Below are 54,311 nucleotides of genomic sequence, written 5' to 3'. Positions count from 1 at the left end.
GACCAGCTTGAGCAGATTGTCTTCGGCGCTCACCTCAGCCCATCCCATGCCTTGATGTCCTTGGCAGCCAGCCCGCCCATGCGGTCATGCACGCGCGGGCCGCAGGTCATTGCGAGGCAAAACAGGATCTCGTCGGGACGCGGGCCATCGCTGATGCCGATTTCCATGGCATCGAAATGGCTGCGCACATAGGCCGCGTTGATGTGGCCGAGCGGCACATCGAGCCGCGCGCCGAAGCCGCCGACCTTCTTCGACGACGGCACGATCGACTTGGCGTCGCCAAGCCGTTCGCGCATGGCATAGCCGCCCGGCACATGCCACAGCGCGCCATGCTCCAGCTCGCCCGCCGCGCCGACGATGGCACCCTTGCCGTAACCGTCGATCTGTTTCACGTCGCCGCCCAATGCGGCAATGAGCCTGTCGGAGAGCAGCAGCCCGAGCGGCTTCAAATCCTCCATCGCGCTCTGCAGTTCCTCGACGTAACGGCCGGCGAACGGGTTCTTCACCACAGCCATGGCCGCGGCGCGGCGCCGCGGCACCTTCGCCACCGGCCCGCCTTCGTGAAAAATCTCTTCGGTCAGCACGGCGATCTTGCGGATCGGAAACTCAGGCATGAGCAATTTCCCTCTCTAAAACTTTGTTGGCGAGCGCCATCGGACCTGCGATGCGCACCTGACCGCCGAGGAAAAGCGCCGCGGTGGCAATCAGGCCGCGCCGCCGAAACTCCTCGGCAACGGCAAATCCGCTTTCCAGCGCAATAGCGATTTCAGCGGCGGAAAGCGGCCCCACGCCCTGCGTCACCAAACGGTCGCCGAGATCGCTGTCCGGTGCGAGATCGTGCGCCCGTATGCGCCTAACGGCCGGATGACCGGGCACGTCGACGGCGTTGGCGATCAAGGTCGCGGCGGCATCGGCTTCAGCACCCGTCCGCGCCAGCACCGTGACCGCGTCGGCGATGCCGAGCGAAAACGAACGGCCGCGCCAGCCGCTTGTCGCGACACCGCGGATCCCGTCTTCGGCGCGGATCGTGAGACGGTCTGCCAGCCCGTGACCTGTCCCGGCAATGGCAAGCGTCATCGACTGGCCGTGGCCGAGATGGATCGCGCTGTCGCCGCCATTGTTGACATAGGCGCGCTCGAGCCGGCGGCCGGCGAGCAGAACGCCAAGCACTTCGTCGGCTACCGAGCCGGCGACGGCCGCCATCGGCGTGATGAATTGTTTCGCTAGCGGAACGACCGCCGCTTCCATGCGACGTGCCGTCGGGCCGACAAACATGCGAGGACGCAGCGGCGCCTGGCGACGCAGTTCGGGCAACTCTTCGACCAGTTCGGGCAGGATTGTCTGGAAGCGCGTTGCCGCCTGATGATAGGCGGCGCGGCATTCGCTCGCCTCGCCGAAGGCCTCGACGATCAGATCGATCGGCCCATGATTGAGGTGAAGCCTTCGGCCGTCCTCGAGCCAATGCGCCTGCGGGCCGTTCATCACCCTGCCCCATTTGTCGTCGCGCGCCGCAGCTGCACCAGCGGCGGCCAGGGATTGTCGCGAGGTGCGGCCTTACCGCGGCGCGGGTTGAGATACTCGCCGCCCTTGGCCAGGATATCGTCGACGCTGCGGATTTCGGCTTCATAGCCGCCGAGCCTGACATAATCGTCGCGGCGCATGGTGAATTCGATGGGCGCCACCAGCGCCGGCGTCGGGACATAGCCGAAGGCGCCTTCCGGCACGCGGATGACGTCGACCATCAGCGTGATGCCGCCGCCCGGCCAGACATAGACCGGCGCGCCGCCGACCGTCACATAGGTCTTGAGGCCCTGCACCGAGCGGGTCAGATTGACCGGGTTCTCGGTGACGCCGGCGCGCAGCGAGCCGCCGGCGCCGCCGACGAAAAGCACGGTGCAGAGCGCCGGCTCGCAATTGTCCTCGATCAGTTCAACCGACTTCCGCAGCCGCTCCGGGAACGGTTTCTGCACCGGCTTCAATTCGTCGTCGAGCTCGTAATAGGCGAATTGCTCACCGGTGGTCGAGACCATCAGCAGCGACATGCCGGGGCGCGCACCCTTTTTGGCGCTCCATTCACCAAGGATCGACAGCGGGTCGGAGATATTGGTGCCGCCCCAGCCGAGGCCGGGCTCCGACACCTTGAAATAGCGGCCCGGCGTCGAACGGCGGCCGATGATCTTGATGCCGGTATCCTGCCAGCCAAGCACCTTGCCCGCCTGATGCTCGGAGACGACGCCGGTGATGTGGTCGTCGACCACCACCACCTCGTCGACAAGGCCGCGCCACTGGGTGGCGAACATGCCTATGGTGGCCGAACCGCAGCCGACGCGCATGCGCTGCTCGAGTTTGCCGTCGATGACAGGCGGTTTGCCGGCTTCGACGATGACGGTGGCGCCGCCGTCGATGACGAGCTCGACCGGCTTGCGGTTGCACAGCCTGAGCATGGCATCACAGGTGGCGCGCCCTTCAGCCTTTGAGCCGCCGGTCAAATGATGCACGCCGCCCAGCGACAGCATCTGCGAGCCGTATTCGCCGGTGGTGACATGGCCGATCGCCTCGCCTTCGGCACGGACCGTTGCCGTTTCGGGGCCGATATGACGGTCGGTGTCGATCTTCACCTTGACGCCGCAATAGGAGAAGATGCCCTCGGTGACGACGGTGACCAGATCGACGCCCTCGACCTCCTGGCTGACGATGAAGGGCGCCGGCTTGTAGTCGGGATAGGTGGTGCCGGCGCCGATCGCGGTGACGAAGCGGCGGCCGGTGTTGACCAGTTCGCCGTCCCAGCCCTTGCCTTCCTCGGCAAAGGGCACGACCGCGCCGCCTGTCTCGGCCGCGTGGTCGAGGATGGTCAGCGGATCCATCCGCACGATCCTGCCGCCAACATTGCCGTAGCGATCGCAGGCGCCGGTGCGGCCATCGGCGATGTAGCACATGACCGGACAGGCATCGCACCGGATCTTCTCCGCCACCAGCTTCTCGCCGGGATCGTGTGTCTCGAAGCGTTCGGCAAGCTCGCTCATCGGCGCGCCTCCTTGTCGAGGATGGCGGCGCGGATGCGGGTCGGAGTCGCCGGAATTTTGGTGACCACCACACCGGCGGCATGGCGTATGGCGTTGAGGATCGCCGGCGCCGTCGGGATCAGCACATGCTCGCCCAAACCCTTGGCGCCGAAGGGTCCTTCCGGATCCGGAAATTCTATCAAGATGGTCTCGATCGGCGGCACGTCGCCGATCGTCGGGATCAGATAGTCGTGCAGGTTTTCGGTGCGGCCGGGGATGTATTCTTCCATCAGCGCCATGCCGATGCCCTGGGCGATGCCACCCTCGATCTGGCCTTCGGCAAGCAAGGGATTGATGGCCTTGCCGACATCGTGCGCGGCGGTGATTTTTATCAGCTTCACGGTGCCGAGCCTGAGGTCGACCTCCAGTTCGGCGATCTGGGCGCCATAGCCATAGACGGCGTAAGGCTTGCCCTGACCTTTTGCATCGAGCGGCTGCGTCGGCGGGTCGTAGCTTTCCTCGGCCCGGAAGACGAATCCTTCGGCGTCTGCCTTCAGCGAGGAAAGATCGATGCGGCGCGTCGCTTCGCCTTCCCCGATGCTCAGACTTGTGCCGTCCAGCGCAATCGCCGCCTTTTCCGAGACATTGGCGAAACGCAAGATCTCATCGCGCAAGGCGCGGCCGGCCTTTTCGGCGGCCTTGCCGGTGACGAAGGTCTGGCGCGAGGCCGATGTCTTGCCGGCGTCGGGGGTGATCGCCGTGTCGGCGCCTTTCAGCCGGAGCTTTTCTAGCGGAAGCCCCAACGCGTCGGCGCAGATCTGCGCGATGACAGTGTTCGAACCTTGCCCGATATCGACCGCCCCCTGATGCAGGACGACTTCACCCGATACCGAGATGCCGACCTTGATGGTCGACGGATTGGGCAGCGAGGTGTTGCCGCAGCCGTACCAGCAAGAGGCCACGCCGACGCCGCGTTTTTTGATGCTGCTACCGGCATTGAACGCTTCGGCATCACGAAGGGCACGCCGCCAATGTGAGCGGAGGGCCTCCAGGCAGTCGGCGATGCCGACGCCTGACTCGAGCCGCTGCCCGGTAACTGTTTCGGATCCGTTCCGAAGGCAGTTCTTCAGGCGAAAGTCGAGCCGGTCCATGCCTAGCTTGTCGGCCAACTCGTCATAGAGGGTCTCCTGCATGATCGTCGCCTGCGGCACGCCGAAACCGCGAAAGGCGCCGGCAATCGGGCCATTGGTGTGGATGGCGCGGCCTTCGGCGCGATAGTTCGGCGTCGCATAGGGGCCGGAGGCGTGCACCGGCACGCGGTTGGCGACCGTCGGCCCCCAGCTGGCATAGGCGCCGGTGTTGAAATCGCCGGCGAAGACCATGCCGGTGACGCGGCCGTCGGCATCGGCGCCGATGCTCGCTCTCATCCGAGCGGGATGGCGCTTGGTGGTCGAGATCATCGATTCGGTGCGGGTATAGGCGAGTGCCGCCGACCGGCCGGTTTTCATGGCGACGAGGCCGATGAGCGGTTGCAGCGAGACATCGAGCTTGGAGCCGAAGCCGCCGCCGGTGGCGGTCGGCACGATGCGCACCTTTTCCGGGGCAAGGCCGAGCACTTTTGCCGTGTCGTCGCGGTCCATATAGGGGGCCTGCGTGCAGGCGACGACGACCAGCGTATCGCCGTCCATGAAGGCATAGCCGGCTTCCGGTTCGATATAGGCATGCTCGACATAGGAGGTGTCGATGGCGCCGGAAACGACGAAAGCCGCACCGGCAAGGGCGGCCTCGGGGTCGCCACGCTCGACGAAGCCGGAGGTGAGCAAGTTCGAGGGCCGGTTTTCATGGACCAGTGACGCACCGCCGGCCTGTGCTTCGCAAGGCTCCAGAAAATGCGGCAATTCGGTCCAACTGACAGGAAAATCGGCAAGGTCGAGATCGACGATGGCCTCGCGTTCGCCGGCAACCAGCGCCACCGCCTCGCCGCGAAAGCGCGAAAATGCTTCGGCCAGCGCCGGCTGGTCGGCGAAGGGCGCGATGACGCCGAAACAATTCTTTCCCGGAATGTCGGCGGCGGTAAAGACGCCGGCAATGCCGGGACGGGATTTCACCCAGCCATCGAGATCGCCGAAGCTGAAGGCCGCATGATAATGCGGCGAGCGGATCACCAGCACCGACAGTGCATCCATGGGAAAGGAATCGCCGCCGAATTTTTCGACGCCGGTGACTTTCGGCACGCCATCGAGGCGGATCGGAGAGGAGCCGACGGCGTGGCCGGACAATGGCATGCGCGGATCGAGACCATCGGCGTGGCGCCAAGCATCCATCACCGCGGCGACGATCTTGCGGTAGCCGGTACAGCGGCAGAGCACGCCGCCCAGCGCATCCTGCGTTTCGGCCTCGCTCGGGTAAGGCGTCCTGTCCAGCAGTGCCGTTGCGGCGACCAGCAGGCCGGGCGTGCAGGCGCCGCATTGTGCTGCGCCATGGCTGAGAAACGAGGCCTGCAGCGCCGACAGCCTGCCATCGCCGAGACCTTCGACGGTCGTCACCACGGTGCCGGAGGCGGAAGCCGCCGGCATCAGGCAGGCGCAGACCGGCTCGCCGTCGACCAGCACCGTGCAGGCGCCGCAATCGCCGGCATCACAGCCGATCTTGGTGCCGGTCAGCCGCAGCTCGTCGCGCAACACGGCGGATAGCCGCCGCACCGGCGGCACGCAAACGCTGACGGCGGCGCCGTTGACCTCGAAGGCGATGTCGGCGCGCTCCATGCCCATCATGCTGCCGCCCTTTCGCCGGGAATAGCGCCCACAGCACCAAGCACGGCACGGGCAACGATCTCGCGCGCCGCATCCAGCCGATATTCGGCGCTGCCGCGCACGTCGCCGATCGGCGACAGCTCGTCCATTGGCGCGGATTGGATGGCAGTGGCCAGCGCGGGGCCGACCGGACGGCCGCGCAGCGCCGCCTCGACGCCCGCCAAGCGCCTGGCGACGACCGAGCAGGACCCGACGGCGACGACCGCGTTCCTGACGATGCCATCTTCGATGGCCAGGCGTGCGGCGGCCATGGCGATGGAGATGACGAGATAACGCCGTGCGCCAAGCTTCACGAAGGCGGAGCTGCCGGCGGTCGCGGGTTTGGGAATGCGGATTGCCGTGACCATTTCGCCGGGCTGCAGAGCGGTGCGACGGTTGCCGAGGATGAATTCTGCAAGGGGCAGATGCCGGGTCGCCACCGAGGAACGCAGTTCGACCTCGGCGTCGAGCACCAGCAGCGCCGGCACGCCGTCGGCGGCCGGCGAGGCATTGCAAAGATTGCCGGCAATCGAGGCAACGTTCTGGATCTGCACCGAGCCGACTTCCCGCGCCGCCTGCTTCAGCGCGTCGAAAGCCGCCGGCAGCGGATGGCGGACGAGATCGGTCCAGGTGGTGCGCGCGCCAACGAGCCAATGGTTCTCGGCTTCGGCAATGCCGCGCAATGCCGCCAAGCCATTGATGTCGAGGACATTGTCGCGGAAAGGCTTGCTGCCCTGTGCCGGATAGAAGTCGGTGCCGCCGGCGAGGATGCGCCATTGTCCTTCGCCCAGCAAAGCGAGGGCGTCGTCGACCGTGGTGGGTTTTGCGTAACGGATCACGCTTTGCCTTCCCAGAATGGACTTCCCGAGAGGGGATCCTGCCGAAAGATTTTCCCGAGCATGCAAGGCAGGAAATTCATTCGTATGCAAATGATATCAAGCCGGCAGGAATTGTCAAAGCCAGAGTTTGCACGGCTATGGGCACCGGTGCGCCCGGAACGCATTTGTTATGCCGTGAGAGGTTGACGCAGCCGGCCATCTGGTCAAGTTTCTGCGTCCGGTCGCGTTTTCATTGGAGCCTAAGCTCAAGACCAAGAAAATAAGGAGGCTCCATGGCCGACGAAGCGCTTGTCGTCATCGACCTGCAGAACGATTTCTGCCCGGGTGGCGCCCTGGAAGTGGCCGGCGGCGACGAAATCGTGCCGTTGGTCAACGACCTGATCCGGCGGACCGAGCACGTCCTGCTGACGCAGGACTGGCACCCTGCCGGCCATTCCAGCTTTGCCTCCAGCCACCCCGGCAAGCAACCGTTCGAAACGATCGATGTGCCTTATGGCCACCAGACGCTGTGGCCGGATCACTGCATCCAGGGCAGCCTGGGATCGGATTTCCATTCGGGCCTCGCCTGGAGCAAGGCCGAGCTGGTGATCCGCAAAGGGTTCCGTCCTGCGATCGACAGCTATTCGGCATTCTTCGAGAACGACCGGACGACGCCGACCGGCCTTGCCGGCTATCTTCGGGATCGGAACATCGAGACGCTGACCCTGGTCGGCCTAGCGACGGATTTCTGCGTCGCCTTTTCGGCGCTCGACGCGGTCAAGCTCGGTTTTGAGACGTCCGTGCGGCTCGACGCCTGCCGCGGCATCGATCTCAACGGCTCCGTGGAGAGGATGCTGGGCCGGATGCGCGATGCCGGCGTGGCACTGATTTGAACGTCATCCAGCCGAACCTGACAGACTTTTGAGGGGCTTCATGCGGTTTGCGGCGTTGACGGCAAGTGCTGCACTGATTGCCGCAATCTTTTCTCCGGGAGCGGTTCTCGCGGCCGAAGCGCACGAATTGCCGGGCGCCGCCATGTCGCTGTGGTGGGTGCTGCCGTTTGCCGGGCTATTGCTTTGCATCGCGACCGGGCCGTTGCTCTTCCGTCATGCCTGGGAGCACCATTACGGCAAGATTGCCGCTTTCTGGGCAGCGTTGGTGATCGGGCCGCTGGCGCTCGCCTTCGGCATCCCGTCGGCAACGCAGGCGGTGCTGCACGCGCTGCTCACCGAATATATGTCGTTCATCATCCTGTTGTTCGCACTGTTCACCATTTCGGGCGGCATCTTCGTTGCCGGCAACATCCACGGCACGCCGCTGGTCAATGCCGGGCTGTTGCTGGGCGGCGCTGTGCTTGCTTCGATCATCGGCACAACCGGCGCCTCGATGATCCTGATCCGGCCGCTCATCCGCGCCAACGACAACCGGCGCTTCAACGCCCATGTCGTCATCTTCTTCATCTTCCTGGTGTCCAACATCGGCGGGTCGCTGACGCCGCTCGGCGATCCGCCGCTGTTCGTCGGCTTCCTGCGCGGCGTCGATTTCTTCTGGACGACAGTTCACCTGTTGCCCGAGACACTGTTCGTCGCCGGCGTGGTGCTGGCGGTTTTCCTGGCGATCGACATCATCATGCATCACCGGGAGGAAGGCGCGCCGAAGATCAAGGATCCGACGCCCGACAGCAAGGTGCGCATTCGCGGCCTGGCCAACATCCCGCTGCTGGCAGGGGTGATCGCCGCGATCCTGATTTCCGCTGCCTGGAAGCCGGGAGTGAGTTTCTCTTTTCAGGGCGTCAGCCTCGAGCTGCAGAATCTGGTGCGCGACGCCGCCATCCTGATACTGGCCTTCACGTCGCTTGTCGTCTCGCCAAAGGAGTTTCGCGGCGCAAACGCCTTCAGCTGGGGGCCGATTGCCGAGGTGGCGAAGCTGTTCGCCAGCATCTTCATCTGCATCGTGCCGGTCGTCGCCATATTGCGGGCCGGCCTCGACGGCGCGCTGGCGCCGTTGGTGCTGCTGGTCAGCTCGCCGACCGGCGCGCCCGACAATCTCGCTTATTTCTGGCTGACCGGGGCGCTGTCGTCCTTCCTCGACAATGCGCCGACCTATCTGGTGTTCTTCGAGCTGGCCGGCGGCGATGCGCAGCATCTGATGACCGAGCTCGCCTCGACGCTGGCGGCGATCTCGGCCGGCGCGGTGTTCATGGGTGCCAACACCTATGTCGGCAATGCGCCGAATTTCATGGTCTATGCCATTGCCAGGCATCGCGGCATCAAGATGCCGAGCTTCTTTGGCTACATGGCGTGGTCGGGCGCCGTGCTGATCCCGACTTTCCTGCTCGCCGGCTTGCTGTTTTTTGCCTGATCAGCCGACGCCGACATAGCGGCGGACCGCCGAGGGATCAGCACGCAGTTCCTCAACGTCGACCGTCTCGCGGTTGCGGCCGTTTTCGATGAAGCAAACGCGGTCTGCAACCGACAGAACGGCATCGACGCGCTGCTCAACAAGAATTGTCGACACGCCAAGCCCACGTAGCTTCGACACGGTTTCGCGGATCTTGGCGATCATCGACGGCATCAGCCCTTCGGTCGGCTCGTCGAGCAAGAGCACCTGCGGTTCCAGACACAAGGCGCGAGCCATGGCCAGCATCTGCTGCTCGCCGCCGGACAGCGTGCCGGAACGCTGCCTGAGGCGCTGGCGCAGCAGCGGAAAAAGATCGAGCACGTTTTCGCGCGTCGCCTTGCCCTTGTTGCGGGCCATCAGGCCGATCTCGATGTTTTCCGCAACCGTCATCTCGGCGAACAGCCGCCGGCCCTGCGGCACATAGGCGACGCCGGCCTTGGGCACCTCGTGCGCCGGCAGGCCGGTCAATTCCCGCCCTTCGAGCCGGATCGAGCCGGCGCTTGCCGGCACCAGGCCCATGATCGCCTTCAGCGTCGTCGTCTTGCCGGCGCCGTTGCGGCCGAACAGGCAGAGCACCTCGCCCTCGCTCAAGACGAGATCGAGGCCATAGAGCACCTGGACCTCGCCATAGAAGCAATCAAGCCCGGAGATCGTCAGTGCCCTGGACTGGGCCTCAGCCATGGGTCGTCCCCAGATAGGCGTCCTGCACCGCGGCATTGGCGCGGATCTGCTCGGGCGTGCCTTCAGCTAAAATCCTGCCGGCGTTGAAGACGGTGATGCGGTCGGCGAGCTGCATGACCACCGGCATGTTGTGCTCGATCAAAAGCACGGTGGCGCTATCGGCGATCTCGCGCACCAGCTCGATGAAATTGTCGATCTCGCTGTCGGCCAGCCCCTGCGTCGGTTCGTCGAGGATCAGCAGCCGCGGCTTCAGTGCCAGCCCCATCGCCACTTCCAACAGGCGCTGGTGACCGTAGGACAACTGCCCGGCCGGCATTTGCGCCCAGTCGGCAAGTCCGGTGCGCTCGAGCGCCGCCATGACGCCGGTGTGAACCGCGCCCTTCGAGCGGCTGTCGGTCAGCGTGCGCTGCACCGGCAGGGCAACATTGTCGTAGGCGCTGAGATTGGCAAAGACGCTGGTGATCTGGAATGTATAGGCGATGCCAAGGCGAACCCTGGCGTAGGCAGGCAGGCTGGTGATATCGGCGCCGTCGAAGATGATCGTGCCCGACGAGGGCTGGATGCGGCCGCTGACCAGGCTGACGAAGGTGGTCTTGCCGGCACCGTTGGGGCCGATGACAGCGCGGATCTCGCCCGGCATCAGCGCGAAGTCGACGCCGTCGACGGCGCGCAAGCCGCCGAAACTGCGCGACAGGTCTTTGGTGGTCAAAAGCGGCATCATGGCAGCCATCCGAGCCAGCGCTGGCGAATGCTGCCGAGAATGCCTTTTGGGAAAAACAAAACCAGCAGGATCAGCGCGATGCCGACGATCAGCAGATAGGCGGAGGTGTAGCCGCTAGCGACGTCGATGACATAGTACATGAACAGCGTGCCGATCAGCGGCCCGAGCGTGGTGGCAGCACCGCCCAGCAGCACCCAGAGCAGCGGCAGGATGGAATACTGCACCGAAGCGAAGCTCGAGCCGACATAGCCGAACAGCAGCGCATAGGCGGCGCCGGAAGCCGCGCAGATGGTGCCGGAGACGATGACGGCGGCGAGCTTGTTGGAAAATGTATCGTAGCCAAGCATCTTGGTCCGCTCCTCGTTCTCGCGGATGGCGACCAGCACGCGGCCATAGCCGGAGCGGACTATGGCCAAGCTTATAAGCAGCACGATCGAGAACAGCGCCAGCGCGCTCATATAGCGCACGGTCGGGTTGGTGAGGTCGAGCGACTTGCTGCCCAGGACAAGGACACGCATCGGCTGCGGTACGACCATGCCCTGGTCGCCGCCGGTCCAGGCGGCGAGATAGAGGATGACGAGATAGAATACCTGAGCGAACATCATGGTGACGATCATGAAAGCGACGCCGGAGGTGCGCAGCGCCAGCAGCCCGATCACCAGCGCAAGCAGCGCGCCGCAGGCAAGCCCGGCTGCGAAGGCGGTCGGCACGCTCCAGCCGAGATGGATGACGGCAAGCCCGGCGCCATAGAGCCCAGCTGAAAAGAACATGGCATGGCCGAGGCTGAGCAGCCCGACATAGCCGAACAGCAGATTGTAGCCCATGGCGAAGACCGCCAGCACCATGATGCGGGCGAGCAGGCCGTGATGGTATTCCGGCAGGACGAAGCTCAGGGCGAAAAGCAGGGCGATGACGCAGAGGTGCAGCGCATATGGCTTTGCCGGCGAAGCATCCTTCATCGCGATGCCGTCCCGAACAGGCCCTGCGGCCGGAACACCAGCACCATGGCGACGAGCAAGGTGGCGATGATCTTGGCCAGCGTCGGTGAGAAGAACACCGAGATGATGCCGTCGGAAAGGCCGATCAGCACCGCGGCGACGACCGTGCCGCGCAGCGAGCCGAGGCCGCCGATGATGACGACGATGAACGACAGCAACAGCGGGTCTTGTCCCATCAGATAGTGGGCCTGGCTGATCGGCACGATCAGCACCGCGGCCACAGCCGCCAGCATGGCGCCGAGCGCGAAGACGCCGGCATAGACTCTGGTCACCGGAATGCCAAAGGCCTGCGCCGTCTCGCTGTCATATTGCGTGGCGCGCATGATGAGGCCGATTTTCGTGCGCGTCAGCACCAGCCAGGTCGCGACCAGAAGCAGCGCAGATGCGGCGATGATCGACAGCTTGTAGCCGGAATAGCCGAACCACGGCAGGAGGATGCGGTAGCTGAACGGCGGCTCCACAGGCCGCGCCTCCGGGCCGTAGAAGGTCAGCGCCAATTGCTGGATGATGTAGAGCATGCCGATGGTGGCGACGATGGTGGCTTCCGGATTGTAGTTGAGCCGGCGCAGGACCAGCCGTTCGGCGAGCAGTGCGATCAAGCCGACGATCAGCGGCGCCAGCACCAGGGCGGCCAGGAAGCCGAGCGCCGGATGGCCGGATATCGCCGTAGAAATCGCCCAGGCAAGCACCGCGCCCAGCATGAAGAACTCGCCATGCGCGACATTGACGACGCGCATGACGCCGAACACCAGCGACAGGCCAAGCGCCGTCAGCGCCAGGACGGCGGAGGTGACGAGGCCTTCGAGGGCGGCGAGGAGCAGGTGGGGTCCGAAGTGCATCGGCTAAGCACCGGCGGATGCGCGAAGCACCCCCCTCTGGCCAGAGGGGGGTGTCTTGGCGCTCACGCTTGCTGCAGCAGCCAAGCTCACAGCGCCTGCGTCGTGTAATCCCCTTCCGGCTCGTAGAGGCCGTCCTCGATCTTGGTCTTGTGGACGACATTCAGCCGGCCGCCTTCGACCTTGGAGATGTTCTGGATACCAAAACACTGGTGGATCTTGCCGTTGAAGGTTTTCGGTCCCTGCGGATGCTCGGGCCCCTCGGCGAACTCGGTCAACGCCTCGGTCGCCTCGACCAGCTTGGCGCGGTCTTCCGGGCCCTTATAGCCGGCATCCTCCATCGCCTTCTTGACGACGTAGAGCGTTTCCCAGCAGCCGAACATGTGCGCGGCGGTGGAGACGTCCTTGGGATCGCCGACAGATGCACCATTGTCGTCGATGCCGACGGCGGCACGATAGGCCTTCTGTGCAGGGGAGTCATCGGGCTGCGCATAACGTGGCGAGCCTTCCCAGAAATGGCTGCCGTCGAGGAATTCGAGGCCGGGGCTGTTGATGTCGGTGGCTTCGAGCGAATCGATGAAGCCGAACAATTGCGGCCGGTTGGAGCCGTAGAACTCGCCGAGTTCCTTGACGAAGGTGAGCACCGCCGGGCCGACCATGACGTGGTAAATCACCTCGGTCTCGGCCGGGATCTGCGGAAAATATTTGGTGAAGGAGGATTCCGTCGGCGGGATGGCGATCTGCGCGATGACCTCGGCGCCTTGCGCCTTCAGCGCCGGCGGCAGGTAGTCGCGATGATCGTAGCCGAAAGCGAAATCGGGGAATATCTGCGTCACCTTCTTGCCGGCATTGGCGGCAATCCACGGCGCCATCGACTGGATCTGGCTCTTCACGTCGGTGATGCCGGGCTGGAAGACGTAGCGGTTCAATTTGGTCGACGCGACGTGGTGACCTTCACTGACGACGAAATAGGGCATCTTGGCCTCGCCGGCGGCCGGCGCCGAGCCGATGACGACATGCGAAAACAGCGTGCCGTAGACGATGTCGGTCTTGTGCTGGGAGGCGAATTTGCCGACCACTTCGGCGCCCCGGCCGGGATCGGTGCCGTCATCCTCGATGATCACCTCGACCGGCCGGCCGTTGATGCCGCCGGCATCGTTGATCGCCTTGACCGCCGCGGCCGTGGTCTTCTCGTACCAGCGGCCATAGGCGGCGCCGATGCCGGTGCGGTGCGACTGGAAGCCGATCTTGATCGGCGCCGAGCTCTGCGCCTGGCTGTAGCGCACGAAGCCCGGCGCGACGGCAAGACCGGCGCCGGCGGCAAGGACCTTCAGCGCCGTGCGGCGGGTGAGAGCGGATCTGGAGAGATCGAAAAACCCATTCTTGTCAGTCACGGCAGTTCCCCTTGTTTTTGAGCTTTGACCAATGGCTGTAGCGAGGCGGGCCACTCTTGCTAAGAGGGCCGAAAATTGCATGTGTACAAACTAAATCACCAAAGCTCTGACGTGGCAAGCGAGCTTTCCCCAAGGTTCGATTGACGGGCATCGCGCATCTCGTTCACCCGGCGGTTGGCGTCGCAAGCAGCCACAAGCCGAAGACGGTGTAGGCGATCATCAGCAACGTGAGCGGAAACTGGCTGAGCGCGGCGCGAGCGGGAATGGGGTGCAATCGCCAGGCCAAGCCATGGGCGACAAGCACTGCAAGCATGTGGCCGGCTATGATGACGCCGGCCTGGAGATTCCACAGCCACCACGCCGAGCCGGCGCCGGCGACGACGCCGGCTTCAATTGGCAGTTCAGCGGTGCCGAACAGGTTCCAGCCCAGCGCAAACGGGTCGGAGAGAGCGGCAATCGCATATTGGCCGTCGACCAGCAGCGCCGTCAGATAATGCGCGAAGTGATAGGCGAGCGCGATCGGCACGATCGACCAGACTAGCAGCCCTGCGGCGTGAGCGAGGGAATGCTTGCTGCCGGCAAGGTGCTGGCCAAGAAAGACGGCAAGCGCGAACACGGCCGCAAGCACGACAAAGGTCAGCACAAGGCCGAAACTGCCGATGCCGATCAAGGCGGTGCGTCCCGGAAACTCCAGCGGATTGATGCCGAACCGGCCTAGCCAGAAGAAGGTTTTCGACAGGCCGTCGAAGGATACCGACGACAGCGCAAGCAGCAGGAAGGCGACGCCGCTGAGCGGCAGCGGCGCATCCTCGAGCAGCTTAGCGCCCGGCCAGCAGAGTTTGAGCCGGCCGTCCTCGTTGCGTTCGACGATGGCGAAGCGCGCCACCATCGAAAAGAACACTGTCAGGAACTCGCCGCTGCGGGTCCAGCCGCGGTAGCCGAAGACCTGCATGGCCGCGAAGCTTAGCAGCCAGTAGACGCCGGCGGCCCAGGTCAGCCGCCCCGGGTCATCGGGCGCCGGGTCGATCAGCTCGAACCAGGCGAAGGCGAAGAACAGCACGAAAGCCGGCCAATAGCCGAGCCACTGGGGCAGCCACCGTGGCTCCGTTCTGTCGGACAGGCGCGAGACGACGCGGCAAGGCCCGTACCACGGATTGAGCCACGACCAGAGATCGCCGCTGAGCCCTTGCAGCAAAGCCAGCCCAACCCAGAGCAATGTCCATACGGTCAGCGGCAGCGGATTGGAGAGCGGATCGCGGCTGCCGAACAGGCCGGCGGCAGTGAGAATTGCAAAGCCGGCAAAGGATATCAGGCTGACGGCAGTCCGCGCGCCGTCGCCGAAGGTGAAAAGCGGCAGGCGTTTGCGCCAGAAGCGGTCGAGGGAGTCCGGCCTCAGTAGCGCCAGGACAAGGAAACTGGCGGCGACGGCGAGCGCGCCGCCGGCGACGTAGTAGCCGGTGGGGAGGAGCAGGACGTGGCCGCGGTCGGAGGCGTGGGCGAAGGCGGGGGTGGGCAGGAATACAGGTGCAAGGGCCAGGAAGAAGGAGAACCGCGGCAGGGCTACTAGGTTATGGCAGCGCTCTACGGCACCCCCCTCTGTCCTGCCGGACATCTCCCCCACTTGGGGGGAGATCGGCAGTTCCGCCGTCGGCTCTCCTTCTGCAACTTCAGCGATTGGCGAAAGCAGCAATGAGGGCGCAATCTCCCCCCTCGTGGGGGAGATGTCCGGTAGGACGGAGGGGGGCGCGAAGGAACTCATACTACGCAAGAGTTCCCCCACCTCACACCTTCACCAGCTGCTCCACGCGGTCCTTTTGGCCGAATATCCGCAGATAGCGCTCGATCTCTTTCTCGTCGCCTGTCGACTTGGCCGGATTGTCGGAGAGCTTGACCGCCGGCCTGCCGTTGGCTTCGGTGACCTTGCAGACCAGCGAGATGGCGTCTAGCCGGTTGGTCTCGGTCGGCGCGCAGCCCTCGAAATCGTTGGTCAGGTTGGTGCCCCAGCCGAAGGACATGCGCACCTTGCCGCGGAAGTGGCGGTAGGTTTCCTCGATGGTCTCGACCTCCAGCCCATCCGAGAAGATGAGCAGCTTCTGCTTGGGGTCCTTGCCCTTTTCGCGCCACCAGGAAATGATTTTCTCGCCGCCTTCGATCGGCGGCGCGCTGTCGGGGCGGAAGCCGGTCCAGTCGGCGACCCAGTCCGGCGCATCACGCAGGAACGCCGCGGTGCCGAAGGTGTCCGGCAGTACGATCAGCAAATTGCCGCCGTAGTAGCGCTGCCAGTCCTGCAGCACGTTGTAGGGCGACTGTTTCAATTCCTTTTCCGAATTGGTGAGCGCGGCGAACACCATCGGCAGTTCATGCGCATTGGTGCCGAGCGCCTCGAGATCGTTGTCCATGGCGAGCAGCACATTGGAGGTGCCGGTGAAGGCCTCGCCGATGCCCTCCTTCAACGCTTCGACGCACCAGCGCTGCCACAGGAAAGAATGACGGCGGCGGGTGCCGAAATCCGAGATGCGGATGCCGGGCAGCGCCTTCAGCCGCTCGGTCTTGGCCCACATCTTGGCCTTGGCGCGGGCATAGAGCACGTCGAGCGCAAACGGCCCGAACGCCCGCATGGCCGCGCGCGAGCGCAGTTCGTTGATAATTGCCAGCGCCGGGATCTCCCACAGCGTCGTATACATCCACGGACCGCTGAAGGTGAGCTCGTATTGGCCGTCGCGCCTGGAAAGCTCGTATTCGGGCAGCCGGAAATTTTCCAGCCAGGCGAGGAATTCCGGTTCGAAGATCTGCTTGCGGCCGTAGAAGGTGTTGCCGCCGAGCCAGATCATCTCTTTCTTCGAGAAGCGCAGCGTACGGGCATGGTCGAGCTGCTCGCGCAACTCTGCCTCGTCGATCTCCTCGGCAAGGCGGACCGAAGTGGTGCGGTTGATCAGCGAGAAAGTGGTATCGACCTTGGGATACATGCCCCAGATCATCTGCAGCATCAAAAGCTTGTAGAAATCGGTGTCCAGCAGGCTGCGGACGATCGGGTCGAGCTTCCAGGTGTGGTTGTAGACGCGCCGCGCTATATCGGTCTTTGCCATCGCTCAATGCCGCCTTCGCTGCTCGCTCTAGCTTTTTGTTTAGCGCAATTCCGGATGGAAAACCGCTGCGCACTTTTCCTGGAATTGCTCCAAATGGCTCTTAGCATCGAATTTTTGAAAGCGCCTCCCGCTTTGCGGGCTGGCCCGACAAAAAGAAGCCCCTGCGGCAAGCGTCGCCTACGGCAATTTCAGCCTCAGGATGCGGTCTTGGCGCCGACCACCTTGAGCGCCGGACGCTTGCGGCGAGTGCCGATGCGGCCCGCCACCGGCGCGTCGGCGCGGCGGTCGGCCTGCTCTTTCTCGGCAAACAGCCAGTCGATGAACAATTGCACGATCGGCGCCGACCTCATCTCGTTGCGGCAGACGACGTAGAAATCGTCGACCGCCGGCACGGAAAGGCTGAACGGGGCGACAAGCAGACCCCTGGCGAGCAGTCCGCTTGCAGTTACCGTGTCGCCGAGCGCCACGCCATGGCCGTGAACCGCAGCCTCGGTCGCCATGCGCGCGTCGCCAAGATGATGGCGGCGGCCGCGCTCCAGGTCCAGCGCGTCGGCGGCGGCCAGCCAGGTGTGCCATTCGCGGCCGTCGTCGCCATGCAGGAAGACGTGATCGGCGAGGTCGCGGACGGTGCGGATCGGGCGGTTGTTGATCAGCGTCGGGCTGACCACCGGGAACAGTTCGAGACCCGACCATTTGCGCATCCAGCAGTCGGTCCAGCTGCCGTCACCATAGTGCACGCAGACATCGATATGCGGGGCGCGGACGTCCTTGGCGTCATTCGATGGGATCAGCGTCAGCCGGATATCCGGATATTGCGAAGTGAAGCTGCCGAGCCGCGGGATCATCCACAGCAACAGCAGCGCCGGCACGCAGGATACCGACAGCGCGCCGGTGCTGGCCGGCCTCGTCATGCGCTGCGTGGCGGCGGCGATGCCGTCGAAGGCGGTCGACACCGCCGGCAGCAACTCGGCGCCGTGCGGCGTGAGCTTCACCCGCTGGCCGGCGCGCTCGAACAGCTTGACGCCCAACGATTGCTCGAGCGCCTTGATCTGATGGCTGATGGCGCCGTGGGTGACGTTGAGCTCAGCCGCGGCCTTGGTCAGCGAGGCGTGGCGCGCCGTCGCCTCCAAGGCGCGCAACGGGTTGAGTGGTGGCAAACGCTTGGCCATTTGGAACCTGAACCCTGTGAGATTTTCTCACAACAAACACCCTAACAATATCAATTGATTTTTCAATGCAGCTACAGGACACTTTGCCCAAGCATTGCATCAAGACTTGAAATCTACAGGCAGCCAATGGCCGCGGCTACCAAGGTCCTTGGCGCGCGCTGCACCAACCATGGAGAACCGACATGGGTTATGATCGCGGCAAGCTCGAAGCGTTGCGCCGCAAATATGGCGAGAGCCATGGCGGCGAAATGTTCGACCCGAAATTCCAGCGTGTCGCCGACAAGATCTTCTCCAAGACCGGCACGCGGCTGGCGCCCTATTCCGGCATCCCGACCTTCCTGGCGGCGCCCTATCGTGAAATCGCCGCCGACGATCCGGATTTCGGCGATCTGCAGGTGGCGATGATCGGTGTGCCGATGGATCTGGGCGTCACCAACCGGCCGGGCGCCCGTTTCGGGCCAAGGGCGCTGCGCGCCATCGAGCGCATCGGCCCCTACAATCATGTGCTGGAATGCGCACCGACGCATGAGCTGAAGGTCGCCGACATCGGCGACGTGCCGTTCCAGAGCCGCTATCGGCTGGAGACCAGCCATGACGACATCGAACGCCGCGCCAACCAGATCGTCGACGCCGGCGTCCTGCCCTTGTCAGTCGGCGGCGATCATTCGATCAGCCACCCGATCCTGAAAGCTGTCGGCAAGAAGGCGCCGGTGGGCATGATCCATATCGACGCCCATTGCGATACCAGCGGCCTGTTCGACATGACCAAGTTCCACCATGGCGGGCCGTTCCGCAACGCGGTGCTGGACGGCGTGCTCGACCCGAGCCGCACCATCCAGATCGGCATTCGCGGCTCGGCCGAGTACCTTTGGGAGTTCACCTATGAGTCCGGCATGACCGTGGTACATGCCGAAGAGGTGACCGGCCTCGGCATTCCCGCCATCATCGAGAAGGCGCGCAGGATAGTCGGCGACGTCCCGACCTATGTCTCGTTCGACATAGACAGCGTCGATCCGGCCTTTGCGCCGGGCACCGGCACACCGGAAGTCGGCGGGCTGACGACGCGCGAAGTGCTCGAGCTGCTGCGCGGCCTGAAGGGCCTCAATATCGTCGGCGGCGACGTCGTCGAGGTGGCGCCGCAATATGACGCGACCACCAACACGGCGCATGCCGGCGCGCAGGTGCTGTTCGAGATCCTCAGCCTGATGGTCTTCAGCCCGGCAATCACCGGCAAGGCGGGCTGACGCGTTCGACCATGACCCCGAAAAAGTAGGAACCGTTTTTCGGAGACGATCATGGTCCACTAGGGAATCCAAAGGCTACCGCCGCGCTGGAGCCGGCGGTTGCACTCAAACAAACAAGCTTCCAGCAGGGGAATAAAAATGACACTTCACATGAAACTCAAATCATCTATCGCCGCCGTGCTGATGCTCGGTGCGGCCGGTCTTGGTTTCACCACCCAGGCCGTCAATGCCGACGCGATCGACGACATCGTCAAGGCCGGCGCCATCAATGTCGGCATCTTTTCCGATTTCCCGCCCTTCTCCTCGGCCAGCGCCGATATGAGCATCAAGGGCTACGACATCGACGTGGCGCAATCCATCGCCGACCAGCTCAAGGTCAAGCTCAATCTGGTCAGCGTGACCGGCCAGAACCGCATCCCATATCTTACCGACAAGCGCGTCGACCTGCTGATGAGCGTCGGCTATTCCAAGGAGCGTGAGCAGGTGATCGATTTCGCCGCCGCCTACGCGCCTTACTACATCGCCGTCATCGGCCCGGCAGCACTTGCGGTCAAAGGCAAGGAAGACCTTGCCGACAAGTCGATCGCCGTCAATCGCGGCACGCTGGAGGACACCTCGCTGACCGAGGCAGCACCCGCCTCGGCCGACATCCGCCGCTTCGACAACTACAATTCCGTCATCCAGGCCTTCATTTCGGGCCAGACCCAGCTGATGGTGGTCGGCAACGATGTCGGCGCCCAGGTGCTCGCCCGCCAGGAGGCGCTGAAGCCGGAACGGAAATTCCAGCTTCTCACCTCGCCATCGCATATCGGCCTCAACAAGAAGGAAGACCGCCTCAAGCAAGCGGTCAACGATGCGGTTGCCAAGATGCTGGCCGACGGCAAACTGGACGAAAGCTCGAAGGCCTGGCTGAAGACACCGCTCGATCCCGCCAATCTCAAGGATTGACGGCCGGTGACCTATAGCCTCGACTTCGGCTGGCTTGCCGGGGCGACAGGGGCGATCGCGCGCGGCGCGGCCACGACGATCCTGTTGATCGCCGTGACCACGCTGGCGGGAACGTTGCTCAGCATCCTCGGCGCCGCAGGGCGGCGGAACGGCCCGCTGCTGCTCAAGCGGGCGATCGGCGTCTATGTCGAGGTGATCCGCAACACGCCGTTCCTGGTGCAGCTGTTCTTCATCTTCTTCGGGCTGCCAAGCATCGGCGTGAGGCTCGATCCCGTGCTGGCAGCCATGCTGGCGATGACGCTCAACATGGCGGCCTACACGATCGAGATCGTTGGCGCCGGACTCGACGCGGTGCCGCCCGGGCAGACGGAAGCGGCAATGGCGCTTGGGCTCAGGCCGCGCCAGGTCTTCATCAAGATCGTGCTGCCGCAGGCGCTCAAGGTGATCTATCCGGCGCTGACCAGCCAGATCGTCATCATGATGCTGGAATCCGCCGTCGTGTCGCAGATCGCGGTGCGCGAGCTGACCTACGAGGCCGACATGCTGCAGGCGCGCACGTTCCGGGCTTTCGAGACCTATTTCGTGGTGACGGTGGTCTATCTCATCCTGTCGATTGGGCTGCGCCGTCTGCTGATTGGCGGCGGACGCCGGCTTCTCGGAGCCGGCGTATCATGATCGAATTCACCTTCTGGGATATTCTGCGCAACCTGCTGCTGGCGGCGCGCTGGACGGTGCTGTTGTCGTTGGCTGCCTTTGTCGGCGGCGCCGTGGTCGGCATGATCGTGCTGTTCTTCCGGATCGCCAAGAATAAATGGGCGCGCCGGTTTGCCTCCGGCTACATCGCGCTTTTCCAGGGCACGCCGCTGCTGATGCAGCTCTTCCTGATGTTCTTCGGCTTGCCGATGCTGGGCCTGCGCATCGAGCCGTGGACCGCGGCGGTGCTTGGCCTGACCTTCTTTGCCAGCGCCTATCTCGCCGAGATCTGGCGCGGCGGCGTCGATGCATTGCCACGCGGCCAGTGGGACGCCGGCGCCAGCCTCGGCCTGCACTATCTGCAGGAACTCCGGCTGATCATCCTGCCGCAGGCGTTTTCGATCACCCGCGCGCCGACCGTCGGCTTCCTGGTGCAGCTGATCAAGTCGACCGCGCTGACCTCGATCATCGGTTTCGAGGAGCTGGTGAGGACATCCAACGCAATCAACAATGCGACCTTCGAACCGTTCAAAGTCTACGGGCTGGTAGCGCTGATCTTCTTCGTCATGTGCTTTCCGCTGACGCAATACGCACGTTCGCTCGAGCAGCGGGCAGCGGCCCGCTGAGCGGGCGACCAGCAATTCAACGCCCGAACACCAGCGGCGGCGCGATCCTGTCCCGCCGCAGCCAGCGTCCCAGCAGGAGTGCAGCAACCACCGCCAGTCCTGACGATAGGCCGATCCAGATGCCGACGCCGTTGAAACCGAAATGGAAGGCGAGCAGCACGCCGAGCGGCAGGCCGATGCCCCAATAGCCGATCGCGGCATAGATCATCGGTACCTTGGTGTCGTGCAGACCGCGCAGCATGCCGCTGGCGACCGCCTGCGCACCGTCAAAAACCTGGAACAGCGCGGCAAAGGCGAGGAACGACACGGCAAACGCCACCACCTCGGCATTAGCCGGATTGCCCAGATCGATGAAGGCGCCGATCAAGAGATGCGGCCACAGGATCATCACTAGCCCCATTAGCGCCATGAAGGAGACACCGACGACATACGCGGTCCAGCCGGCCCGGCTGACACCTTCCGGATTGCCGGCGCCGTGGGCAAGTCCGACGCGCACCGTCACCGCCTGGTTGAGGCCGAGCGGCACCATGAAGGTGATCGAGGCGATCTGGATGGCGATCGCATGGGCGGCAAGCGAAGCCGCATCGATCAGGCCCATGAGAAAGGCTGCCGCGTTGAAAATCGTCACCTCAAACGCCAGCAGGCCGGCGATCGGCAGGCCGAGCCGCAGCAGGCCCTTGAAGCGCGGCCAATCGGCCCGCCAGAAGCGTCCGAACAGACGATAGCGCCGGAATTTCTTCTCAAGCATCACCACCGCCGCCATGCCGGCGAACATTAACGTGCTGGACAGCGTGGTGGCGAGGCCGGAGCCGGCGATGCCCATCGATTGGATGCCGAGATTGCCGAACATGAACAGCCAGTTGAAAAAGGCGTTGCAGGCGACGGCAACGAAAACGATGATCAGTGCCCAGCCCGGCCGCTCCAGCGCCGAAATAAACGAGCGCAGGACGATGTAGCCGAAAAAGGGCAGCACCGCCCATTCGAGCCAGCGCAGATAGATGCCGGCCTGATGCGCCAGTGCCGGTTCCTGACCCATGGCCAGCAACACGGCCTCGCCGTGCCAGAGAAAGACCCAGATCGGAATGCAAATGAGGATCCCCAGCCACAGACCCTGGCGCACGGTGCGGCGCAGGTCGCGCACCGAGTGGCGGCGACGGCCGAGCTCGGTCGCCATCATCGGCGAGGTCGCCAGCATCAGGCCAAGTCCAAAGATCAGCGGCATGAAGTAAAGGTTGGCACCAAGCGCACCGCTGGCCAGCGTGTCCGGCCCCAGCCGCCCCATCATCATGACGTCGGTAGCGGTCATCGCGGTCTGACCGAGATTGGTCAGCACCATCGGCCAGGCGAGCGCCAGCATCGCCCTGATTTCCCGACGCCAAAGGTTTTCCGGCGCGCGAGCGTCGGCTTCGATCGCAGACATTTTTTCCGCCTATCCGATTGCGGCACGTCGGCCAGAGCCGGAAGCCGCGTCTCAGCGCGGAAAATGGCCAAGATCGGCCGGATTCCGCATTACGACGGGTTTGTCTATGAAATGGGCACCGGTGGCAAGAGGCTGACTTGCGGAAGGGTTAAGCCAGTCGGCTCAATGCAGGCTATTGGAGAGGCCATGGAAGCCGCTATGGTCACGGTGGATTCCTTTGAAAGGCAGCCTGATGAGCGCGTTTTCCGAAATCTATCTGGTTCGGCATGGCGAGACGGAATGGAGTGCGTCCGGAAAACATACCGGCCGGACCGACATACCGCTGACGCCGGCCGGCGAGGACGCGGCAAGGCGGGTCACTGAGCGGCTAAAGGGTCTATCCTTCTCGGCGGTGTGGTCGAGCCCGTCGCAGCGCGCCTTCAACACCTGTGCGCTGGCCGGCTTCGGCTCGTCAGGCGTGAAGAAGGACGATCTGGCGGAGTGGGATTATGGTGCCTATGAGGGATTGACCACCAAGCAAATCCTCGCCGAGCGTCCCGGTTGGCGGCTCTTTCGCGACGGCTGCCCGCGCGGCGAGTCCGCCACGGATGTAGGCTCGAGGGCGGACCGGATCGTCAGCCAGTTGCTCGAGGCCAGCGGCAATGTCCTGGTCTTCTCAAGTTCGCATTTCCTGAGGGTGCTAGCCGCACGCTGGCTCGGCCTGCCACCGCAAGACGGCGCGCTTTTCGTGCTGGATACCGCCAGCGTAAGCGTGATCGGTTATGAGCACGGCCTTGACGAACCGGTCGTCCGGCGCTGGAACCAGAGATAGCCGCCGATCCCGATCTATCGGATCGCGTCCAGCGCCTGCCTTTGCCGATGCATCTCGAGAAACACGCGGTAGTCGCGATCGAACCGGCCGGCGGCAGCCGGATTGGGCTCGCGCGTCCTGCCGCCTTGCTGCATAGCGACGCAAGCGGCGTTCAAATCGGGAAAAAGCCTGGCAGCGGTGGCGGCAATCATGCCGGTGCCGAGCAGCACCGCCTCGTCCGCCAGCGGCTCGACCACCGTGCATCCGGTGGCGTCGGCATAGAGCTCCATCAGCAAGGGGTTCTTGGTGTGGCCGCCGGTGACATGCAGCGTGTCGATCAGATAGCCGTTCTCGTTCAGCGCCTCCAGCACATGGCGGACGCCAAGCGCGATGCTGACGGCGGTGCGCCAATAGAGCTTGCACAGACTGTCGAAGGACGAATCCAGCGTCAGCCCGCTGATGACGCCTACGGCATGCGGGTCGGCGAGCGGCGAGCGGTTACCGTGAAAATCGGGCAGCACATGCAGCCTGGCGGCGAGGTTGTCTCCTTCAGCGGCGCGCAGCTCGGCGACGCGGCGGGCGATCCTGGCATGCATGGCGGCATCCGGCTCGCCGCCGGCGCCATGCCAGCGGATGATGTGATCGAGCAGCGCGCCGGTGGCTGACTGGCCACCTTCCGACAGCCACAGGCCGGGAAGGGCGGCGCCATAGTAAGGACCCCAAACACCGGCGAAAGGCTGCGGATCGGGCGACATCGCCATGACGCAACTCGACGTGCCGGCGATCAGAGCCAGATGGCGGCCGATGTTGGTCGCGTCACCGGCGAAGCCGCCGAGCACGCCAAGCGCGCCGGCATAGGCATCGATGACGCCGGCGCCAACCCGGCATTTTTCGGTGAGGCCAAGCTCCGCCGCGGCTTGCGTGTTGAGCGCACCGATATCTGCGCCGACCGGGCTTGCCTTTCCCGGCAGATTGCCGTGCTCGAAAACGTCGCCGAGCCCGACCGCTTCGAAGAAGTCGCGCCGCCAGCCGGTCTCTTCATGGGCCAGATAGGTCCATTTGGCGGTCAGCGTGCATTGCGAACGGGCGAGCGAGCCGGTCGCCTTCCAGGTGAGGAAGTCGGTGAGGTCGAATAGGTAGCCGGCTTCGTTCCATGCTCCGGGTAGGTTGCGCTTCAGCCACATCAGCTTGGGCGTCTCCATTTCCGGCGACATGACGCCGCCGATATAGTCGAGCACGGCATGGCCGCTTTCGGTGCATTCGTCGGCCTCGGCAATGGCGCGATGGTCGAGCCAGACGATGGTGTCCCAGCGTCTTTCGCCAGTGACGGACACGCTGAGCTGGCCGCCATGCCGGTCCCGCACCACCAGCGAGCAGGTGGCGTCAAAGGAGATGCCGACGATATCCTCAGCCTTCACGCGCGCCTTTTCGCGGGCAGCGCGGACGGCCATGCACACCGCCGACCATATATCCTGCGAATCGTGCTCGGCGTGGTCGGCCTTCGGCTGTTGCATGGCGATCGGGTGCTCGGCGCGGCCGAGCAAGGCGCCACCGGTGTCGAGAATGCCGGCACGGGCGCTTCCGGTGCCGACATCGACCGCGCAAACGAAACTGTTGGTCAAGGTGTTCTTGCTCTCGCTCCCAGGCCTGCAATCAGATCGGGCAATTGCAGCATGTCAGCGAATATAAAGTCCGGCTCACTCGACGCAAGCCGCGCTTTCAGTGCCGGGTTGCCGGTGTGCGAGCCCCCGGTGAAGGCAAGGACGCGCATGCCTGCCACCCGCGCCGCTTGGATGCCGGCCGGGCTGTCCTCGACGACGAGGCAGTTTCGCGGGTCCGCTCCCATTTTAGCAGCCGCATGGAGAAAAAGATCGGGCGCCGGTTTGCCCCGCGCCACCATGGCAGCGCTGAACAAATGCGGCTCCAGCAGCCCAAGCAACCCCGTAACCTTGAGCGCATAGCGGATCCGCTCCAGCGTGCCGGAGGAGGCGACGCAGCACGGCACGCCGAGCTTCGGCAGGACCTGTGCCATGCCTGGCATCGGTTTCAGCTCCTGGCGAAACTTGCGCATCAGTTCGGAGCGCATCTCGGTCAGATGCTGGTCGGTGAGATCGAGCCCGAAGTCGCTTGCGAGGATTTCGCGGACGCTCTTCATGCTCTTGCCGAGGAAGTGCTCGTAGGCAACGTCCTCGCTGACGTTGCCGCCGGCAAGCGCGATCATCTCCAGCAATGCCGAGACGGACAGCATCTCGCTATCCACCAGCACGCCGTCACAGTCGAAAATGACCAGTTCAGGCGTCATCGCGCTGGATCGGCTTCAGAGGTCGCCGGCGAGATAGCGCGTCAGTGTCGCGCGCGCGCCGTCCGCCCACAGCGATTTGAGCGCATGGGCGAACGCTTCGGCGAACGGCGGCGAGCGGCCGACATCGCCATAGATGTCCTCCATGGCAAGCCAGGCGGCAGGCATGTCCCTGGCCGCCTTGGCCGTCCCCTGCAACCGGCCCCAATTCGGGTCGTTGGGCTCGGTGACGGCACCGGAATCCGTGGTGCCGAAGCAGTAGCGACACCAGAGCGCAGATTCCAGCGCCAGGCCGGTGACACTTTTGCCAGCCTTCAGCCGGTCAGCGATGGTCGGAATGATGAATTTCGGCTGGCGGTTAGAGCCGTCGAGGCAAAGCCGGCGTATGGTGTCGCCGATCTTCGGATTGGAGAAGCGGTGCTCGATGAGCTGGTGGTAATCTTCGAGGTCGGTGTCCGGAACCGGCGGCACGGTCGGGATGATTTCGTCATGCTCGAGCTTGTCGAGGAAGCCGCGTACCAGCGGCTCCTGCATCGCCTCATGGACGAAATGGATGTCCATCAGCCCGGCCGGATAGGCGATGGTCGCATGGCCGCCATTGAGGATGCGGATCTTCATCAGCTCATAGGGCGCGACATCGCTGACGAACTGCACGCCGACCTGTTCCAGCGGCGGCCTTCCATCGGTGAAACGGTCCTCCAGCACCCATTGCTTGAACGGCTCGCAAAACACCGGCCAATTGTCGTCGAGACCGAACTCGCTGGAGAGAATGCCGCGCTCGCGATCGGTGGTGGCCGGGGTGATGCGGTCGACCATGCCATTGGGAAAGGCCACGTTTTCGTTCACCCAATTTGCCAGATCCTCGTCGATCAGCCGCGCCAGGCCGATAACGCCATCGGAAGTGACGTGGCCGTTGTGGGGGATGTTGTCGCAGGACATGATGGTGAAGGGCACGATGCCATCGGCGCGGCGGCGCAGCAGCCCAGCGAGGATGAGGCCGAAGACGGTCTTCGGCGTCGCCCCCGGCTCAGCGTCGGCAACGATGTCGGGATGCGTCGGATTGAACACGCCAGAAGCCGGATCGATAAAATAGCCGCCCTCGGTGATGGTCAGGGAAACGATCTTGATCGCCGGATCGGCAAGCCGCTCGACGATTGCGGTCGCTTCGCCCGGCATCAGGAAATCGATCATAACGCCGGTGACGCGCGCGCTCATATGGCCGCTGTCCTGCTCGACCACGGTGGTCAGCCAGTCCTGTTCCTGCAGCTTGCCGCGGCCGACCTTCTCGCCCTCGAAGACGCCGGCGCCAACGATGGCCCAGTCGTGGCCGACGCCCGAATTGAAGAGGTCGTCGAGATAGACGGCCTGATGCGAGCGATGGAAATTGCCGACGCCGAAATGCACGATGCCGGCCTTGAGCGCGGCGCGATCGTATTTCGGGCCGGCGATCTTGGGCGGAAGCTTGGCGAGTATGGAAGAAGAGAGTTTCACGGACATCTGCTTTTACCCTTTAGCGGGACGGCTCTTCCCCCCGTTGGAGGAGACGGGGAGAAGAGCGCCTTCGCCCCCTCAACTCATCCACTGGCCGCCATCGACATTGTAGGTCTGGGCAACGATGTATTCGGCCTCATCGCTGGCCAGGAACACCGCCATGCCGGTGAGGTCTTGCGCCGTGCCCATGCGGCCATAAGGCACGGCTTCGCCGACCAGCCTCTTCTTTTCGCCTTTCGGCCGGTTCTCGAACTTGGCGAACAGGGCATCGACGTGATCCCAATGCTCGCCGTCGACGACCCCCGGTGCTATCGCGTTGACATTGATGCCGTGCTTGATCAGGTCCAGCCCTGCCGACTGGGTGAGCGAGATGACCGCCGCCTTGGTGGCGCAGTAGACGGCGACCAGTGCCTCGCCGCGGCGCCCGGCCTGGCTTGCCATATTGATGATCTTGCCGCCCTTGCCGCGGGCGATCATCGAACGGGCCGCAGCCTGAAGCGTAAACAGTGTGCCGGCGACGTTGACCGAGAACAATTTGTCGTAGCTTGCCTTGCTGATCTCGACGATCGGCGCCAGGTCGAACAGCGCAGCGTTGTTGATCAAAATATCGAGGCCGCCGGTTCTGGTTTCGACCGCCTTGACAGCCGCATCTATCGACGCGAGATCGGTGACGTCCAACTTCACCGCGTAGGCGTTGCCGCCGATTTCCGAAGCCGTCTTCTCGGCAGCCTCGAGATTGATGTCGCCGATGGCGACGGTCGCGCCCTCCCGCATGTAGGCTTCGGCAAACGCCCTGCCGATGCCGCGCGCCGATCCGGTGATCAGCGCCGATTTACCTCCGAGCCTCATTGCAGCATCGCCTTCCCATCGGCGCCAAAACGATGCAGCTTGGTCTTGTCCGGTGTCAGATAGATCGTGTCGCCGTGATGGGCGGCAAGCTCGCCGTCGGCGCGCACCGTCAGTTGCCCGACACCATCCGCCTGGACGTGCAAAAACGTGTCGGAGCCGAGATGTTCGGCAACGCCGACCGTCGCCTTCCAGTCGCCTGACGTCTTCGAAATGTTCATATGCTCCGGGCGGATGCCGACTGTGCTGGCGCTATATTTGGCGGCCTGCGCGCCTTCGATCAGGTTCATCTTCGGCGAGCCGATGAAACCGGCGACGAACAGATTCTTCGGCGTCTTGTAGAGCTCCATCGGCGAGCCGACCTGCTCGATATTGCCGGCGTTGAGCACGACGATCTTGTCGGCCATGGTCATCGCCTCGATCTGGTCGTGGGTGACGTAGACCATGGTGGTCTTGAGCTGGTGATGCAGCTCGCTGATCTCCAGCCGCATGGTGCCGCGCAGCGCCGCGTCGAGATTGGACAAAGGCTCGTCGAACAGGAAGGCGGAAGGCTGGCGCACGATGGCGCGGCCGATGGCGACGCGCTGCCGCTGGCCGCCGGAGAGCTGGCCGGGGCGGCGATCTAGGTAGTTGGTGAGGTTCAAGATGCGGGCGGCGTCCTTCACCTTCTTGTCGATGGTCGCCTGGTCCTCGCCCGCCATCTTCAGGGGGAAAGCGATGTTCTTGGCCACCGTCATATGCGGGTAAAGCGCATAGGACTGGAACACCATGGCCAGCTTGCGCTTGGCCGGCGCCTCGCCGGTGACGTCGCGGCCATCGATGATGATGGTGCCGCCGCTGGTGTCCTCCAGGCCGGCAATCAGACGCAACAGCGTGGACTTGCCGCAGCCCGACGGGCCGACGAAGACGACGAACTCGCCGTTCTCGATGACCAGGTCGAGGCCGGGGATGATGGACGTCGCCCCGAAGGATTTGGAGACGTTCTTGAGCGTGATGTTTCCCATGATTTCCTCCCCCGAAGGGCTGATTTTCGTTTTGCGTCAGGCGATGCCCGTTACTTTACCGCCCCAAACGTCAGGCCGCGGACCAGCTGCTTCTGGCTGAACCAGCCCATGATCAGGATCGGCGCGATCGCCAGTGTCGAGGCGGCCGAAAGCTTGGCCCAGAACAGCCCCTGCGGACTGGAGAAGGAGCTGATGAAAGCGGTGAGCGGCGCTGCCTCGGTGGTGGTCAGCCGGATCGTCCAGAACGCCTCGTTCCAGGCGAGGATGATGTTGAGCAGCATGGTCGAGGCGATGCCCGGCACCGCCATCGGCGTCAGCACGTAGATGATCTCGTTCCAGAGCGATGCGCCGTCCATGCGCGCCGCTTCCAGGATCTCGCCCGGGATCTCGCGGAAATAGGTGTAGAGCATCCAGACCACGATCGGCAGGTTGATCAACATCAGCATGACCATCAGGCCGATGCGGCTGTCGAGCAGTCCTGTATCGCGGAAGATCAGATAGATCGGGAACAGCACGGCGACGGCCGGCATCATCTTGGTGGAAAGCATCCACATCAGGATGTCCTTGGTGCGTTTGCTTGGCGAAAACGCCATCGACCATGCCGCCGGTACGGCGACAAGCAGAGCCAGGACGGTCGAGCCGACCGACAGGAACACCGAGTTCAGGAAGAATTTGAAATAACCGTTCTGCGCCTGGACCTCGGAATAGCTCTCCGTGGTTCCCGACGGGAACAGGTTGAAGCCCTGGATGGCCTCCTGCTCCGATTTGAACGAAGTGATGATCGTATAGAGGATCGGGAAGAAGATCAGCAGCGCGACGATCCAGGCGGCCGCGGTCGCAATCGTCTTGTGCTGGGTGGTGACTGCACGTGCCATCGTTTCCTCCCTTATTTATCCAAATTCTTGCCGACGGCGCGCATGGCGAAGAAGGCGACGATGTTGGCGAGAATGACTGCGATGATACCGCCGGCGGACGCCTGGCCGATTTTGAACTCCAGCAATGCCTTCTGGTAGACGAGGAAGGGCAGGTTGGTGGAGGCATAACCCGGGCCGCCATTGGTGGTGACGAGGATCTCGGCATAGACCGACAGAAGGAAGATCGTCTGGATCAGGATGACCACGGTTATGGCGCGCGACATATGCGGCAGCGTCAAATAGATGAAGCGGCTGATGAAGCCGGCGCCGTCCATTTCGGCGGCTTCCTTCTGCTCGCCGTCGAGCGACTGAAGCGCGGTCAACAGGATCAGCGTCGCAAACGGCAGCCACTGCCAGGCGACGATGATGATGATCGCCAAAAGCGGGTGCTGCCCGAACCAGTCGATCGGCTGCCCGCCGAAGAAGCGCGCAATATCGGCGAAGACGCCGTATTGCGGATGCATGATCATGTTCTTCCAGACCAGTGCCGCCACCGGCGGCATGACGAAGAACGGCGAGATGACAAGGATGCGGACGATGCCCTGTCCCCACATCGGCTGATCGAGCAGAAGGGCCAGCAAGATACCGCCGATCACCGTGATCAAAAGCACGCTGACGACGATGGTGAGCGTGTTGAGGATCGACTGCAGGAATGCCGGGTTGGAATAGAACAGCGCGTAGTTCGAAAACCCGACGAAGCCGTCGCGCATCGGATTGAGCGGATTGTACTGCTGGAAGGAGAACCACAGTGTGAATGCCAGCGGTACAATCATCCAAACCAGCAGCAGCACCACGGATGGCGCCATCATGAAGCGGGCAAGCGAACGGGTCTGCTGAGTAGCCATGACGATCACCCTTCGAGGTCAGCCAAGTTTTCAGCGGTGTGAAAGCCGGCCGCCCGAACTGGTTTTCGGGGGGCCGTTGCCGGTCGCCATTGGCAACCGGCACCGGGAGGAGCCTACTTGATGTAACCGCCCTCGGTCATCGTCGCGGTGGCGGCGTCCTGCGCCTGCTTCAGGGCGTCGTCGACGCTCGACTGGCCGGCAAGTGCCGCCGAGAAGAGCTGGCCGACAGTGGTGCCGAGGCCCTGGAACTCAGGAATGGCGACGAACTGGACGCCGACATAAGGCACCGGCTTGACGGTCGGATGCGTCGGATCGGCGGAGTTGATCGAGTCCAGCGTCATCTTGGCGAAAGGTGCTGCCTTCTGGTACTCGGGATTGGCATAGAGCGAGGAGCGCGTTCCCGGCGGAACGTTGGCCCAGCCTTCCTTCGAGGCGACGAGCTCGGCATAATGCTTGCTGGTAGCCCAGGATACGAACTTTTGAGCGGCGTCGGCCTTCTGCGTGCCGGCGGGGATGGCCAGCGACCAGGCCCACAGCCAGTTGCCGCGCTTGCCGAGGCCATTGTCCGGCGCCAGCGCATAGCCAACCTTGTCGGCGACGGTGGAGTTCTTCGGATCAGAGACGAAGGAAGCAGCGACGGTGGCGTCGATCCACATGCCGCATTTGCCCTGCTGGAATAGCGCCAGGTTTTCGTTGAAGCCGTTGGATGATGCGCCCTCGGGGCCATCGGCCTTCATCAGGTCGACATAGAACTGCAGCGTGTTCTTCCACTCGGGCTGGTCGAATTGCGGCTTCCAGTTCTCGTCGAACCAGCGCGCGCCGAACGAGTTCGACATGGCGGTCAGGAAGGCCATGTTCTCGCCCCAGCCGGCCTTGCCGCGCAGGCAGACGCCGTTCACGCCGTTGGCGCGGTCGGTCATCTTGTCGGCAGCCTGCTTGATGAAGTCCCAGGTCGGTGCATCGGGCATCTTGAGCCCGGCCTTTTCCATCAGATCCTTGCGGTACATGACGAAGGAGCTTTCGCCGTAGAACGGCGCGGCGTAGAGCTTGCCGTCGACCGACAAGCCGCCGGCAATGGCCGGGATGATGTCCTTGACGTCATAGTCGTCGCCGAGCTTGTCGAGCGGCAGGAGCCAGCTCTGCTTGGCCCAGATCGGCACCTCGTAGGTGCCGATGGTCATCACGTCGTATTGGCCGCCCTTGGTGGCGATGTCGGTGGTGACGCGCTCGCGCAGGACGTTTTCCTCGAGCGTGACCCACTGCAGCTGGACGTCGGGATTCTTGGCGGTGAAGTCGTCGGTCAGCTTCTGCATGCGGACCATGTCGCCATTGTTGACCGTGGCGATGGTGATGGATTCGGCATGCGCGGCGAAAGCAAGCGCGCTGGCCGACAACAGGCCTAGGGTGAACGTGCGAAGTTTCATCAAAATTCCTCCCATGAACCAAGATGAGCATTTGCCTTGGCTGTGAGCAATTACTCACTTACCGTGAATTATGTCAAGCCGGATTCGTTGCTGCAGCGCAGCACGCTGGTCTCGTGCAGCGGCAAGCCTGGGACACTCGCGGTATATGTGGAGAAGGGTTGGATCGGGCTCATCGCGCCGCCAAAAGCCGGAGCTTTGCTGTCCGGGTGGCCTGGATTCGGCCTATTGGCAAGCGATCTCGCTCAGGATCCAATCACGAAAGGCGCGGATCTTCGGCACGTTGCGCCGCGCCGTCGGATAGACCAGCCAATAGGCATGGCCGTCGTCACCAACCAGATCAAAGGGCTGGATCAGGCGGCCGTCGGCAAGTTCGGTCTTGAACAGCGCCTTGGTGACGATCGCCACGCCATGGCCGGCAATCGCGGCATTGGCCTCGTAGGCCTGCGCACCCATGCTGGTGCCGGTGCGTTTGGCCAATTCCGCGACCGGCAGGCCGGCGGCGGCAAACCAGTCCCGCCACCAGATGTCGCCCGGGTCGAGGATCGGCAGCCGCAGCAGGTCGGCCGGTTCGTTGACGCCGCCGATGCTGGCCGCGAGTTTTGGGCTGAGAACCGGCGTGAAATCGGCCCTGAAAAGCATATGGGTCTCGACGCCCGGCCAGTTGCCGCCGCCGGAGCGGATGGCGATGTCGATATCCTCTCTGGCAAAGTCGACAACCCTGTTCGAAGTATCGACGCGCACCGCCAGCGACGGATGCGCGACCTGGAACGAGCCGAGATGCTGCGCCAGCCAATTGGAGGCAAAGGTCAGCAGCGTCGAAACGCAAAGCACGCCGTCGGCGCCGGTGCGCGCGGCGGCATAGGCGCCGCTCAACAGCGCGAACGCTTCGCTGACTGCGGGCGCCAGGCGTTGGCCAGGTTCGGTCAGCACGATCTGTTTTGGCTGGCGCAGGAACAAGGGCGCGCCGATGCGCTCCTCCAAAAGCTTGATCTGATAGCTTGCGGCCGCCTGCGTCATGCCAAGCTCCTGGGCAGCCTTGGTGAACGAGAGATGCCGCGCCACCGCCTCGAATACCCGGATCGCCTGAAGCGGAGGAAGCTGCGAAACCAGCTGTCGTGAATTGAGCTCCGGCATAAGCCCTCCTTATGGGCAGTGATCGACGTTTGATTGGCGGCACCGGCCGGTCCTACCGATATTCCGTGGTGAAGATCAATTACGCCTAGAGATAGCGAAGGCTGACGATCATGACCACGATACAGGAAAAGCTGCTTCTTGCTCCAGCCCACGGCTGGTTTTCACGGCTGGCGCGGGGATTGGCAACGCACGCGGCGCGGAAACGGGCCTATCTCGACGTCCGGGAACTGCCGCCGCATCTGCAGCGCGACATGGGCTTCCTCGACGGCAACGATCCTTGCGGCCGGCACCAGTAATGTCGCTCGTTTTATCGGGAGTTCAGATGCGTTTCGATTTCACATGATCGTTTCCGACCACCAGGGGCTCGGAGATCATGCGCCCGCCAGCAAGGCGGCGGCGGTCCGCTCATCGGTGATCAGGCCGTTGACCAGCCGCCTGTTGACGGCGGCGAAGATGCCCGGCAGCTTGCGGTCGCCCATGGCAAGCGCGATCACCAGCGACTTTTCGCGCGACGGCAGCGGTGCCGACGAGACCCGATCATTGGTGATGCCCTCGATCATGCGGCCGTCGCGATCGAACACCCAGCCGACGATCTCGGCGACGCCGCCGGCCTTCTGCAGCGCCTTCAATTCACCCTCCGAAATGAAGCCGTCCTCGTAAAGCGGCGCCTTCGGGCCGAGATCGCCGATGCCGACAAAGGTAACGTCGGCCTCGGCCGCAAGCGCCAGCGTCGGCTGGATCATCGGCTGGCTGAGCAGCATCTCGCGCTCTTCCGGCGAGGAGGCGATGACCGGCAAAGGCATCGGAAACGAGCGCGCCTTGACCCTGTCGGCCATGGTGAAGATCACGTTGTAGAAGGCGGCCGAGCCGTCCGGCGAGATGTTGCCGGTCAGCGACACCACCTTGTGCTGCGGGCATTCCATCGGCGGCAGCTGCTCGATCGCCGCCTTGAGCGTGCGGCCGGTGCCGATCGCCATGACAATCGGCGTCGGCGACCGCAGCCGCCGTTCGATCTCGGCGGCCGCCGCCTCGGCGACGCCGATGATGGTGGAGGACGAAGAAGGGTCGCTCGGCACCACCTCCACCAGATCAAGCGCAAAGCGCGATTTCAGCCGTGCCGCAAGGTCGAGGCAATTGGCGATCGGATGGTCGACGCGCACCTTGATCAACCCTTCGGAGACTGCGAGCGACACCAGCCGCTGCGCCGTCTGCCGGGAGATGCCAAGCGTGGCGGCGATCTGGTCCTGGGTGTTGCCGGCAACGTAATAGAGCCAGCCGGCGCGCGCCGCGTCGTCCAGCCTGTTGCCGCCGCTATCCTGCCGCGAATTCAAGGTCCTGCCTCCCAGCCCGCCGAGCATGAGAGGCGGAGCACCATAGTTTCGCAGGGAATGAGGTTGTGCGCAATTGCCTATTGTAAGAGCAATTGCTTAAGGTCCGGACTTGGTGCTTCGAGCGAAGTGACGGGGCCGACCTAGTCTCGTCGCAACAGCAAGGCTGTCGAGGTCGCACCAATCTCGGTTCCAAAGCGCGACGTGTTCGATCGGCCTCATGCGATGCGCTTTAGATTCTTTTTTATGCATGTCGTTATCACAAAACCGCTGCACACTTTTGCGCGACATGCATTAGCGGGGACGCGGCGGTTTATCTCCCGAGCTAAACGCTTTAAGGGATTCTGGAGAATGGAGCCTCGCATGACGCCGAAAGCGGTTTTCTGGGATATGGACGGCACGCTGGTCGACAGCGAGCCGCTGCACGAGGCGGCGCTGGTTGCGGCGCTGCACAGCGTTGGCATCGCCCCGCCAACCGACCTGCATGAGCGCGTGCTCGGCATCGCCGCATGGCCGGTCTACGAGATGCTGCGCGACGAGTTCGGCCTCGACCTGCCTTTCGACGACTGGATCGTACGCAAATACGATCACTATCTGCCGATGGTGCAAACGCTGACGCCACGCAGCGGCGCGATCGAGATTTTCAACGAGCTACGCGCGCTTGGCGTGGAGCAGGCGGTGGTGTCCAATTCCGACCGGCTGATCGTCGACGCCAATCTGCGCGCGGTCGGCCTTTTCTACCCCGGCATGAAGACCATCAGCCGCAACGACGTGCGCGAAGGCAAGCCGCATCCCGAGCCATTCCTGCGGGCCGCCTGGCTGGCCGGCGTCGATCCCGCCGAGGCCGTAGCGGTCGACGACAGCATGACCGGCGCCACGGCGGGGCTGGCGGCGGGAATGAAGACGGTCTTCTGGCCGGAGGCGCCGATGGAAGGGCCGCCGGGGGCGATTGTCATCAACAGGGCCGAGGAATTGCGGGCCCATCTGGGACTTTAAAGCTTTAACGGGCGCTCAGTTCCGGTAGACAGGCTCCTGCTCGTCGAGGATCGCCTTCAGTTCGGAAAGGTGGCGCTCGGCCTGACCGGGATAATCTTCCTGTTCCCTTGCCGCTTTCTCGGCGATCTCGTCCGACAATACCCGCAGCGGCCGGCCGGTCCACAGCGCCTTGATGTAGGTTTCGGCGGCGCGCTCGAAATAGAACATGCGGTTGAAGGTGTCGGCGACGCTGTCGCCGATGACCAGCACGCCATGATTGCCCATCACCATGACCTTGACCTTCGGGTCGACAAGAAGCTGCGAGCAGCGCTCGCCCTCTTCCTCGAAGGCCAGCCCGCCATAATGAGCGTCGACGACATGGCGGTTGAAGAAGATCGCCGAGTTCTGGTCGACCGGCGGCAACGTCGAGTCGGCGAGCGAGGCAAGCACGGTGGCGTGGATCGAGTGGACATGCATGACGCAGCGTGCATGACGCACATTGCGATGGATGGCGCCATGCAGGCCCCATGCCGTCGGGTCAGGTGCATTCGGGCCGGAGAGCGTGTCGGGATCGTTGGCGTCGATCAGCAGCAGGTCGCTCGCCTTGATGCGCGAGAAATGCACCTGATTGGGATTCATCAGGAATTGCGAGCCATCGTCGTTGACCGCCAGCGAGAAATGATTGGCCACCGCCTCGTGCATGTTGAGCCGCGCCGTCCAGCGGAAGGCGCAAGCGAGATCGACACGTTCTTCATAGAACGGCAGGTTGGTCAGCACTTCCTTCTGCAGGCGCGTGATGCTCATCGTAGACCTCCGTGAAAGAGGCGAGGATGCCGCGCGGCGGGAAGACGCGCAACCGGTTTCGTTTGGTGCAGGCGAACGCGATTGCTATGCTGCCGTACTGGCGGCGGCGCCGACCCTTAGGCCGCCATGCTCGACGATAAAATCGATGACCTCCTGCAGCCCCTTGCCGCGCGACAGATCGGTGAAACCGAACGGCCGCTTGCCGCGCATGCGGGCGGCGTCGCTCTCCATGACATTGAGATTGACGTTCACATAGGGCGCAAGGTCGCTCTTGTTGATGACCAGGAAATCGGACCGGGTGATCGCCGGTCCGCCCTTGCGCGGAATCTCCTCGCCCTGGCAAACCGAGATGACATAGAGCGTCAGGTCGGCAAGGTCCGGCGAGAAGGTGGCGGCGAGGTTGTCGCCGCCCGATTCGATGAAGATGATGTCGAGATCCGGGAATTTTTTGGTCATTTCGGCAATCGCCTGCAGATTGATCGAGGCGTCCTCGCGGATGGCGGTGTGCGGGCAGCCGCCGGTCTCGACGCCGATGATGCGATCTTCGGGCAGCGCCTGGAGGCGCGCCAGCATCATGGCGTCCTCCTTGGTGTAGATGTCGTTGGTGACGACGGCGATCGAGAACTCGTCGCGCAGCGCCTTGCAGAGCTTTTCGGTGAGCGTCGTCTTGCCGGAGCCGACCGGACCGCCGATGCCGATGCGAAGAGGGCCGTTCGGGGATATCATGCGGGGAACTCCGTGAAGGCAAGGATGGCGAAGCCGAGGCCGATCAGCAGGCACAGCGGCGAATAATAACGCAGATCGAGCCGCGCGAAAGGTTGCTCGGGCGTCAGCCGGCGCCACCACGGCGTGAAGCCGGCAATGCCGCGCGCCAGGAAAACCAGCGCGATGAGCAGCGACGTGGCGGCAAGCCCGGCCTTGGGAAAGGGCGTGGCAAAGATGCCCTCGAGCGCCATCGGCCACAGTGTCGCCAGGCCGAGGCAGGCGGCAACGGCGAAGCTGGCGAAGGGCGCCGGCATTTCGTCGACGCCATGAAAGCCGATGACGGCGCGGGCGCAGGAGGCAGCATCCCTGCCCGGCCAGATGCCGCCAATAGCCCAATAGACATGCAGCGCGGTGATCAGCAGCAGGACCAGCGAGAGGGCGAAAGCGAGGACGATCATGAGCGGAACAGCCGCGAGTACTGGGTCTCGTGCTTCATCGCCGTGATGTCTGAGATAAAAGCGCAGCCGCCGAGATCGTCGAGGGTCGAGTCGGCAGCGCGGGCTGCAGTCGCCAAGGCCAGCGGCTCGAAGCCGGCGAGCAGCGCGGTCGCTCCGGTCTGGCCAACGACACCAAGCCGGATCGCGGCCTGGACGAGGTTGGAAAAGAAGGCCTGCAGGAAGCCGGCCAGCGCGTCCCGCAGCATAAATCCGTGGCCGCCGGCGACGGCACCGACGGCGACGCAATAGGCACATTCGGCCGGCAGGCGGTCCAGCACCTGGCACGGCCAGGCCGAGGCCGCCTTCAGGAAGGCGGCGCCCTGCAGCATGGTTTCGGCATGACGCTCGCGCGAGCCGGCTAAGGCCTCGCCGAGCGCAGCGACCTCGACGAGATCGCCGGCTTCGCGCGCCCGGCGCCAGCTTTCGGCAAACAGCACCGCATCGTTCCAGCCGGAACCCATCTCGACCAGCGTTTCCAGCCACGCGGCGAGGTCTTTGCTGTCGGCAACCAGCCCGGCATGCACGGCTTGTTCCAGGCCATGGCTGTAGGAAAAGCCGCCGACCGGGAAGGAAGGCGACAGCCACGCCATCAGCCGCAACAATGCAATGTTGGAAGGCTGGTCAGTCATGGTCATGGTCGTGCGAATGGCTGTGGGAATGCGATTCGCTATGGCTATGAGAATGCGCTTCGGCGTGGCTGTGCGTATGCGCCTCGGCATGAGCATGGCCGTGCCCGCCATGGCCGGAATAAGCGCCGCGCACCGGCTTGAACGGCTCGGAGACGTCGCTCACAATGGCGCCCAATCCCTCCAGCATCGCCTTGATGACATGGTCGCGCAGGATGAGGATGCGCCCAGCTTCGATTGCGGCGGCGAGATGGCGGTTGCCGATGTGCCAGGCAAGCTCGGCCAGATGGACAGGATCGCTGGCCCTGATGTCGTAGAGCGGCTCCTCGGCCGCGATGATCTCGATTTGGCGGCCATCGTCCAGCACCAGCCGGTCACCATGGTTCAACGTCACCGGTTCGGGCAGGTCGACCAGCACCTTGTCGCTACGGGCCGTTTCGATGGCGCGACGGCGCAGATGCCGCTCGTCATGAGCAAGCACTGCGCTGTCATATGGCGTAGTGGTTCCGGCTTCGCCTGCGGCCAGGACGGAGACGGCGCGCGGGAATTTGGTGAAGTCGGTGCGAATATCGAGCTTCATGTAAGACTGCCTTTCGCAAAAAGCCTAGACTATCCGGTCCGCCGCCCCAATGGGGCTCAGACGATCGTGTCGAAGAGCCGCAGGATGAACGATATCTGATAGACGAGCGCGCCGGCGACAAAGGCGATGTGAAAGCGGCGGTCGCGCAGCAGGATCGCAATGACGCAAAGCGCGACGAAAACCGGCGTGCGGATCAGATATTCGATGCCGAAATGGGCGAAATGCGCCGGCCCTTTCAGCAGCGTGTCGATCACGTCGAGCAGATAGGTCGCCGCCAGCAGGCCGAAGAACCAGGCCCGGCGCGAATAAAAGAAATCCTCATAGCTGGTGTAGTCCAGCATCGAATCCGGGAACAGCAGCGCGCAGAGCAGGAACAGCGTGACGGCGTAGAAGATGATGAACAGGTATTTGCCGAAGGTCCAATTCTCGATCTGGAACAGGCCGAACTCCCACCACCAGAAATGCACCAGCATCAGAAGCACCGACGCAACCCAGGCGAGGTGCACGGGATAGAGCCGGTACTGGCCGGGATGCTGGACGATGCGGGCGAGCCCCGACAGCAGCCGTGTGACGCCAAGGCCGATCACCATGCCCAGGACAATGCGGATATGCGGGAAAATGTCGTGGGCGTAAGGGAGTTGTTGGTCCATAGGCCTGGCGCGGCATGTTCTACATCGGTCGTTCTAACGCCTATGGTTCAGAACAGGAAGTAGCGTTGCGCCATCGGCAGCACGGTGGCCGGCTCGCAGGTGAGCAACTCGCCGTCGGCGCGGACCTCGTAGGTTTCGGGGTCGACCTCGACATGCGGCGTGGCGTCGTTGAGCACCATCGAATGCTTGCCGATGCCGCCGCGGGTATTCTCGACCGCCACCATCTGCTTGTCGACGCCGAGCCTGCCGCGCAGGCCGGCGTCGAGCGCGGCTTTCGAAACGAATGTCACCGACGAATTGGTCATCGCCTTGCCATAGGCGCCGAACATCGGCCGATAGTGCATCGGCTGCGGCGTCGGGATCGAGGCGTTGGGATCGCCCATCGGGGCGGCGGCGATCATGCCGCCGATCAGCACCATGTCCGGCTTGACGCCGAAGAACGCCGGATTCCACAGCACGAGATCGGCGCGTTTTCCCACCGCCACCGAGCCAATGTCCTTCGACAGGCCATGCGCGATGGCCGGATTGATGGTGTATTTGGCGATGTAGCGGCGGACGCGGAAATTGTCGTTGTCGCCGGTCTCCTGCGGCAGCGAACCGCGCTGGCGCTTCATCTTGTCGGCGGTCTGCCAGGTGCGGATCGCGACTTCGCCGACGCGGCCCATGGCCTGGCTGTCCGACGAGATGATCGAGAAGGCGCCGATGTCGTGCAGAATGTCTTCGGCGGCGATGGTTTCCTTGCGGATGCGGCTTTCGGCAAAGGCGATATCTTCGGGGATCGACGGCGACAGATGGTGACAGACCATCAGCATGTCGAGGTGTTCGGCCAGCGTGTTGACCGTGTAGGGGCGGGTCGGATTGGTCGAGGACGGAATGACGTTGGGCAGGCCGCAGACCTTGATGATATCAGGTGCGTGGCCGCCGCCGGCGCCTTCGGTGTGGAAGGCATGGATGGTGCGGCCCTTGATCGCCGCCACCGTGTTTTCGACGAAGCCGGACTCGTTCAGCGTGTCGGTGTGGATCATCACCTGCACGTCGTAATCGTCGGCGACCGACAGGCAGCAGTCGATTGCAGCCGGTGTCGTGCCCCAGTCCTCATGCAGCTTCAGCGAGCAGGCGCCGGCGAGCACCATCTCCTCGAGCGCGGCAGGCAGCGACGCGTTGCCCTTGCCCGACAGGCCGATATTCATCGGGAAGGCATCGAAAGACTGGATCATGCGTGCCAGATGCCACGGCCCAGGCGTGCAGGTGGTGGCCAGCGTACCGTGCGCCGGGCCGGTGCCGCCGCCGAGCATGGTGGTGATGCCCGACATCAGCGCTTCCTCGATCTGCTGCGGGCAGATGAAGTGGATATGCGCGTCGAAGCCGCCGGCGGTCAGGATCTTGCCCTCGCCGGCGATGATCTCGGTGCCCGGGCCGATGATGATGGTGACGCCGCCTTGAGTATCCGGATTGCCGGCCTTGCCGATCGCGGCGATACGGCCGTCCCTGAGGCCGATATCTGCCTTGACGATACCGGCGGTGGCATCGACGACCAGCGCATTGGTGATGACGGTGTCGACCGCGCCTTGCGCGCGCGAAACCTGGCTCTGGCCCATGCCATCGCGGATGACCTTGCCGCCGCCGAATTTCACCTCCTCACCGTAAAGGGTGAGATCCTTTTCGACCTCGATGAACAGTTCGGTGTCGGCGAGCCGGACCTTGTCGCCAACGGTCGGGCCGTACATCTGCGCATAGGCGGCGCGGGTGATTTTAGCCATCAGCAATTGCTCCCGAAATACAGCCCGAAAATACCGCTTGTCGAAGCCGGGACCCACATTGCCGCCATCCTATGGTCACGCAATGACCCGCTGAGCGACACTTTCCGATCCCATTTGGCGGTTGAGGTGGGCGGGCCACCCCAAAACGACCATTTGCCAATCGATGGAAAGGAACATCCATGCGCAAAACGACCCTTCTGGCAGCAGCCGCCACGCTGGTGCTCGCAACCGCCGCCAGCGCCCAGCAACAGCCTGCGCAGCAGCCCAGTCCGGCGCCGGCCGCTCCTGCTCCTGCCGCGCCCGGGGCGCAGCCGCAGGCGCCCACCATTCAGGCGATCAATGTCGTCGATATCAAGGATCTGCCGGCGGACACTCAAGCCAAGGTCAACGAGGTGATCGCTAAGCGCAGCGATGCCGATTTGCAGAAGCTGCGCGGCTCGATCGACGCGACACCGGAGGTCAAGTCCGCGCTCGAAGCGAAAGGACTCACCTCGGCGCAGGTGATCGCCGCCAGCATGAGCACCAATGGCGCGCTGACGCTGATCACCAAGAAAGCCAGCTGACGAGGCGAGGCGGCGGGCCGGCGCCCGGTCAGCCCGCCGCATCGCAAAGGGAACCTTCACAGGGGAAGTTACGTTTCGGTCCTGTCGCCCTGACACAAGCCTCGAAAAGGAGCCTGAGAACGAGCGATGGCGATCACCACCTTCTCCGACACCAGATGGCTGCATGGGATTGCTGCGACCGCGTTTCTGGCAGCCAGCATTCCGCACGCCGCGCTGAACGCGCAGAGCCTCGATAGCGCCGAGACCGTCAACCGGATCGTCGGCTCGGAGGTCGGCCAGGAAGAGACCAAGACAAATGCGGAAGCCGGCAAGGTCAGCTCGGCGATCGACCGCACGCGTGAAAACATCGCTGTCGTGCGCAAGACGTCCAAGCTCGACAAGGTCGATATCGTGTTTCTTACCGACGCCGCGCGCACCGAAGGCGGCCCGCCGCCGGCGATCGAAAACAAGGTCAGGCAACATCGGGACGACATTGCCGAGCTGCGCAAGGAGATCGAGGCGAACGCATTGCTGTTCAACGCCATCGACTCGCGGAGAGTGCAAACCGAGGACGTTCTGGCGGTGGAATTCGACGATCCGGGAAAGGTCGTCATCTATGCGGCGGCCAAGCCGCCCGGCTGAGCCGAAACTGCTCGACGCCTTCGATCTCACAGCTTGCCCATGATCTTCTGCTGAAATCCGTAGACCTCGCGCTTGCCGCCGAACGGCACCAGGGTAACGTCACGCTCCTGCCCCGGCTCGAAGCGCATGGCGGTGCCGGCAGCGATGTCGAGGCGCATGCCGCGGGCCTGGTCGCGATCGAATCTCAGCCCTTCATTGGTCTCGAAGAAATGATAATGGCTGCCGACCTGGATCGGCCGATCGCCGCTGTTGGCTACCTTCAAGGTGACGGTCGCCAGACCCTTGTTCAGCTCTATCTCGCCGCTTGCCGTGATGATTTCACCTGGGATCATTGCGGCCCTCACAGGACGCCGAAAGCAAGGCCGGCGCCAATCGTGGCACAGGCGGCCCCGGCGACGCGGGCAAGTCCGCGGAAGCGCCAGCCGAGGTTGAAACCGGCAGTGATGCCGACGGCGTGGAGCAGCGCGGTGGCGGCGGCAAAGCCCGCCATGTAGCCGAGCCCACCCGCATTTTCGGGCACCTCGGTGCCGTGGGCATAGCCGTGGAACAACGCGAACAGGCCGATGACGGCGACGCCGGCCGAGACCGGAAGGTCGACGGCGAGCGCAACCAGCAGCCCGAGCACCACGACGGACGCCAATATGGCCGGCTCGACGAAAGCCATCGGCACATGCAGGATGCCGAGCGCGCCGCCGGCCAGCATGATGCCGACGAAAGCCAGCGGCCATGCCCAGATCGCTTTGCCGCCCTTGAGCGCTGCCCACAGGCCGACGGCAATCATCACCGTCATGTGATCGAGGCCGGAGAGCGGGTGGGTGAAGCCGGCGGTGAAGGACGAAACCGTGCCGTCGCCGACATGGGCATAGGCTGGCCCAGCTGCCGCCAGCAGCAGGACCGCCGACAGCGTTGTGCGTTTCATCGTAGCGGGGATCATCGGCGTACCTTCCATCTTCGAGATCATCATGCCTCTCACGCGGCCTTGCGGGCCGGGCCGCAGCCCTCTGCCTTGAGAATGCGCTGGGTCGAGGCCGGATATTTCTTCAGCATCGCTGCCGGACGGATCGGGCGGGCCGAGAAGTTGCCGCCACAATTCGGACAGGCGCCGCCGAGCACGTTTTGGGCGCAGTCCGCGCAGAAGGTGCATTCGAAGGTGCAGATCACCGCATCTGTCGCATCGGGCGGCAGATCCTTGTCGCAGCATTCGCAGTTGGGACGCAGCTCAAGCATTTTCCTCTCCTCGCCTTTGGTGATTATCTGATCGGTTCGTGCACGGTCACCAGCTTGGTGCCGTCGGGAAACGTCGCCTCGACCTGCACATCGTGGATCATTTCGGCAATGCCTTCCATCACCTGCGCCCGGGTCACGACATGGGCGCCGGCCTCCATCAGCTCGGCGACCGCGCGCCCGTCGCGGGCACCCTCGACGACGAAATCGGTGATCAGCGCGATCGCTTCCGGGTGGTTGAGCTTGACGCCGCGTTCGAGCCGCTTGCGGGCCACGATCGCCGCCATGGCGATCAGCAGCTTGTCTTTCTCCCTCGGCGTCAGATTCATGCTTTTTCCTGCAGTGGCATAATCGAAATCAGAGTGACCATAATTTGGGCAGGCCCGCCCGCCCGTTGAGCAATTCGACAAGCGGCACCAGCCGCTTGCGGAGCTGGTAGCCGTCCTCGGCGAACAGCCTCGCAAGAAGCTTGCCAGATTTCCGCACACTCCAGAAACTGACGCCGCCCTGGCCGCCGACCATGCCCCGGGCCGGCTCGAGCAAAGCCTCTGCCCGCGGCGACACCATCAGCAGCGTCGCCACGGCGATGCCGCCACCGGCCACAGCCGTACGGTTCAAGGTGGCCGCAATGTCGGGCCCGATGCGGAACTCCTCGGCATGGACCAGCGCTCCGTCCTGGCGGACGCGCCAGCGGTCGTGGAAATAGCCTTGCGCTGCCCGTTCGCCCATGGCCAGGCGGCCGAAGACAGTAGCCTCCAGGATCAGCGCCTCGGCTCCGGCGGCAAGCTCCACGTCAAGCGTGCGGGCAAAGACCGAGCGGTCGAAGACGATGGTTTCCTGCGGCAGCCAGGCAATGTGGCCGCCTTCGCCGACGGTCAGTTGCACCCGCACTTCGGCGCGATCGGATGCGGCGCGGTAGATTTTCTCGCAGGCCTGCGTTGTTATGGTTGCGGAGGCGCCGGCACCGACATCGACCTGCCAGGCGAGACGGTCGCCACCGGTCAGCCCACCGGCAGTGTTGATCAGGACAGCTTCGAGCGGATCGGCCGAGACTGCCGGCATGCGGATCTTGGCCGAGCCGTCCTGGTACAAGCGCCGAAGACGCGTGCGGCCTCCGTTCCAGTCGCAGCCAAGCCGCGCGACGCCGGCAACGCGCTGGGCCGGCGGCACTGAGCTCAAGCTATATGCGATCGTGTCCACGACACCAACGTTAAGCACTGCGGCGGCTTTGTCGATATATAGCTTGTTGCTTGACAGCGTTTCGGTTTCTATAGAGGGAGCCACCTTGGTACGGTCATCGGCGCCTGGCGGGGGTAAAAGGCGACGATGACGACGTAATCGAGGACAAAAGGGGCGCTGATCAGTTGGCGTCGGGAAACGACAGAGTTGGGGAAGAAACCGAATGGCTGACCAGCTGGCAAACGATATCATCGCCAAGATCAAGGCTCATGCCGAGCCGGGCGGCGAGGAAATCACCACCAGTACCGAACTGACCGCCCTTGGCATCCATTCGCTGGAACTGACGGAAATCATCTTCGATCTCGAGGAAGAGTATGGCATCGAAATCGAGATGAACACGGTCGATGCCTGGAGCAATCTGAAGAATGTCGGCGACATGGTCGAGGCGGTTCGCGCGCTGATCGCGAAAAAAGCCTGACTGAATGCACAAGCGCATCGTCATCACGGGCATCGGCGGGTTATGCGGGCTCGGCACCAATGCACCAGCAATATGGAATGAGATGCGCACCGGCCGTTCGGCAATCGGTGCGATCGTCAATTCCGAGCTGTATGACCTCAAGGTCAGGGTCGGTTGCGAAATCAAAACGCTTCCCGAGCACGGCATCGACCGCAAGCAGGTCGTGTCGATGGACCGCTTCAGCCTTCTGGCGACGATCGCCGCGCGGGAGGCGGCACAGCAGGCGGGATTGAACCCGCACGCGGCCAACACCTATCGGATGGGCACCATCGTCGGCGTCGGCGTCTGCGGCTGGGAGGCAATCGAAGAGAGCTATCGCGCCATCCTGCTCGAAGGCAAGAACCGCGCCGGCATCTTCACCGTGCCGAAAGTAATGCCGGGCGCTGCCGCCGGCCACGTCAGCATGAATCTTGGTCTGCGCGGGCCGGTCTTCGGCATCACCTCTGCCTGCTCGTCATCCAACCACGCCATTGCCTCGGCGGTCGACCAGATCAGGCTCGGCCGTGCCGACGTCATGGTCGCCGGCGGCACCGATGCGCCGCTGGTCTGGGGCATCCTCAAGGGCTGGGAGGCCCTGCGGGTATTGTCGCCGGACACCTGCCGGCCGTTTTCGGCCGATCGCCAAGGCCTTGTGCTCGGCGAGGGTGCGGGCATGGTGGTGCTGGAAACCTATGAGCATGCCATGGCGCGCGGCGCCGCCATCCTTGCCGAAATCGCCGGCGTCGGCCTTTCCGCCGACGCCTCCGACATCGTTGCGCCGACCATCGAAGGGCCGGAGGCGGCGATGCGCTTCTGCCTCGTCGATGCCGGGCTCAATCCGGAAGACGTCGACTATCTCAACGCGCATGGCACCGGCACCAAGGCCAACGACCAGATCGAGACGGCGGCGATCAAGCGTGTCTTCGGCGGCCATGCCTACAAGCTTTCTATCTCCTCGACCAAATCGATGCACGCCCACTGTCTCGGCGCGTCCGGCGCGCTGGAAATGATCGCCTGCGTGATGGCGATCCGCGACGGCATCGTGCCGCCGACCGCCAACTATCGGGAAGCCGACGCCGACTGCGATCTCGACATCACGCCGAACGTGGCGCGCGAGCGCGCGGTGCGCACCGCGATCAGCAACAGCTTCGCCTTCGGCGGCACCAATGCGGTGCTGGCGGTCAAAGCCGTCTGAACCGCACCCCTTGCCGGGTTTCGTCGGGGCCGGTGAAACTTTCCATGCGCATATTGATCGCGCCAGGCGTCGCGCCTAACTCTCTGCGACCCGCCGTGACCGCGCCGTTCGGGGCGCCCCCCGACCAGGAGTTTCGATGACCGATCTGTCCGCGTTTCCGATTGCCACGCGCTGGCCGGCAAACCGTCCCGACCGCATCCAGCTTTATTCGTTTCCGACGCCGAACGGGGTGAAGATATCGATCGCGCTGGAGGAACTTGGCCTGCAGTACGAGCCGCATGCTGTCGACATCGGCAAGAACGAAAGTTGGACACCGGAATTCCTGTCTTTGAACCCGAACGGCAAGATACCGGCGATGATCGATCCGGACGGCCCGGGCGGCAAACCGATCGGCCTGTTCGAATCCGGCGCCATCCTGCTCTACCTCAGCGACAAGACCGGCAAGCTGGTCCCGGCAGACGCAACGCTGCGTTACGAGACGATCCAGTGGGTGTTCTTCCAGATGGCTTCGATCGGGCCGATGTTCGGCCAAGTCGGTTTCTTCCACAAATTCGCCGGGCGCGAAATCGCCGACAAGCGCCCCCTGGAACGTTATCGCGACGAGTCGCGACGGCTGATCGGCGTCCTCGAAACGAGGCTCAAGGGCCGCAGCTGGATCATGGGCGACGATTACACCATCGCCGACATTTCGATGCTTGGATGGGTGCGCAATCTGATCGGCTTTTATGAGGCACGGGAACTCGTCGGTTTCGACGATTTCCCCAGCGTCGGCGCATGGCTGGAGCGCGGCCTTGCCCGGCCGGCGGTGCAGAGGGGCCTCACCATTCCGGCCAGAGCCTGATCGAAAGCCAGACTGGCCCGGCTATTTTGCCTTGGTCCGGGGTTTCGAGCCCTTGCCGACTACGGAAGCGGCAAGCGAGGCCGCACCTTTGGCGGTCGCAAGCACGGCACCGGCGGCGACGTTGGCCGTCGTTTTGACGGTGCGCATTGCGCTGCCTGCGATCGATCCTCTGCTGCTTGCCGGCTTTTTGGGCTTGGGTGCAGCGGCTTTGGCCGCGGCAGGCACCACCTTCTTCGGCGCCGCCTTGCCAAAGCTGGGCTTTGCCGCGTCCTTGGAGCGGGCCGCCACTGCCGGGCCGGCGCTGGTTTTCGCTCGCGTTGCTTTTGATCGTGTTGCCCTGCCCTTGGCGGGCGCAGGCTTTCTTGCCATGGTTTCCATCGAACTGTTCCCTCATGCGGCACGATTGCCGTGTCCGGGATAACGGCCTGAAAGTGTTAAGGTTCCGGCCGAACAGTCCTTACAGATCAGGCCTGTTCACCAACCACCAGGTCGGCGGGCCGCCGACGGGCAAGCACGCGATCGATGTTCGGCATGTCGTTGGAAGCAATCCAGGCGCGCGCGTCCTCGTCGGACCGGCCGTGCTCGTGCCATCGCTCCAGCAGTCGGCGCTCGAGGTCGGCGCGCGGCACATCGACAAAGATCGAGAAGTCGAACAGCGGCGCCAGCCGCGTCCATGGCTCTTCGTCGAGCAGCAGATAATTGCCTTCGACCAGGATGAATTTGGTGTCGGCGGCGATGATCGCAGCGGCGGCGCGCGACAGCTCCATGCTGCGGTCGAAGACCGGGATCGCGATATCCGGTTCGCGGGCGCGGATGCGCTTGAGCAGCGTTTCGAAGCCGGCAAAATCAAAGGTTTCCGGGGCACCTTTTCGCTGGCGAAGGCCGCGTCGCTCGAGCACGACATCATCGTAATGGAAGCCGTCCATCGGCACGACTTCCGCCGTGCCTTCCGGCAGCAGGTCGTGCAAGCCTGCCGACAATGTCGATTTGCCGGCGCCGGGCGGACCGGCAATGGCAACGATGAAGCGCGGCGCCTTGCCGGCGCGCTTGAAGATGGCAGCAGCAATATGGGCGATCTCGGACATTGGAGCCTTTCTGGCTGAGTGTTTTCGATCTTGGCGACAATTCGCGGGAATTTCAAACCCGAGATTAGTTTCCTCGCTCAGGGATTTTGACCGTCCGTCGGCAAATCGCAAAGCTTTGAGATTGCCCGAAACGATCGTCCCTTTCGTCATCCTGGGGCGGAGCAAGGAGCGAAGCGACGCAGCGCAGACCCCGGGATCCATGCCGTGACATCAGGGCGCCTCAGCGGCGCAGAATTCTGTTCCGCCGCATTCCTCGACGACGGTCGCGGCATGGATCCCAGGGTCTCCGCGACGTCGCTTCGCTCCTGCTCCGCCCTGGGATGACGAAGGTGGGGAGGCGAGCTCTCAAGCTGGGGCCGACCTGCCGATCCGCAGGAAATCGCTGTCGAAGCCAATGTCGCGCACGGCGCCGTCGGCGGCCAGGATGCGCATGCGGCCCGGTAAGCTCGCGACGTCGCGCGGCGGCTCGCCGGATGGCCACGGCAGTGCGCCGATGACATGGCGGAACGAAAAGCTGCGCCCTTCAGAAAGGGCAAACGCGGTCGCCACGCCTTCATGCTTCAGCCAGTTGTCGCCGAGCGATGCGGCATGGCCGACGGCCGTGCGGCCGTCCTCGATGCCGAGCACGCCGCGGTGGCGGCCGCTCCATGGCGCATAATCGCGCCCGCCATTGCTGACCCACAGCATGGTGACCGGCAGTTCGGCTGGGTTCTTCAGCACCAGCACCAGATCGGCTTCCGCCTGGCGCGCCAGCGCGGTCCAGCCCGGCCCGCCATGATCGGCCTCGACCAGCGTGACAAAGTCCTCACGCTGCTGGTCCATGCGATAGGCGGTCAGGTCGATCATGCCGCCGTCGGCGGCGGGAAAGCGCGTCAGGTCGGCGGTCCGTGCCGGGTAGGCGAGCAAAGAGCGGCCGCGAGCCGGATCGGGTTCCGGCGCCTCGTTCGGCGTTGCGGCAAAGCGCTTCGCCGAGAAAGCCAGCCTGCCGCCGGCCGTCATTACCGTCATCGGGTGGTGGGCGACGGGAATGGCGCCGACGCCGCCGGAAAAGACGTGCTCCTGATAGAGAACGGGATGATCGTCGCGCAAGGTCAGGATCTTGTCGACGGTTGCGCCCATGACCGGGCGCTGCAGACGGAAGACGGCGCGCCAGCCATCGGCCGTCGCGGCGCTGTCGACGACGTCCCAGCGACTATTGGCCGGCCAGCCATGCAAGGGTGCCGCTTCGACGTCGCTGGTCGAGAACGGCGCGCAGAGGAAATCGCCGGACAGGTGGACCGTCCCTTCAGGCAGATCTTTCGGCAGCGTCTCGCGCGGCTCTTCGACCCAGGGTGCGCGATGCAGCGGCTTCAGCCGACGGCCGTCGATCTCGATCGCCATGTCGGCGAGATGGCCGACGGCAAGATCAACCGATACCGAAATCCCCTTTGCCGTAATCGTGACCGTATCCATGTGCGCACCTACCGATTCTGCCAGCCCGATTCTGGCGGCCCGATTCTGCCGGCGCCAGCAAAGCCCACTCGCCGCCCCTTGCGCAAGCGCGGCGGCCGGCAATTCGCATCGGACGGCTTGGCACAGCCGCCACGTCTGCCTGTGGACAGGGCACCATTCCAGGGCGCGACGATATTAACCAAATGGACTGTGCCTTTGCGTTAAGATAGCTTCGCCTCGTCTCAGAAACAGCCTGCCTTCGGAACCGACTTGTCCGCCTTCCGCTTCTTTTCGCTCATCCACAATTACGTCGCGGTGCTGATGCTGCTGCTGTTTGCGGCCGGCTGTACGACGGTGACGCCCCCTGACAGCGTGCTGGCGGTGCCGGCGCCGCCGCAGAAATATGCCGCGATGGTCATCGATGCCGGCACCGGCAAGACGCTGTTCGAGGTCAATTCGACGGCGCCGCGTTATCCGGCGTCGCTGACCAAGATGATGACGCTGTACCTTCTGTTCGAGGCGCTGGACCAGGGCCGTATCAGCAAGGAGACGCAAATTCCGGTGTCGGACAACGCCGCCCGGCAGCCGCCGACCAAGCTGCGGTTCAGGCGCGGCGAGACCATCGACGTCGATTCGGCGATCCGCGCGATCGTCGTCAAATCGGCCAATGACGTGGCGGTCGCCGTCGCCGAATATCTCGGCGGCAGCGAAGAGGCGTTCGCCGGCATGATGACCGCCAAGGCGCGCCAGATCGGCATGAGCAGCACCGTATTCCGCAACGCGTCGGGCCTGCCGGACGGCGACCAGCACACGAGCGCGCGCGACATGGCGGTGCTCGGCATGGCGCTGCACGCCCGCTTCCCGCAGCATTTCCACTATTTCTCCGAAAGCGATTTCATGTTCCGCGGCAGGCTGGTGCGCGGCCACAACGACATGCTCGGCCGGGTGCGCGGCGTCGACGGCATCAAGACCGGCTACATCCGGGCTTCCGGCTTCAACATCGTTACCTCCTATAATGCGGACGGGCGCAGGCTGATCATCGTGGTGATGGGCGCCGACAGCGCGCGCCAGCGCAACGACCACGTCGAAGCGCTGATCCAGCGCAGCCTGTCGACGGCATCGGCGGCAAAAACGCGGCTGCTGTATGCCGAGGAGCAGTGACGATTGACGTCCGGCGGGCGGCGGATCAGGGCGCTCATCGGGCGACAAACGCAGAACCGCCGTTTTGAGCGACACTGCTGAGATACTTCGCAGGCGGCTTGCCAAGCGCTTTCTTGAACATGGTGATGAAGGCGGTGACCGATTCGTAACCGAGATCGGCCGAAACCTGCTGCACGCTCGCGCCGGAGGCGAGCTCGCGCATTGCGACGATCAAATGCAATTGCTGGCGCCAGCGCCCGAAGGTCAGCCCTGTCTCCTTTACCACGAGACGTGCGAGACTGCTCTCGCTGAGCGCGACGCGATTGGCCCATTCCGCCAGGGTGCTGCGGTCGGCAGCATCTTGCGCCAACGCCGCCGCGATACGCCTCAAGCGCGGCTCGGACGAGATCGGCAAATGCAGCTGCTGGACAGGCATGCGCGGCAGTTCGGCGAGCAGTACCCTGGTCAGGAGCTCGCTCCTGGCGTCATCGTCCTCACCGCGATCCGCCAGCTCGATGATGAGCTCGCGCAGCAACGGCGAGATCGAAAGCGTGCAGCACCGGTCCGGCAGCTCGGCAGCTCCCGGCTCGATATAAACGAAGAAAATCCGGGCATTGGCGGTCGCGACATTGCTGTGCTCCATGTTGCCCGGAATCCACACCGCGCAATGGGGCGGCACCATCCACAGGCCGCTGGGGACGCGGCATGTGACGCCGCCGCCGAGCGCGAAGACGAGTTGGCCTTTGCGGTGGCGGTGGTCCGGCACCTCCGCCCTGGTTTCGGTAACGTCAACGCGCACGGCGATTGCCGAGGCGAGGACATCATCCGGATCGAAAGGCCAGGGGTAGCGGAGAGGCTGCCTCATATTGACTGATTTTAGCGATGAAATGCAAAGATATCTAAATTACTCAAACAGGAAAGTCGATAGTTTAGGGCCTTAAATAACTCAGAAGCCGGCAGGCGGGCTTTCAGTGCCCTGCTTGCGTTCTGAACGTCGGATCAACAAGCCCGGCGCACGAAAACAGGCTGGCGTCCGCCATGCAGCAAGAAAGGACGATATCAATGCTCGCCTTGGTCACATCTTCCGATAGCGCCACCGGGCTGAAGCTCGCCGAGCTTGGCGAGCCCGAGCCCGCCCCGCACCAGGCGCTGGTCTCAGTCCGGGCAGTCTCGCTGAATCGCGGCGAACTGCGCCTGCTCAAGATCCGCCCTGACGGCTGGGTGCCTGGCCAGGACGTCGCCGGAATTGTCGAGCGCGCCGCGGGCGATGGCTCCGGGCAGGCCGTCGGCGCCCGGGTAGCGGCTCTGGTCGACGAGGCCGGGTGGGCCGAGCGCGTCGCCGTTCCAACGGACCACCTCGCCCTGCTGCCGGACGATGTCAGCTTCGTCTCCGCCGCCACTGTTCCGGTTGCAGGCACGACCGCGCTGCGGACCCTGCGCCATGGCGGCGACCTGGCCGGCCAGCGGGTCCTGATTACCGGCGCAAGCGGCGCAGTCGGCCGTTTCCAGATCCAGATCGCCCGCCAGCAGGGCGCGTCGGTGACGGCGGTCGCCGCTGCCCGACATGCCGAAGATCTCCGCGGCCTCGGAGCCGAGCGGGTCGTCGAAACGATCGAGCTCGCCGAAGGACTGTTCTCGCTGATTACCGAGTCGGTCGGCGGCGACAGCCTCGCCCACGCGATCGAACGGGTGGCGCCCGGCGGGACCGTCGTCATGTTCGGCTCGAGCAGCGGCGAACTCACGCCCATCGGGTTCCGCCAGTTCGTCCCGGGTCACGAAGGCGCGCGGCTGCAGACCTTCGCCTACTACGCTTCCGGTCCGGAGGTCGGCGCCGACATCGCCTCGTTGCTCGCGCTGATCGCAGCCGGCCGGCTCGAAACGCGCGTGGTCCTGACCGTGCCGTGGCGGGACGTCGGCCAGGCCCTCGACGCGCTGCGGCAGCGCAGCATCAGCGGCAAGGCAGTGCTCACCATGACGGAATGAGCAGGCGCGGCCGCCGGACGGGACACCGTCTGGGCTGCTACGGCAATCTGGGCCCGTCCGCGATTGCCCGTTGAAGCCGGCGCCTGCTTCCGCTAAGAAGCCGTGGCTGGCCGGTTTACCGGCTGGTTCGTTTTTGGGATCACCGATCCTGAAGGCACCCGTAGCTCAGCTGGATAGAGCGCTGCCCTCCGAAGGCAGAGGTCACAGGTTCGAATCCTGTCGGGTGCGCCAACTCCCAAGTGCACGGCCCGGACACATAGGTTACGGTTTATACCGGAGACATGGTGGACCGCACCCCTGGGTGAGACACCAATTAGGGACAGTTCCCCAGATATTGGATTGCGCACGGCCTCATAACGCGACTGTTAAGTAGGCGACCGCGGGAAGTCCGCAGGGGGTCGAGCTTGTGTAAAAACGCCGGGCCTGGCTCCAATCAGATCCGTGGATCGTGTACTGTGATGAGACGTCGGGACCGAGGATCAGCGGATATGGACGAGGAGGGCTTGGCCGAGATCTCAGCCCGATATATTCGCTTCGCCGATACGGAAGCTCGCGGTCGCTCGCCGCTCTACGAGGAGTTGGCTCGGGCAGTCGCTGGGAACCGGGAGGCGCTCGGTTTCCTGTCGACCCTTCCGGACCTAAAGCGGCAACCGAACCTTCTACTTGCAGCGGTGCGTCACCTGTTCGGCACGCCGACAGGGTGGACCGAGTTTCGCCAGGCGCTTCAGGCTAATCCCGACGCTATCCGCTCGCTCATGCTCGAGCGCTCAACGCAAACCAACGAGCCGGGAAGATGCGCCACCCTGCTCCCCGTGCTGGCGCGTTTGCCGCAGCCGCTGGCCCTCATCGAGGTCGGGACCTCCGCAGGGCTCTGCCTCATGCCCGACCTCTATGGCTATGACTACGGACGCAAGGTGATCCGCGCACCCGCGATGGCTTTGGAGCCGCCTGTCTTCCGATGCCTCGCCAGCGAAACAACGCCATTGCCGACGGCCTTGCCGCAAGTCGTCTGGCGGGCGGGATTGGACCTGAGCCCGATAGATGCTTCGGACG

General features: G+C 64.0%; 59 protein-coding genes and 1 tRNA gene (1 of these 60 running past the window's edge). 19 read left to right on the top strand and 41 right to left on the bottom strand.

Annotated features, from left to right (window positions below; genetic code table 11):
* The 6 genes in view from NKG95_RS23365 to NKG95_RS23340 are tightly spaced (each overlapping or abutting the next) and all read right to left on the bottom strand, a layout consistent with a single transcriptional unit that may run on beyond the window.
* Positions 1–33, bottom strand: partial view of a MarR family winged helix-turn-helix transcriptional regulator gene (locus tag NKG95_RS23365; RefSeq protein WP_023718174.1) — the beginning only. The gene continues 429 nt to the left of window position 1, outside the view; 33 of the gene's 462 nt are visible here — the first part of the coding sequence; the start codon lies at positions 31–33; its stop codon lies beyond the left edge, outside the window.
* On the bottom strand, positions 30–614 hold the full coding sequence (locus NKG95_RS23360; RefSeq protein ID WP_023718173.1) for an amino acid synthesis family protein: 585 nt from the start codon (positions 612–614) through the stop codon (positions 30–32). Before NKG95_RS23360 ends, NKG95_RS23365 begins: the two co-directional genes overlap by 4 nt.
* Positions 607–1,482: a UPF0280 family protein gene (locus tag NKG95_RS23355; protein ID WP_352846894.1), complete on the bottom strand. Its 876-nt coding sequence runs from the start codon at positions 1,480–1,482 to the stop codon at positions 607–609. Before NKG95_RS23355 ends, NKG95_RS23360 begins: the two co-directional genes overlap by 8 nt.
* Positions 1,482–3,023 carry a 6-hydroxynicotinate reductase gene (locus NKG95_RS23350; protein WP_352484339.1) on the bottom strand — a complete coding sequence of 514 codons (1,542 nt, stop codon included), beginning with the start codon at positions 3,021–3,023 and terminating at the stop codon, positions 1,482–1,484. The genes NKG95_RS23355 and NKG95_RS23350 overlap by 1 nt, the downstream gene beginning before the upstream one ends.
* On the bottom strand, positions 3,020–5,773 hold the full coding sequence (locus NKG95_RS23345; RefSeq protein ID WP_031193738.1) for a molybdopterin-dependent oxidoreductase: 2,754 nt from the start codon (positions 5,771–5,773) through the stop codon (positions 3,020–3,022). Before NKG95_RS23345 ends, NKG95_RS23350 begins: the two co-directional genes overlap by 4 nt.
* On the bottom strand, positions 5,773–6,633 hold the full coding sequence (locus NKG95_RS23340; RefSeq protein WP_353023354.1) for an FAD binding domain-containing protein: 861 nt from the start codon (positions 6,631–6,633) through the stop codon (positions 5,773–5,775). Before NKG95_RS23340 ends, NKG95_RS23345 begins: the two co-directional genes overlap by 1 nt.
* A 272-nt stretch (positions 6,634–6,905) precedes the next feature.
* Between NKG95_RS23340 and pncA the strand changes: the two genes are divergently transcribed.
* Both pncA and NKG95_RS23330 read left to right on the top strand, forming a co-directional pair.
* Positions 6,906–7,505, top strand: coding sequence for a bifunctional nicotinamidase/pyrazinamidase (gene pncA / locus NKG95_RS23335; RefSeq protein ID WP_023718168.1), 600 nt, complete (start codon positions 6,906–6,908; stop codon positions 7,503–7,505).
* Between the two features lie 40 nt (positions 7,506–7,545).
* Entirely contained in the window at positions 7,546–8,973 is a 1,428-nt protein-coding gene (locus NKG95_RS23330; RefSeq protein ID WP_023718167.1) for a sodium:proton antiporter, read from the top strand.
* On the opposite strand, the gene NKG95_RS23325 is transcribed toward NKG95_RS23330, so the two are convergent.
* From NKG95_RS23325 to gcvA (NKG95_RS23290), 8 genes are all read right to left on the bottom strand, one after another.
* Positions 8,974–9,693: an ABC transporter ATP-binding protein gene (locus NKG95_RS23325; RefSeq protein ID WP_353042679.1), complete on the bottom strand. Its 720-nt coding sequence runs from the start codon at positions 9,691–9,693 to the stop codon at positions 8,974–8,976.
* Positions 9,686–10,414 carry an ABC transporter ATP-binding protein gene (locus tag NKG95_RS23320; protein WP_023718165.1) on the bottom strand — a complete coding sequence of 243 codons (729 nt, stop codon included), beginning with the start codon at positions 10,412–10,414 and terminating at the stop codon, positions 9,686–9,688. Before NKG95_RS23320 ends, NKG95_RS23325 begins: the two co-directional genes overlap by 8 nt.
* On the bottom strand, positions 10,411–11,373 hold the full coding sequence (locus tag NKG95_RS23315; protein WP_353042678.1) for a branched-chain amino acid ABC transporter permease: 963 nt from the start codon (positions 11,371–11,373) through the stop codon (positions 10,411–10,413). Before NKG95_RS23315 ends, NKG95_RS23320 begins: the two co-directional genes overlap by 4 nt.
* Positions 11,370–12,251, bottom strand: a complete 882-nt coding sequence (locus NKG95_RS23310) for a branched-chain amino acid ABC transporter permease (protein WP_023718163.1) — start codon at positions 12,249–12,251, stop codon at positions 11,370–11,372. The genes NKG95_RS23315 and NKG95_RS23310 overlap by 4 nt, the downstream gene beginning before the upstream one ends.
* A gap of 86 nt (positions 12,252–12,337) precedes the next feature.
* A complete protein-coding gene (locus NKG95_RS23305; protein WP_023718162.1) occupies positions 12,338–13,642 on the bottom strand; it encodes an ABC transporter substrate-binding protein in 1,305 nt (434 codons plus the stop codon).
* A 163-nt stretch (positions 13,643–13,805) separates the two neighbouring features.
* The gene (locus tag NKG95_RS23300; RefSeq protein WP_353042677.1) at positions 13,806–15,254 is read right to left on the bottom strand and encodes a hypothetical protein; all 1,449 of its coding nucleotides are present in this window, start codon (positions 15,252–15,254) and stop codon (positions 13,806–13,808) included.
* A gap of 169 nt (positions 15,255–15,423) precedes the next feature.
* On the bottom strand, positions 15,424–16,728 hold the full coding sequence (pncB, locus tag NKG95_RS23295) for a nicotinate phosphoribosyltransferase (protein WP_353042676.1): 1,305 nt from the start codon (positions 16,726–16,728) through the stop codon (positions 15,424–15,426).
* A 194-nt stretch (positions 16,729–16,922) separates the two neighbouring features.
* Complete coding sequence (gcvA, locus tag NKG95_RS23290; protein ID WP_353042675.1) at positions 16,923–17,897, bottom strand: transcriptional regulator GcvA; 975 nt, start codon at positions 17,895–17,897, stop codon at positions 16,923–16,925.
* A gap of 182 nt (positions 17,898–18,079) precedes the next feature.
* On the opposite strand from gcvA (NKG95_RS23290), the gene speB reads away from it, so the two are divergent.
* The 4 genes from speB (at position 18,080) to NKG95_RS23270 (ending at position 21,408) form a co-directional block, all read left to right on the top strand.
* A complete protein-coding gene (gene speB / locus NKG95_RS23285) occupies positions 18,080–19,141 on the top strand; it encodes an agmatinase (protein WP_353042674.1) in 1,062 nt (353 codons plus the stop codon).
* A gap of 138 nt (positions 19,142–19,279) precedes the next feature.
* A complete protein-coding gene (locus tag NKG95_RS23280; protein ID WP_353042673.1) occupies positions 19,280–20,089 on the top strand; it encodes a transporter substrate-binding domain-containing protein in 810 nt (269 codons plus the stop codon).
* 6 nt (positions 20,090–20,095) lie between these two features.
* Positions 20,096–20,764: an amino acid ABC transporter permease gene (locus NKG95_RS23275; RefSeq protein WP_023722519.1), complete on the top strand. Its 669-nt coding sequence runs from the start codon at positions 20,096–20,098 to the stop codon at positions 20,762–20,764.
* Positions 20,761–21,408, top strand: a complete 648-nt coding sequence (locus tag NKG95_RS23270; protein WP_023722520.1) for an amino acid ABC transporter permease — start codon at positions 20,761–20,763, stop codon at positions 21,406–21,408. The genes NKG95_RS23275 and NKG95_RS23270 overlap by 4 nt, the downstream gene beginning before the upstream one ends.
* Positions 21,409–21,424: 16 nt before the next feature.
* Here the strand turns inward: NKG95_RS23270 and NKG95_RS23265 are convergent, their stop codons facing one another.
* On the bottom strand, positions 21,425–22,828 hold the full coding sequence (locus NKG95_RS23265) for an MATE family efflux transporter (RefSeq protein ID WP_353042672.1): 1,404 nt from the start codon (positions 22,826–22,828) through the stop codon (positions 21,425–21,427).
* Positions 22,829–23,057: 229 nt separating this feature from the next.
* Between NKG95_RS23265 and NKG95_RS23260 the strand changes: the two genes are divergently transcribed.
* Complete coding sequence (locus NKG95_RS23260; RefSeq protein ID WP_353042712.1) at positions 23,058–23,639, top strand: histidine phosphatase family protein; 582 nt, start codon at positions 23,058–23,060, stop codon at positions 23,637–23,639.
* 14 nt (positions 23,640–23,653) lie between these two features.
* On the opposite strand, the gene NKG95_RS23255 is transcribed toward NKG95_RS23260, so the two are convergent.
* The 9 genes from NKG95_RS23255 to gcvA (NKG95_RS23215) all read right to left on the bottom strand — a co-directional run bounded on the left by NKG95_RS23255 (position 23,654) and on the right by gcvA (NKG95_RS23215) (position 33,575).
* Positions 23,654–25,240: an FGGY-family carbohydrate kinase gene (locus tag NKG95_RS23255; protein ID WP_023722523.1), complete on the bottom strand. Its 1,587-nt coding sequence runs from the start codon at positions 25,238–25,240 to the stop codon at positions 23,654–23,656.
* On the bottom strand, positions 25,237–25,920 hold the full coding sequence (locus NKG95_RS23250; protein WP_352484350.1) for an HAD family hydrolase: 684 nt from the start codon (positions 25,918–25,920) through the stop codon (positions 25,237–25,239). Before NKG95_RS23250 ends, NKG95_RS23255 begins: the two co-directional genes overlap by 4 nt.
* A gap of 15 nt (positions 25,921–25,935) precedes the next feature.
* On the bottom strand, positions 25,936–27,414 hold the full coding sequence (locus NKG95_RS23245; protein ID WP_353042671.1) for a mannitol dehydrogenase family protein: 1,479 nt from the start codon (positions 27,412–27,414) through the stop codon (positions 25,936–25,938).
* Positions 27,415–27,486: 72 nt separating this feature from the next.
* A complete protein-coding gene (locus NKG95_RS23240) occupies positions 27,487–28,257 on the bottom strand; it encodes an L-iditol 2-dehydrogenase (protein WP_352592991.1) in 771 nt (256 codons plus the stop codon).
* Complete coding sequence (locus NKG95_RS23235) at positions 28,254–29,258, bottom strand: ABC transporter ATP-binding protein (protein ID WP_353042670.1); 1,005 nt, start codon at positions 29,256–29,258, stop codon at positions 28,254–28,256. Before NKG95_RS23235 ends, NKG95_RS23240 begins: the two co-directional genes overlap by 4 nt.
* A gap of 50 nt (positions 29,259–29,308) precedes the next feature.
* On the bottom strand, positions 29,309–30,133 hold the full coding sequence (locus NKG95_RS23230) for a carbohydrate ABC transporter permease (protein ID WP_352484354.1): 825 nt from the start codon (positions 30,131–30,133) through the stop codon (positions 29,309–29,311).
* An 11-nt stretch (positions 30,134–30,144) separates the two neighbouring features.
* The gene (locus NKG95_RS23225) at positions 30,145–31,017 is read right to left on the bottom strand and encodes a carbohydrate ABC transporter permease (RefSeq protein ID WP_031195183.1); all 873 of its coding nucleotides are present in this window, start codon (positions 31,015–31,017) and stop codon (positions 30,145–30,147) included.
* 113 nt (positions 31,018–31,130) lie between these two features.
* Entirely contained in the window at positions 31,131–32,441 is a 1,311-nt protein-coding gene (locus NKG95_RS23220; protein ID WP_023722530.1) for an ABC transporter substrate-binding protein, read from the bottom strand.
* 222 nt (positions 32,442–32,663) lie between these two features.
* A complete protein-coding gene (gcvA, locus tag NKG95_RS23215) occupies positions 32,664–33,575 on the bottom strand; it encodes a transcriptional regulator GcvA (protein WP_352859128.1) in 912 nt (303 codons plus the stop codon).
* A gap of 110 nt (positions 33,576–33,685) precedes the next feature.
* On the opposite strand from gcvA (NKG95_RS23215), the gene NKG95_RS23210 reads away from it, so the two are divergent.
* Positions 33,686–33,871 carry a hypothetical protein gene (locus NKG95_RS23210; RefSeq protein WP_353042669.1) on the top strand — a complete coding sequence of 62 codons (186 nt, stop codon included), beginning with the start codon at positions 33,686–33,688 and terminating at the stop codon, positions 33,869–33,871.
* 75 nt (positions 33,872–33,946) lie between these two features.
* Here the strand turns inward: NKG95_RS23210 and NKG95_RS23205 are convergent, their stop codons facing one another.
* Entirely contained in the window at positions 33,947–34,906 is a 960-nt protein-coding gene (locus tag NKG95_RS23205) for a sugar-binding transcriptional regulator (RefSeq protein WP_353042668.1), read from the bottom strand.
* 360 nt (positions 34,907–35,266) lie between these two features.
* Between NKG95_RS23205 and NKG95_RS23200 the strand changes: the two genes are divergently transcribed.
* Positions 35,267–35,899: an HAD family hydrolase gene (locus NKG95_RS23200; RefSeq protein ID WP_353042667.1), complete on the top strand. Its 633-nt coding sequence runs from the start codon at positions 35,267–35,269 to the stop codon at positions 35,897–35,899.
* 15 nt (positions 35,900–35,914) lie between these two features.
* Here NKG95_RS23200 and NKG95_RS23195 read toward each other — a convergent pair whose 3' ends face one another.
* The 7 genes from NKG95_RS23195 to ureC form a co-directional block, all read right to left on the bottom strand.
* Entirely contained in the window at positions 35,915–36,682 is a 768-nt protein-coding gene (locus NKG95_RS23195; RefSeq protein ID WP_353042666.1) for a class II aldolase and adducin N-terminal domain-containing protein, read from the bottom strand.
* 84 nt (positions 36,683–36,766) lie between these two features.
* Positions 36,767–37,408 (bottom strand): urease accessory protein UreG, encoded by a 642-nt coding sequence (ureG, locus tag NKG95_RS23190; RefSeq protein WP_353042665.1) that lies wholly within the window; start codon positions 37,406–37,408, stop codon positions 36,767–36,769.
* Positions 37,405–37,845, bottom strand: a complete 441-nt coding sequence (locus NKG95_RS23185) for a DUF3995 domain-containing protein (RefSeq protein WP_023722538.1) — start codon at positions 37,843–37,845, stop codon at positions 37,405–37,407. The genes ureG and NKG95_RS23185 overlap by 4 nt, the downstream gene beginning before the upstream one ends.
* On the bottom strand, positions 37,842–38,513 hold the full coding sequence (locus tag NKG95_RS23180) for an urease accessory protein UreF (RefSeq protein ID WP_353042664.1): 672 nt from the start codon (positions 38,511–38,513) through the stop codon (positions 37,842–37,844). Before NKG95_RS23180 ends, NKG95_RS23185 begins: the two co-directional genes overlap by 4 nt.
* Positions 38,506–39,090: an urease accessory protein UreE gene (locus tag NKG95_RS23175; protein ID WP_353042663.1), complete on the bottom strand. Its 585-nt coding sequence runs from the start codon at positions 39,088–39,090 to the stop codon at positions 38,506–38,508. Before NKG95_RS23175 ends, NKG95_RS23180 begins: the two co-directional genes overlap by 8 nt.
* Before the next feature lie 56 nt (positions 39,091–39,146).
* On the bottom strand, positions 39,147–39,740 hold the full coding sequence (locus NKG95_RS23170) for a hypothetical protein (RefSeq protein ID WP_353042662.1): 594 nt from the start codon (positions 39,738–39,740) through the stop codon (positions 39,147–39,149).
* 47 nt (positions 39,741–39,787) lie between these two features.
* Positions 39,788–41,500 (bottom strand): urease subunit alpha, encoded by a 1,713-nt coding sequence (ureC, locus tag NKG95_RS23165; protein ID WP_502895920.1) that lies wholly within the window; start codon positions 41,498–41,500, stop codon positions 39,788–39,790.
* Positions 41,501–41,679: 179 nt separating this feature from the next.
* Here ureC and NKG95_RS23160 point away from each other — a divergent pair, with 179 nt between their 5' ends.
* Together NKG95_RS23160 and NKG95_RS23155 are read left to right on the top strand one after the other, a co-directional pair.
* Positions 41,680–42,063, top strand: a complete 384-nt coding sequence (locus NKG95_RS23160) for a hypothetical protein (protein ID WP_023722543.1) — start codon at positions 41,680–41,682, stop codon at positions 42,061–42,063.
* 126 nt (positions 42,064–42,189) lie between these two features.
* Positions 42,190–42,684, top strand: coding sequence for a hypothetical protein (locus NKG95_RS23155; RefSeq protein WP_023722544.1), 495 nt, complete (start codon positions 42,190–42,192; stop codon positions 42,682–42,684).
* A gap of 26 nt (positions 42,685–42,710) precedes the next feature.
* Here NKG95_RS23155 and NKG95_RS23150 read toward each other — a convergent pair whose 3' ends face one another.
* From NKG95_RS23150 to NKG95_RS23130, 5 genes are read right to left on the bottom strand one after another with little or no spacing between them, the layout of a single operon-like run.
* Positions 42,711–43,016 (bottom strand): urease subunit beta, encoded by a 306-nt coding sequence (locus NKG95_RS23150; RefSeq protein ID WP_023722545.1) that lies wholly within the window; start codon positions 43,014–43,016, stop codon positions 42,711–42,713.
* An 8-nt stretch (positions 43,017–43,024) separates the two neighbouring features.
* Complete coding sequence (locus NKG95_RS23145) at positions 43,025–43,618, bottom strand: HupE/UreJ family protein (protein WP_352999300.1); 594 nt, start codon at positions 43,616–43,618, stop codon at positions 43,025–43,027.
* A 35-nt stretch (positions 43,619–43,653) separates the two neighbouring features.
* A complete protein-coding gene (locus tag NKG95_RS23140; RefSeq protein ID WP_023722547.1) occupies positions 43,654–43,911 on the bottom strand; it encodes a DUF1272 domain-containing protein in 258 nt (85 codons plus the stop codon).
* Positions 43,912–43,934: 23 nt separating this feature from the next.
* The gene (locus NKG95_RS23135) at positions 43,935–44,237 is read right to left on the bottom strand and encodes an urease subunit gamma (RefSeq protein ID WP_023677011.1); all 303 of its coding nucleotides are present in this window, start codon (positions 44,235–44,237) and stop codon (positions 43,935–43,937) included.
* Positions 44,238–44,265: 28 nt separating this feature from the next.
* Entirely contained in the window at positions 44,266–45,108 is an 843-nt protein-coding gene (locus tag NKG95_RS23130; protein ID WP_502897820.1) for an urease accessory protein UreD, read from the bottom strand.
* A gap of 202 nt (positions 45,109–45,310) precedes the next feature.
* On the opposite strand from NKG95_RS23130, the gene NKG95_RS23125 reads away from it, so the two are divergent.
* From NKG95_RS23125 to NKG95_RS23115, 3 genes are all read left to right on the top strand, one after another.
* Positions 45,311–45,565, top strand: a complete 255-nt coding sequence (locus tag NKG95_RS23125) for an acyl carrier protein (protein ID WP_023677013.1) — start codon at positions 45,311–45,313, stop codon at positions 45,563–45,565.
* A gap of 4 nt (positions 45,566–45,569) precedes the next feature.
* Positions 45,570–46,778, top strand: coding sequence for a beta-ketoacyl-[acyl-carrier-protein] synthase family protein (locus NKG95_RS23120; RefSeq protein ID WP_353042661.1), 1,209 nt, complete (start codon positions 45,570–45,572; stop codon positions 46,776–46,778).
* A gap of 136 nt (positions 46,779–46,914) precedes the next feature.
* Positions 46,915–47,619 (top strand): glutathione S-transferase family protein, encoded by a 705-nt coding sequence (locus tag NKG95_RS23115; RefSeq protein WP_353042660.1) that lies wholly within the window; start codon positions 46,915–46,917, stop codon positions 47,617–47,619.
* A 21-nt stretch (positions 47,620–47,640) separates the two neighbouring features.
* On the opposite strand, the gene NKG95_RS23110 is transcribed toward NKG95_RS23115, so the two are convergent.
* A complete protein-coding gene (locus NKG95_RS23110) occupies positions 47,641–47,766 on the bottom strand; it encodes a hypothetical protein (RefSeq protein ID WP_352481498.1) in 126 nt (41 codons plus the stop codon).
* On the opposite strand from NKG95_RS23110, the gene NKG95_RS23105 reads away from it, so the two are divergent.
* Positions 47,753–48,040: a hypothetical protein gene (locus NKG95_RS23105; protein WP_352495058.1), complete on the top strand. Its 288-nt coding sequence runs from the start codon at positions 47,753–47,755 to the stop codon at positions 48,038–48,040. The genes NKG95_RS23110 and NKG95_RS23105 overlap by 14 nt on opposite strands.
* Before the next feature lie 43 nt (positions 48,041–48,083).
* Here NKG95_RS23105 and NKG95_RS23100 read toward each other — a convergent pair whose 3' ends face one another.
* Positions 48,084–48,704 carry a nucleoside triphosphate hydrolase gene (locus tag NKG95_RS23100; RefSeq protein ID WP_023722552.1) on the bottom strand — a complete coding sequence of 207 codons (621 nt, stop codon included), beginning with the start codon at positions 48,702–48,704 and terminating at the stop codon, positions 48,084–48,086.
* A 345-nt stretch (positions 48,705–49,049) separates the two neighbouring features.
* Positions 49,050–50,156, bottom strand: a complete 1,107-nt coding sequence (locus NKG95_RS23095; protein WP_353042659.1) for a hypothetical protein — start codon at positions 50,154–50,156, stop codon at positions 49,050–49,052.
* A gap of 249 nt (positions 50,157–50,405) precedes the next feature.
* Between NKG95_RS23095 and NKG95_RS23090 the strand changes: the two genes are divergently transcribed.
* Positions 50,406–51,296: a D-alanyl-D-alanine carboxypeptidase family protein gene (locus tag NKG95_RS23090; protein WP_502913981.1), complete on the top strand. Its 891-nt coding sequence runs from the start codon at positions 50,406–50,408 to the stop codon at positions 51,294–51,296.
* Between the two features lie 34 nt (positions 51,297–51,330).
* On the opposite strand, the gene NKG95_RS23085 is transcribed toward NKG95_RS23090, so the two are convergent.
* Positions 51,331–52,140 carry an AraC family transcriptional regulator gene (locus tag NKG95_RS23085; protein ID WP_353042658.1) on the bottom strand — a complete coding sequence of 270 codons (810 nt, stop codon included), beginning with the start codon at positions 52,138–52,140 and terminating at the stop codon, positions 51,331–51,333.
* A gap of 197 nt (positions 52,141–52,337) precedes the next feature.
* Between NKG95_RS23085 and NKG95_RS23080 the strand changes: the two genes are divergently transcribed.
* From NKG95_RS23080 to NKG95_RS23070, 3 genes are all read left to right on the top strand, one after another.
* Positions 52,338–53,258 (top strand): zinc-binding dehydrogenase, encoded by a 921-nt coding sequence (locus tag NKG95_RS23080; protein ID WP_353042657.1) that lies wholly within the window; start codon positions 52,338–52,340, stop codon positions 53,256–53,258.
* Positions 53,259–53,412: 154 nt separating this feature from the next.
* A tRNA-Arg gene (locus NKG95_RS23075) sits at positions 53,413–53,489 on the top strand.
* Positions 53,490–53,746: 257 nt separating this feature from the next.
* Positions 53,747–54,311, top strand: a 565-nt coding sequence (locus NKG95_RS23070; RefSeq protein WP_353042656.1) for a DUF2332 family protein, incomplete at its 3' end; no start/stop codon positions are given.

Source organism: Mesorhizobium sp. M1423 (assembly GCF_040317575.1).
Classification (GTDB): domain Bacteria; phylum Pseudomonadota; class Alphaproteobacteria; order Rhizobiales; family Rhizobiaceae; genus Mesorhizobium.
This window is presented reverse-complemented; position numbering and strand designations above follow the sequence as displayed.

What these genes read in the sequence shown, in the direction of transcription:
- NKG95_RS23360 (WP_023718173.1), bottom strand. Translation starts at nt 614, where the DNA reads ATGCCTGAGTTTCCGATCCGCAAGATCGCCGTGCTGACCGAAGAGATT.
- NKG95_RS23355 (WP_352846894.1), bottom strand. Translation starts at nt 1,482, where the DNA reads ATGAACGGCCCGCAGGCGCATTGGCTCGAGGACGGCCGAAGGCTTCAC.
- NKG95_RS23350 (WP_352484339.1), bottom strand. Translation starts at nt 3,023, where the DNA reads ATGAGCGAGCTTGCCGAACGCTTCGAGACACACGATCCCGGCGAGAAG.
- NKG95_RS23345 (WP_031193738.1), bottom strand. Translation starts at nt 5,773, where the DNA reads ATGGGCATGGAGCGCGCCGACATCGCCTTCGAGGTCAACGGCGCCGCC.
- pncA (WP_023718168.1), top strand. Translation starts at nt 6,906, where the DNA reads ATGGCCGACGAAGCGCTTGTCGTCATCGACCTGCAGAACGATTTCTGC.
- NKG95_RS23330 (WP_023718167.1), top strand. Translation starts at nt 7,546, where the DNA reads ATGCGGTTTGCGGCGTTGACGGCAAGTGCTGCACTGATTGCCGCAATC.
- NKG95_RS23325 (WP_353042679.1), bottom strand. Translation starts at nt 9,693, where the DNA reads ATGGCTGAGGCCCAGTCCAGGGCACTGACGATCTCCGGGCTTGATTGC.
- NKG95_RS23320 (WP_023718165.1), bottom strand. Translation starts at nt 10,414, where the DNA reads ATGATGCCGCTTTTGACCACCAAAGACCTGTCGCGCAGTTTCGGCGGC.
- NKG95_RS23315 (WP_353042678.1), bottom strand. Translation starts at nt 11,373, where the DNA reads ATGAAGGATGCTTCGCCGGCAAAGCCATATGCGCTGCACCTCTGCGTC.
- NKG95_RS23310 (WP_023718163.1), bottom strand. Translation starts at nt 12,251, where the DNA reads ATGCACTTCGGACCCCACCTGCTCCTCGCCGCCCTCGAAGGCCTCGTC.
- NKG95_RS23300 (WP_353042677.1), bottom strand. Translation starts at nt 15,254, where the DNA reads ATGTCCGGCAGGACAGAGGGGGGTGCCGTAGAGCGCTGCCATAACCTA.
- pncB (WP_353042676.1), bottom strand. Translation starts at nt 16,728, where the DNA reads ATGGCAAAGACCGATATAGCGCGGCGCGTCTACAACCACACCTGGAAG.
- gcvA (WP_353042675.1), bottom strand. Translation starts at nt 17,897, where the DNA reads ATGGCCAAGCGTTTGCCACCACTCAACCCGTTGCGCGCCTTGGAGGCG.
- speB (WP_353042674.1), top strand. Translation starts at nt 18,080, where the DNA reads ATGGGTTATGATCGCGGCAAGCTCGAAGCGTTGCGCCGCAAATATGGC.
- NKG95_RS23280 (WP_353042673.1), top strand. Translation starts at nt 19,280, where the DNA reads ATGACACTTCACATGAAACTCAAATCATCTATCGCCGCCGTGCTGATG.
- NKG95_RS23270 (WP_023722520.1), top strand. Translation starts at nt 20,761, where the DNA reads ATGATCGAATTCACCTTCTGGGATATTCTGCGCAACCTGCTGCTGGCG.
- NKG95_RS23265 (WP_353042672.1), bottom strand. Translation starts at nt 22,828, where the DNA reads ATGTCTGCGATCGAAGCCGACGCTCGCGCGCCGGAAAACCTTTGGCGT.
- NKG95_RS23250 (WP_352484350.1), bottom strand. Translation starts at nt 25,920, where the DNA reads ATGACGCCTGAACTGGTCATTTTCGACTGTGACGGCGTGCTGGTGGAT.
- NKG95_RS23245 (WP_353042671.1), bottom strand. Translation starts at nt 27,414, where the DNA reads ATGTCCGTGAAACTCTCTTCTTCCATACTCGCCAAGCTTCCGCCCAAG.
- NKG95_RS23240 (WP_352592991.1), bottom strand. Translation starts at nt 28,257, where the DNA reads ATGAGGCTCGGAGGTAAATCGGCGCTGATCACCGGATCGGCGCGCGGC.
- NKG95_RS23235 (WP_353042670.1), bottom strand. Translation starts at nt 29,258, where the DNA reads ATGGGAAACATCACGCTCAAGAACGTCTCCAAATCCTTCGGGGCGACG.
- NKG95_RS23230 (WP_352484354.1), bottom strand. Translation starts at nt 30,133, where the DNA reads ATGGCACGTGCAGTCACCACCCAGCACAAGACGATTGCGACCGCGGCC.
- NKG95_RS23225 (WP_031195183.1), bottom strand. Translation starts at nt 31,017, where the DNA reads ATGGCTACTCAGCAGACCCGTTCGCTTGCCCGCTTCATGATGGCGCCA.
- NKG95_RS23220 (WP_023722530.1), bottom strand. Translation starts at nt 32,441, where the DNA reads ATGAAACTTCGCACGTTCACCCTAGGCCTGTTGTCGGCCAGCGCGCTT.
- gcvA (WP_352859128.1), bottom strand. Translation starts at nt 33,575, where the DNA reads ATGCCGGAGCTCAATTCACGACAGCTGGTTTCGCAGCTTCCTCCGCTT.
- NKG95_RS23210 (WP_353042669.1), top strand. Translation starts at nt 33,686, where the DNA reads ATGACCACGATACAGGAAAAGCTGCTTCTTGCTCCAGCCCACGGCTGG.
- NKG95_RS23200 (WP_353042667.1), top strand. Translation starts at nt 35,267, where the DNA reads ATGACGCCGAAAGCGGTTTTCTGGGATATGGACGGCACGCTGGTCGAC.
- NKG95_RS23195 (WP_353042666.1), bottom strand. Translation starts at nt 36,682, where the DNA reads ATGAGCATCACGCGCCTGCAGAAGGAAGTGCTGACCAACCTGCCGTTC.
- ureG (WP_353042665.1), bottom strand. Translation starts at nt 37,408, where the DNA reads ATGATATCCCCGAACGGCCCTCTTCGCATCGGCATCGGCGGTCCGGTC.
- NKG95_RS23185 (WP_023722538.1), bottom strand. Translation starts at nt 37,845, where the DNA reads ATGATCGTCCTCGCTTTCGCCCTCTCGCTGGTCCTGCTGCTGATCACC.
- NKG95_RS23180 (WP_353042664.1), bottom strand. Translation starts at nt 38,513, where the DNA reads ATGACTGACCAGCCTTCCAACATTGCATTGTTGCGGCTGATGGCGTGG.
- NKG95_RS23175 (WP_353042663.1), bottom strand. Translation starts at nt 39,090, where the DNA reads ATGAAGCTCGATATTCGCACCGACTTCACCAAATTCCCGCGCGCCGTC.
- NKG95_RS23170 (WP_353042662.1), bottom strand. Translation starts at nt 39,740, where the DNA reads ATGGACCAACAACTCCCTTACGCCCACGACATTTTCCCGCATATCCGC.
- ureC (WP_502895920.1), bottom strand. Translation starts at nt 41,500, where the DNA reads ATGGCTAAAATCACCCGCGCCGCCTATGCGCAGATGTACGGCCCGACC.
- NKG95_RS23160 (WP_023722543.1), top strand. Translation starts at nt 41,680, where the DNA reads ATGCGCAAAACGACCCTTCTGGCAGCAGCCGCCACGCTGGTGCTCGCA.
- NKG95_RS23155 (WP_023722544.1), top strand. Translation starts at nt 42,190, where the DNA reads ATGGCGATCACCACCTTCTCCGACACCAGATGGCTGCATGGGATTGCT.
- NKG95_RS23150 (WP_023722545.1), bottom strand. Translation starts at nt 43,016, where the DNA reads ATGATCCCAGGTGAAATCATCACGGCAAGCGGCGAGATAGAGCTGAAC.
- NKG95_RS23145 (WP_352999300.1), bottom strand. Translation starts at nt 43,618, where the DNA reads ATGATCCCCGCTACGATGAAACGCACAACGCTGTCGGCGGTCCTGCTG.
- NKG95_RS23140 (WP_023722547.1), bottom strand. Translation starts at nt 43,911, where the DNA reads ATGCTTGAGCTGCGTCCCAACTGCGAATGCTGCGACAAGGATCTGCCG.
- NKG95_RS23135 (WP_023677011.1), bottom strand. Translation starts at nt 44,237, where the DNA reads ATGAATCTGACGCCGAGGGAGAAAGACAAGCTGCTGATCGCCATGGCG.
- NKG95_RS23125 (WP_023677013.1), top strand. Translation starts at nt 45,311, where the DNA reads ATGGCTGACCAGCTGGCAAACGATATCATCGCCAAGATCAAGGCTCAT.
- NKG95_RS23120 (WP_353042661.1), top strand. Translation starts at nt 45,570, where the DNA reads ATGCACAAGCGCATCGTCATCACGGGCATCGGCGGGTTATGCGGGCTC.
- NKG95_RS23115 (WP_353042660.1), top strand. Translation starts at nt 46,915, where the DNA reads ATGACCGATCTGTCCGCGTTTCCGATTGCCACGCGCTGGCCGGCAAAC.
- NKG95_RS23110 (WP_352481498.1), bottom strand. Translation starts at nt 47,766, where the DNA reads ATGCGCACCGTCAAAACGACGGCCAACGTCGCCGCCGGTGCCGTGCTT.
- NKG95_RS23100 (WP_023722552.1), bottom strand. Translation starts at nt 48,704, where the DNA reads ATGTCCGAGATCGCCCATATTGCTGCTGCCATCTTCAAGCGCGCCGGC.
- NKG95_RS23095 (WP_353042659.1), bottom strand. Translation starts at nt 50,156, where the DNA reads ATGGATACGGTCACGATTACGGCAAAGGGGATTTCGGTATCGGTTGAT.
- NKG95_RS23085 (WP_353042658.1), bottom strand. Translation starts at nt 52,140, where the DNA reads ATGAGGCAGCCTCTCCGCTACCCCTGGCCTTTCGATCCGGATGATGTC.
- NKG95_RS23080 (WP_353042657.1), top strand. Translation starts at nt 52,338, where the DNA reads ATGCTCGCCTTGGTCACATCTTCCGATAGCGCCACCGGGCTGAAGCTC.